Genomic DNA, 57,671 nt, shown 5'->3' with positions numbered 1-57,671 from the left:
CGCATCGCCGCCCTGGAGGGCGGAGTCGCGGCGCTGGCGGTATCGGCCGGTAGCGCCGCGATCCACTACGCCATCCAGACCCTGACCCAGGCCGGCGACAACATCGTCTCCACCCCGCAGCTGTACGGTGGCACCTACACCCTGTTCGCCCACCTGCTGCCCAGCTTCGGCGTCGAAGTGCGCTTCGCCCGCGACGACTCCCCCGAGGCCATCGCCGAACTGATCGACGACAACACCAAGGCGGTGTACTGCGAGAGCATCGGCAACCCGGCGGGCAACATCGTCGATATCGAAGGCCTGGCCCAGGTCGCCCACGCCCGGGGCGTGCCACTGATGGTGGACAACACAGTGGCCACGCCGATCCTGTGCAAGCCGATCCAGTTCGGCGCCGACATCGTCGTGCATTCGGTGACCAAGTACGTCGGCGGCCATGGCAACGCCCTGGGCGGAGTGATCGTCGACAGCGGCAACTTCCCCTGGACCGAGCACCCGCAGAAGTTCGCCAGCCTCAACACCCCCGAGCCGGCCTATCACGGTGTGGTCTACACCGAGAAGTTCGGCCCTGCGGCCTTCGTCGCCCGGGCCCGCACCGTGCCGCTGCGCAACACCGGCGCGGCCCTGGCGCCCATGAACGCCTTCCTGTTGCTGCAAGGCCTGGAGACCCTGGCCCTGCGCATGGAGCGCCACACCGACAACGCCCTCAAGGTGGCGCAGTTCCTCAAGGCCCACCCGCTGGTGGCCTGGGTCAGCTATGCGGGCCTGGAGGACCATCCGCATCACGAACTGGCGCGCAAGTACATGCAGGGCAAGCCGTCGGCGATCCTCTCCTTCGGCCTCAAGGGCGGCTACGAGGCAGGCGTGCGCTTCTACGATGCGCTGCAGATCTTCAAGCGCCTGGTGAACATCGGCGACGCCAAGTCCCTGGCCTGCCACCCGGCCTCCACCACCCACCGGCAGATGAACGAACAGGAACAGGCCAAGGCCGGGGTCAAGCCGGAAATGATCCGCCTCTCGGTGGGTATCGAAGCCATCGAGGACCTGCTCGAAGACCTGGACCAGGCCCTGCGCCAAGCCTGATCCAAACCGGCCCCGCCCGCACCGGCGGGGCCCTTGTTCCTCCCGCGCCCCGCCACTAAGCTGCCCTCGCTACATCCTCCCTGGATCCCTCTCCCCCAAGGATCGCACCTCCAGCAAAGGACCCTGACATGCTCGTGCGCTACGCCAAGATCATCATGACCCTCGCGGTCGCCGCCTTCGCCCTGCTGGTGGCCTACAACAACATCAGCGACTACGGCTCCAACTTCGCCTTCGTCCAGCACGTGCTGAGCATGGACAGCGTCTTTGCGGGCAACAGCGCTACTGGCCGGGCCATCACCCAGCCGCTGCTGTGGAATGCCGGCTACTGGCTGATCATCGCCGGCGAAGCCGCGACCGGCGTGCTGCTGGTGCTAGGCGGCGCCCGCCTGTGGCGCGCCCGGCACGGCGCTGCCAGCGACTTCAATCGCGCCAAGCATTGGGCCATTGCCGGCTTCTGCCTGGGTTTCTGCGTCTGGTTCTTCGGTTTCATGGTGGTGGGCGGGGAATGGTTCATGATGTGGCAGTCCGCCACCTGGAACGGCCAGGAAGCAGCGTTCAAGTTCTACATGGCGATCCTTGGCGTGCTGATCTTCCTCAACCAGCCCGACGCTGAACTGCACTGAGCCAAGCCCGCCACGGCCCGACAGCGGCATGGCGAGGTCGTGAAAAAAACCGCAGGGCCTTGCATGGCGATCTCCAGGCGAACCCCTGCCGCACTTCTCTACGTTCGCTAGCAGCCTGCTGCGGCTTCAGAAGGCGAAAAAAAACGGCCCGCTGCGTCACCGCAGCGGGCCGTTTTCATTGTGTCCCCGAAAAAACAGGGGCCGGATCAAGCACTCAGTGGTTGAGCTTGAAATCCTTCTCGGCGGCTTCGAAGCGCTGGACCATACCGGCACTCGGAGCGCCCAGCTTGCTCACCAGGACGATGGCCAGGCTGGCGAAGATGAAGCCCGGGATGATTTCGTACAGGCCCAGCAGGGCGAAGTGCTTCCACAGGATCACGGTCACGGCACCGACCACGATACCGGCCAGTGCGCCGTTGCGGGTCATGCCTTTCCACAGGACCGAGATCAGTACCACAGGACCGAAGGCCGCGCCGAAACCGGCCCAGGCATAGCTCACCAGGCCCAGTACGCGGTTCTCCGGGTTGGCGGCCATGGCGATGGCGACCAGCGCCACCACCAGCACCATGGCCCGGCCGACCCATACCAGTTCCAGCTGGGACGCGCCCTTGCGCAGGAAAGCCTTGTAGAAGTCTTCGGTCAGGGCGCTGGAGCACACCAGCAGCTGGCAACTCAGGGTACTCATGACCGCCGCCAGGATGGCCGACAGCAGCACACCGGCGATCCATGGGTTGAACAGCAGCTTGGCCAGTTCGATGAACACCCGCTCAGGGTTCTCGGTCACAGGACCGGCCACGTCAGGATGCGCCGAGAAGTAGGCGATGCCGAAGAAGCCCACGGCCACGGTGCCACCCAGGCACAGGATCATCCAGGTCATGGAGATGCGACGAGCGTTGGCGATCGACTTGACCGAATCAGCGGCCATGAAGCGCGCCAGGATGTGCGGTTGGCCGAAGTAGCCCAGGCCCCAGCCCATCAGCGAGATGATGCCGATGAAGGTGGTGTTCTTGAGCATGTCGAAGCTGGTGGGATCCTTGGCCTCGATGGCCAGGAAGGTGGTGTCGACGCCACCGGTGGCCAGCAGCACGATGATCGGCGTGAGGATCAGGGCGAAGATCATCAGCGTGGCTTGCACGGTATCGGTCCAGCTCACCGCCAGGAAGCCACCGACGAAGGTGTAGGCGATGGTCGCCGCCGCACCGGCCCACAGCGCGGTCTCGTAGGACATGCCGAAGGTGCTTTCGAACAGGCGGGCGCCGGCGACGATGCCGGAAGCGCAGTAGATGGTGAAGAACACCAGGATCACCACCGCGGAGATGATCCGCAGCAGGCCGCTCTTGTCTTCGAAGCGGCTGGAGAAGTAGTCCGGCAGGGTCAATGCGTCACCGTTGTGCTCGGTCTGTACCCGCAGGCGACCGGCCACGAACAGCCAGTTCAGGTAGGCACCGGCGATCAGGCCGATGGCGATCCAGCTCTCGGACAGGCCGGACATGTAGATGGCGCCCGGCAGGCCCATCAGCAACCAGCCACTCATGTCGGAAGCGCCGGCGGAAAGCGCGGTCACCACGCTGCCCAGGCTGCGCCCACCAAGAATGTAGTCGGAAAGGTTGTTGGTGGAGCGATAGGCCATGAAGCCGATCAGCACCATTGCCGCGATGTAGATCACGAACGTGATCAGGGTTGGATTGCTTGCACTCATGAGTAACGCCCTGGCTTTGTTTTTATGGTGCGGCGGTCACTGCCCCACGCCGCCAAACGATAACGATTGGGAGACGTTCAAGCGTGCCGCGCATTTATGACTGATGTTTCCCCAGGAAAGCCATCAGCCGATGCCCCAGTCACGAAGACGGTTGCACCTTGGGCGCGAATCCTATGCAACAAAATGAACAAGGTGCAACCGATTTGACGTGAATCAGTTGCACCTTGTCGATAAATCGGCGGTTGGTGACGTTTTTGCTCCTTTTTGGAGCAAGGAAAATCTTTTTCAGAAGCGAATGCACCAGATCGATTCCCTACTTTGTGTAGCGGAATTTTATTCCTGACAAACTGCGATTTTTTCCCGGTAAAAATGGGTTGCACCCGGTTGCACCTATTTCGGCTCGCGGATAATCTTGCCGCCAGCTGATGCCACACTCGCGTGGCAAACATGAGGATAAAAATATGGCTACCACCACCCTCGGGGTCAAACTCGACGACCCTACCCGCGAACGTCTCAAGGCGGCCGCGGCCTCGATTGATCGGACTCCGCACTGGCTGATCAAGCAGGCGATCTTCAATTACCTGGAGAAACTCGAGGGTGGTGCAACCCTGACCGAGCTGAGCAACGCCATCGCCCGCGACGGCGACGACGCCGGTGACGTGATCACCGACCATGCTCACCAATGCTTCCTCGAATTCGCCGAGAGCATCCTGCCGCAATCGGTACTGCGTGCCTCCATCACCGCGGCCTATCGCCGGCCGGAACCGGAAGTGGTGCCGATGCTGCTGGAGCAGGCGCGCCTGCCGGCCGCCACCGCCGAGGCCGCGAACAAGCTGGCCGCCTCCATCGCCGAAAAACTGCGCAACCAGAAGAGCGCCGGCGGCCGGGCCGGCATCGTCCAGGGCCTGCTGCAGGAGTTCTCCCTGTCGTCCCAGGAAGGCGTGGCGCTGATGTGCCTGGCCGAAGCCCTGCTGCGCATCCCCGACAAAGGCACCCGCGACGCGCTGATCCGCGACAAGATCAGCACCGGCAACTGGCAGCCGCACCTGGGCAACAGCCCGTCGCTGTTCGTCAACGCCGCCACCTGGGGCCTGTTGCTCACCGGCAAGCTGGTGTCGACCCACAATGAAGCGGGCCTGACCTCTTCCCTGAGCCGCATCATCGGCAAGAGCGGCGAGCCGATGATCCGCAAGGGCGTGGACATGGCCATGCGCCTGATGGGCGAGCAGTTCGTCACCGGCGAGACCATCGCCGAAGCCCTGGCCAACGCCAGCAAGTTCGAAGCCAAGGGCTTCCGCTACTCCTACGACATGCTCGGTGAAGCGGCACTGACCGAGCACGACGCGCAGAAATACCTGGCGTCCTACGAGCAGGCCATCCACTCGATCGGCAAGGCCTCCCACGGTCGCGGCATCTACGAAGGCCCGGGCATCTCGATCAAGCTCTCGGCCCTGCACCCGCGCTACAGCCGCGCCCAGTACGAGCGCGTGATGGAAGAGCTGTACCCACGCCTGCTATCCCTGACCCTGCTGGCCAAACAGTACGACATCGGCCTGAACATCGACGCCGAGGAAGCCGACCGCCTGGAGCTGTCGCTGGACCTGCTCGAGCGCCTGTGCTTCGAGCCGCAACTGGCCGGCTGGAACGGTATCGGCTTCGTGATCCAGGCTTACCAGAAGCGCTGCCCGTACGTGATCGACTACGTCATCGACCTGGCGCGCCGCAGCCGCCACCGCCTGATGATCCGCCTGGTGAAGGGCGCCTACTGGGACAGCGAGATCAAGCGCGCCCAGGTCGAAGGCCTGGAAGGCTACCCGGTCTACACCCGCAAGGTTTACACCGACGTCTCCTACATCGCTTGCGCGCGCAAGCTGCTGTCGGTGCCGGAAGTCATCTACCCGCAATTCGCCACGCACAACGCCCATACCCTGTCCGCGATCTACCATATCGCCGGCCAGAACTACTACCCCGGCCAGTACGAGTTCCAGTGCCTGCACGGCATGGGTGAGCCGCTGTACGAACAAGTGGTGGGCAAGGTCGCCGACGGCAAGCTGAACCGCCCATGCCGCGTCTACGCTCCGGTGGGCACCCACGAGACCCTGCTGGCCTACCTGGTTCGCCGCCTGCTGGAAAACGGCGCCAACACCTCGTTCGTCAACCGTATCGCCGACCAGTCGATCTCGATCCAGGAACTGGTGGCCGACCCGGTCAGCCAGATCGAACAGATGGCCACCCTGGAAGGCGGCGTCGGCCTGCCGCACCCGCGCATCCCGCTGCCGCGCGACCTGTACGGCACCGACCGCGCCAACTCGGCCGGCATCGACATGGCCAACGAGCATCGCCTGGCATCGCTGTCCTGCGCGCTGCTGGCCACTGCCCATAACGACTGGAAAGCCGCGCCGCTGCTCGGCTGCCCGGCCAGCGAAGAAACCCCGGCGCCGGTACTCAACCCGTCCGACCACCGCGACGTGGTGGGCCATGTCCAGGAGGCCACCGTTGTCGACGTCGACAACGCCATCCAGTGCGCCCTCAACGCCGCACCGATCTGGCAGGCGACCCCGCCGGCCGAACGCGCGGCGATCCTGGAACGCGCCGCCGACCTGATGGAAGGCGAAATCCAGCCGCTGATGGGCCTGCTAGTCCGCGAGGCCGGCAAGACCTTCGCCAACGCCATCGCCGAAGTGCGCGAAGCCGTGGACTTCCTGCGCTACTACGCGGTGCAGGCCCGCAACGATTTCAGCAACGACGCCCACCGTCCACTGGGCCCGGTGGTGTGCATCAGCCCGTGGAACTTCCCGCTGGCGATCTTCTCCGGCCAGGTGGCCGCAGCCCTGGCCGCCGGCAACCCGGTACTGGCCAAGCCTGCCGAGCAGACCCCGCTGGTAGCCGCCCAGGCCGTGCGCCTGATGCTGGAAGCCGGCATTCCCGAAGGCGTGCTGCAACTGCTGCCAGGCCGTGGCGAGACCGTCGGTGCCGGCCTGGTCGGCGACGAGCGGGTCAAGGGCGTGATGTTCACCGGCTCCACCGAAGTCGCCCGCCTGCTGCAACGCAACATCGCCGGGCGCCTGGACAACCAGGGCCGGCCAATCCCGCTGATCGCCGAGACCGGCGGCCAGAACGCGATGATCGTCGACTCCTCGGCCCTGACCGAGCAGGTGGTGATCGACGTGGTGTCCTCGGCCTTCGACAGTGCCGGCCAGCGTTGCTCGGCCCTGCGCGTACTGTGCCTGCAGGAAGACTCCGCCGACCGCGTGATCGAAATGCTCAAGGGCGCCATGGCCGAAAGCCGCCTGGGCAACCCCGAGCGCCTGGCCGTGGACATCGGCCCGGTGATCGACGCCGAAGCCAAGGCCGGGATCGAGAAACACATCCAGGGCATGCGCGATAAAGGCCGTACCGTGTATCAGGTGGCCATCGCCGAAGGCGAGGAAATCAAGCGCGGCACCTTCGTCATGCCGACCCTGATCGAGCTGGAAAGCTTCGACGAACTGCAGCGCGAGATCTTCGGCCCGGTGCTGCACGTAGTGCGCTACAAGCGCAAGGACATCGACCAGCTGATCGCCCAGATCAACGCTTCCGGCTACGGCCTGACCCTGGGCGTGCATACCCGGATCGACGAGACCATCGCCAAGGTGGTGGACAACGTCAACGCCGGCAACATGTACGTCAACCGCAACATCGTCGGTGCCGTGGTCGGCGTGCAGCCATTCGGTGGCGAAGGCCTGTCGGGCACCGGCCCGAAAGCCGGCGGCCCGCTGTACCTGTACCGCCTGCTGTCGACCCGTCCGGTGGACGCCATCGAGCAGTCCTTCGTCCGTGCCGACGCCATCAGCGCCCCGGACCTGCGCCTGCGCGAGTCGCTGCTCAAGCCGCTGTCGGCCCTGCAAGCCTGGGCCGACAGCGCCAAGCTGGCGGAACTCTCGGTCCTGTGCAAACAGTTCGCCGGGCAGTCGCAGAGCGGGATCACCCGGCAGCTGGCCGGCCCGACCGGCGAGCGCAACAGCTACGCCATCCTGCCCCGTGAGCACGTGCTGTGCCTGGCGGAAATCGAAGGCGACCTGCTGACGCAACTGGCGGCGGTACTGGCCGTCGGCGGCTCGGCAGTCTGGCCGGAAAACGCCGTGTCCAAGGCTCTGTTCGGCCGCCTGCCCCGGGAAGTCCAGGTACGCATCAAACGCGTGGCCGACTGGACCAAGGATGAGGCCGTGTTCGACGCGGTCCTGCACCACGGCGACTCCGACCAGTTGCGCGGCGTCTGCCAGCAGGTGGCCCAGCGCGCCGGTGCCATCGTCGGCGTCCAGGGCCTGTCCCAGGGCGAAACGACGATCGCCCTGGAACGCCTGGTGATCGAACGCGCCCTGAGCGTCAACACCGCTGCGGCCGGCGGTAACGCCAGCCTGATGACCATCGGTTAAGAGCAGCGGCAAGCTACAAGCGGCAAGCAGGGGCAACAGCCTTTGCTTGCCGTTTTTGCTTCTGGCTCTGGCTTGTAGCTTGGTTTCTCCTGCTTCATCACGCCTATCAATCTTCCTATCCGACCTTCATTCACAGGTCTAGACTCGGCTCATTTCCTCAATCAACAGGTAAGCCGCCATGTCCGAGACCTTGCTCAGTTCCCGCAATCTGGCTTTTGAACTGTATGAGGTGCTCGATGCCGAGGGCCTGACCCAGCGCGAACGGTTTGCCGAACACAATCGCGAAACCTTCGACGCCGCCCTGGGCACCGCCCGCAGCATCGCCGAGAAGTATTTCGCCCCGCACAACCGCAAGGGCGACGAGCACGAACCGCGCTATGAAAACGGCCAGGCGGTATTGATCCCCGAGGTGAAACCGGCGGTGGACGCCTTTCTCGAGGCCGGCTTCCTCAACGCCACCCGCGACTTCGAGGCCGGCGGCATGCAGTTGCCAACCCTGCTGTCCCAGGCCTGCTTCGCCCACTTCCAGGCGGCCAACGTCGGCAGCTCCGCCTACCCCTTCCTGACCATGGGCGCAGCCAACCTGATCGAGAGCTTCGGTAGCCAGGAGCAGAAACAGCGCTTCCTGCAGCCGATGATCGACGGTCGCTTCTTCGGCACCATGGCCCTGACCGAGCCCCATGCCGGCTCGTCGCTGGCGGATATCCGCACCCGTGCGGAACCGGCCGGCGACGGCAGCTACCGGATCAAGGGCAACAAGATCTTCATCTCCGGTGGCGACCACTCGCTAGCGCAGAACATCGTGCACATGGTGCTGGCCAAGCTGCCGGATGCGCCCCCCGGAGTGAAGGGCATCTCGCTGTTCATCGTGCCCAAGTTCCTGGTCAACGCCGACGGCTCGCTGGGCCAGCGCAACGACGTGCTGCTGGCCGGCCTGTTCCACAAGATGGGCTATCGCGGCACCACTTCGACTGCGCTGAACTTCGGCGATAACGGCGAATGCGTCGGCTATCTGGTGGGCAAACCCCATGCGGGCCTGTCCTACATGTTCCAGATGATGAACGAGGCGCGCATCGGCGTTGGCATGGGTGCGGTGATGCTCGGCTATGCCGGCTACCTCTACTCCCTGGAGTACGCTCGTGAGCGCCCTCAAGGGCGCCTGCCAGATGGCAAGGACCCGAGCGCGCCCCAGGTGGCGATCATCCAGCACGCCGACGTGCGCCGGATGCTGCTGACCCAGAAGGCCTATGTCGAAGGCGCATTCGACCTGGGCCTGTACGCGGCCCGGTTATTCGACGACACCACCACCCTGGACGATGAAGCCGGACGCCAGCAGGCCCACGAGTTGCTGGACCTGCTGACCCCGATCGTCAAGTCCTGGCCTTCGGAGTTCTGCCTCAAGGCCAACGAACTGGCGATCCAGATCCTCGGCGGCCATGGCTACACCCGCGAGTACCCGGTGGAGCAGTACTACCGCGACAACCGCCTGAACCCGATCCATGAGGGCACCCACGGTATCCAGTCCCTGGACTTGCTGGGGCGCAAGCTGGCACAGAATGGCGGCGCGGGGCTCAAGCGCCTGATCCGCCTGATCATCGAGACCTGCGGGCGCTCCCAGGCCCACTCCAGCCTGGACGCCCTGCGCCAGCCCCTGGAACAACTGGTGGCGCGCCTGCAAACCGTGACCCTGGGGCTACTGGGCGACCTGGCCACTGGCAAGGTCACCGCGACCCTGGCCAACTCGGCGCTCTATCTGAAAGCCTTCGGCCATGCGGTGATTGGCTGGCGCTGGCTGGAGCAGGCGATCCGCGCCGAGGAAGGCCTGGCCCGGGGAGATGCGGCGGATCGGGATTTCTATCTGGGCAAGCGGCAGGCTGCGCGTTACTTCCTCACCTGGGAAGTGCCGGGCTGCGAGCATGAGCTGAAGCTCCTGGAGGCCCGGGACGATACCTGCCTGGCGATGCGCGACGAGTGGTTCTGAGCGCCACGGGCCCCGGCAAGCGCGTCGGGGCCATTGCGTGACTCCAGCCGCAACGGGCTGAGGCGGCTCAGCGGGATCAGTTCTGTTGGATGGTCTTGGCGATCACGTCGACCGTGGCGCTCACCTGTTCCTGATAGCGCTCGAGCTCCTGCTCGTGGCGCTTCTGCATCTCCAACTGCTGCGAGCACAGGTTCATCGCCGCCAGTACCAGCAGGCGCTCGCCGATCAGGGTCGGGAACTTCTTCTTGGTATCGGCCAGGGCGGCCTGGAGCATCTGCACCGCATCCATCAGGACCTGCTCCTGTCCGGCCGGCGCCTTGAGCGAATAGTCCTCGCCGAGGATCGAGACCACTCTCACTCCATCGCTGTGATGTCTCATGGATTGGCCGGGCTCGCAGTGACGCGCTCAACCAGGGCCTGGATGCGGGCAGCGGTGGCGCCGTGCTTCTCTTCCTGCTCCATCAGGTTCAGCTGCAGGCTTTCGTTCTCGTCCCTGGCCTGGGCCAGTTGTGCCTTGAGGGCTTCGTTAGTGCCGAGCAGCTCCTGGTTCTGTACCACCAGGTCACTGACCAGCTGTTCCAATTGGCTGAGGGATGCTTCCAACATTTTGATCTTCCGGGCTTTTTGCAAAGGGCGCGTACGATAAAGAAAAGTCACCCTGGATGCCAGGGTTATCCAGGCGCAAAGCCTTGATTTTACTGGCGATGACCCTTCCGCGAGAGCTGCTAGAGACTGTCATTCTCCCCTGGGGTTCCTGACCCCCGGTCGGAGACCAGGACTTTTCCCGAAAAATCGGACAAGCCAGTGGAAATTTCCGAAACCGCTTTTGGCGATTCAAGAAGCATTTTCCCCACGCGATAGCCAGGTACTCATCCATTTTCCCAAAGCGCCAACCGCGCTTCACACAGGTGAAAACAATGTCCCTGCGCACCATGAACATCGCCCCGCGGGCCTTCCTCGGGTTCGCCCTGATCGGCTGCCTGATGCTGTTTCTCGGCGTCTTTGCGCTGAACCAGATGGGCAAGATCCACGCGGCCACCGAGCTGATCACCCAAGACACCCTCCCCAGCATCAAGAGCGTCGATGACTTCACCCAGTTGAGCCTGCGCCTGCGGGTCAATGCTTATCGCCTGCTGGTCAATCGCGACGCCGAGGCCCAGCAAAGGGCACTGGAGACCATCGTCAAGCGCAACCAGGAGATCGACGATATCCGCCCGCGCTACGAAGCCCTGATCAGCCTCCCCGAAGAGCGTGCCGCCTACGCCGAATACATCAAGGCGCTGACCCATCATCGCCAACTGGAGAGCCAGTTGATCGAACTGTCGCGCAACGGCCAGCTGGAGGCCATGCAAGCGTTGCTCAACGAGCAATTGATGGACAGCGCCGAAGCGATCAACAGCACCCTCAACCGCCTGCTGGAGATCAATACCCGCTACTCCACCGCCGCCGCCGAGGAGGCGGCCAGGCAGTACCACAACGCCTTCGACCTGGTGGTGGCACTGCTGGTGCTGGCCAGCGGCCTGACCTTGCTGTTCGCCTGGTTGCTGACCCGCAGCATCACCCAGCCGATCGCCAAGGCCCTGGAAGCTGCCGAGGAGATCGCCGAGGGCAACCTGGCCCGCCCGGTCCAGGTCGATGGCAACGATGAGGCTGGCCGCCTGCTGCGGGCCATGGCCAAGATGCAGGAGAACCTGCGCACCACCCTGCAGCGTATCTCCGGTTCCGCCACCCAACTGGCCTCCGCGGCCGAGGAACTCAACAGCGTCACCGAGGAAAGCGCCCGTGGCCTGACCCAGCAGAACAACGAGATCGAGCAGGCCGCCACCGCGGTCACCGAAATGACCAGCGCCGTGGAGGAAGTGGCACGCAATGCCGTCAGCACTTCCGAGGCCTCGAAGAACGCCACCGCTTCGGCCGGCGACGGCCGCGACCTGGTGCAGGAAACCGTGGCCGCCATCGAACGCATGAGCAGCGACGTGCAGGACACCGCCAGCCTGGTCGGCGACCTGGCCAATCAGTCCCGGGATATCGGCAAGGTCCTGGACGTGATCCGTGGCCTGGCCGACCAGACCAACCTGCTGGCCCTCAACGCCGCCATCGAGGCCGCCCGTGCCGGCGAGGCCGGACGCGGCTTCGCCGTGGTCGCCGACGAAGTCCGCGCCCTGGCCCACCGTACCCAACAGTCCACCAGCGAAATCGAACGCATGATCGGCAGCATCCAGAACGGCACCGAACAGGCCGTGGACTCCATGCGCAACAGCACCGAGCGCGCCGAATCGACCCTGAACATCGCCCGGGGCGCCGGCCTGTCCCTGGACACCATCAACAGCGCGATCATCCAGATCAACGAGCGCAACCTGGTGATCGCCAGCGCCGCCGAAGAGCAGGCCCAGGTAGCCCGGGAAGTGGATTGCAACCTGGTGAACATCCGTGATCTTTCGGTGCAATCGGCCACCGGCGCCCACCAGACCAGCGCCGCCAGCAATGAACTGGCCAGCCTGGCCGTGGACCTGAACGGCCTGGTGGCGCGCTTCCGCCTCTGATCCGACGCCCTCGGCTCCGCCCCTGTTGGCAGGCCGGGCCCGGAATGAACGACCAGCACAAGAGCCATCCGCGACACCCGCGCGAGACTGAAATCCACGACAGGACTCAAGACTTTAGTCGTACGACCGATAAGTCACGGTAGATCAGTCTCAAGCCCCGCATGGATGCGCTCTTCCTGGTACCTATCATGTCCCTTCGTAATATGAATATCGCTCCGCGGGCCTTCCTCGGTTTTGCCATGATCGGCGGCTTGATGCTGATCCTCGGGGTGTTCGCCCTGAACCAGATGAGCAAGATCCGTGGCGCCGCCGAAGACATCACCCTGAGCAGCGTGCCGAGCATCCAGAGCCTCGACGAGTTCACCCAGCTGACCCTGCGCCTGCGGGTGCTGTCCTATCGCCTGTTGGTGAACCGCGAGCCGGATGTCCAGCAAAAGACCATGGAACTGCTGGATATGCGCAACCAGCAGATCCGCACGGCCCAGACCACCTATGAAAAGCTCATTACCAGCCCGGCGGAAAAAGCCGCCTATGACCAGTACATCCAGCTGCTGGGCCAGTACCGGCAGATCGAAGAGCGGATGAAGAGCCTGTCGCGCAACAACCAGGTGGATGAATTGCGCAACCTGCTCAATACCGAATTGCTGAACAACTCCGAGGCGGTCAACACCGTGCTCAACCGCCTGATGGAGATCAACACCCAGCAGACGGTGGACACCAACCGCCAGGCCGCCGAGCAGTATTCGGCCGCGGTCAAGCTGGTGGTGGTCCTGCTGCTGCTGGCCACTGGCCTGACCCTGCTGTTCGCCTGGCTGCTGACCCGCAGCATCACCCAACCGATCGCCAAGGCCCTGGAAGCCGCCGAGGAGATCGCCGAGGGCAACCTGACCCGCCCGGTCCAGGCCGACGGTAGCGATGAAGCCGGCCGCTTGCTGCGGGCCATGGCCAAGATGCAGGAAAAACTGCGCGACACCCTGCAGCGCATCTCCGGCTCCGCCACCCAACTGGCCTCCGCCGCCGAGGAACTCAACAGCGTCACCGAGGAAAGCGCTCGCGGCCTGACCCAGCAGAACAACGAGATCGAGCAGGCCGCCACCGCGGTCAACGAAATGACCAGCGCCGTGGAAGAGGTGGCGCGCAACGCCGTCAGCACTTCCGAAGCTTCGAAGAACGCCACCGCCTCGGCCGGCGACGGCCGCGACCTGGTACAGGAAACCGTGGCCGCCATCGAACGCATGAGCGGCGACGTGCAAGACACCGCCAGCCTGATCGGCGACCTGGCCAACGAATCCCGCGACATCGGCAAGGTCCTGGACGTGATCCGTGGCCTGGCCGACCAGACCAACCTGCTGGCCCTCAACGCCGCCATCGAGGCCGCCCGTGCCGGCGAGGCCGGACGTGGTTTTGCCGTGGTCGCCGATGAAGTCCGCGCCCTGGCCCACCGCACCCAGCAGTCCACCAGCGAAATCGAACGCATGATCGGCAGCATCCAGAACGGTACCGAACAGGCCGTGGACTCCATGCGCAACAGCACCGAGCGCGCCGAGTCGACCCTGAACATCGCCCGGGGCGCCGGCCTGTCCCTGGACACCATCAACAGCGCGATCATCGAAATCAACGAGCGCAACCTGGTGATCGCCAGCGCCGCCGAAGAGCAGGCCCAGGTAGCCCGCGAAGTGGACCGCAACCTGGTGAACATCCGCGACTTGTCGGTGCAATCGGCCACTGGCGCCAACCAGACCAGTGCAGCCAGCAACGAGCTGTCGCGCCTGGCCGTGGACCTCAACAGCATGGTCGCCCGCTTCAACCTCTGAAGGCCTTCGCAAACCCGGCCAAAGCCCCGACGGATACCGTCCGCCGGGGCCTGCGTCGCTGCCATGAAAAGCTTTTGACAGCGGCACATTTCAGCAGGTTAGAATCGATGGCACGCAGACTGCATGGTCAGTTCGCGCCCGCCTTTTCCGCTCTGGAGTACTGCCTTTGAATGCGACGACCATCAACAGCCTGTTCTTGATCGGCGCGTTGCTGGTAGGTGCGAGCATCCTGGTCAGCTCCCTCTCTTCCCGCCTGGGCATCCCGATCCTGGTGATCATCCTTGCCGTGGGCATGACCGCCGGCGTCGACGGCGGCGGGATCATCTTCGACAACTATCCGACCGCCTACCTGGTGGGCAACCTGGCCCTGGCAGTGATCCTCCTGGACGGCGGCTTGCGCACTCGGGTCGCGAGCTTTCGCGTGGCCCTGTGGCCGGCGCTGTCACTGGCCACGGTAGGAGTGCTGATCACCACCGGGCTGACCGGCATGGCCGCGGCCTGGCTGTTCGACCTCAACCTGATCCAGGGCTTGCTGATCGGCGCCATCGTCGGTTCCACCGACGCCGCGGCGGTGTTCTCGCTATTGGGAGGCAAGGGCCTCAACGAGCGGGTGACCGCGAGCCTGGAGATCGAGTCCGGCAGCAACGACCCGATGGCGGTGTTCCTCACCGTGACCCTGATCGACATGCTCGCCAATGGCCATACCGGCTTGCACTTCAGTCTGCTGGTGGAACTGATCCGCGAATTCGGCATTGGCGCGGTGATCGGCCTCGGCGGCGGCTGGCTGATGCTGCAACTGGTCAACCGCATCCACCTGGCCAATGGCCTGTACCCGATCCTGGTGATCGCCGGCGGGCTGGTGGTGTTCGCCCTGACCAACGCCCTGCATGGCAGCGGCTTCCTCGCGGTGTACCTGTGCGGCCTGGTGATCGGCAACCGCCCGGTACGCAGCCGCCACGGCATCCTGCACATGCTCGACGGCATGGCCTGGCTGGCGCAGATCGGCATGTTCCTGGTGCTGGGGCTGCTGGTCACTCCCCACGACCTGCTGCCCATCGCCCTGCCGGCCCTGGGCCTGGCGCTGTGGATGATCCTGTTCGCCCGGCCGTTGTCGGTGCTGGTGGGGCTGCTGCCATTCCGGGCCTTCCATGGCCGGGAAAAAGCCTTCATCTCCTGGGTCGGGCTGCGGGGCGCGGTACCGATCATTCTCGCGGTGTTCCCGCTGATGGCCGGCCTGCCCAACGCCCAGCTGTACTTCAACCTGGCGTTCTTCATCGTGCTGATCTCCCTGCTGCTGCAAGGCACCAGCCTGCCGTGGGTGGCCAAGTGGCTGAAGGTCACGGTGCCGCCGGAGCCGGCACCGATTTCCCGGGCCGCCCTGGAAGTCCATGTCACCAGCGAGTGGGAGCTGTTCGTCTACCGCCTGGGCGCGGAGAAGTGGTGCATCGGCGCGGCCCTGCGGGAATTGAAGATGCCCGAAGGCACGCGCATCGCCGCCCTGTTTCGCGGCCAGCAGTTGCTCCACCCGTCGGGTAGTACGGTGCTGGAGGCCGACGACCTGCTGTGCGTGATCGGCCATGAACACAACCTCCCGGCCCTGGGCAAACTCTTCAGCCAAGCCCCGGAACGCGGCCTGGACCTGCGCTTCTTCGGCGATTTCGTCCTCGAAGGCGATGCCCAGCTGGGCGCGGTCTCGGCGCTCTACGGACTCAAGCTCGACGGCCAGGATGCGGACATGCCGCTGGCGGCATTCATCGCCCAGAAGGTCGGCGGTGCACCGGTGGTCGGCGACCAGGTGGAGTGGAACAACACCACCTGGACCGTCGCGGTGATGGACGGGAACAAGATCGGCAAAGTCGGCGTCAGATTCCCCGAAGGAAGTCGCCCCGGCCCCGGACTCTTCCTCTAAACTCGGAAACGCGTCAGATTCTTGCCGTCGCATTCCCCCTATTCCTACTTGCTTGCTCGATCGATCCCTATGCCGACCCTGCGTAAAATTTTCGCCATTGCCCTGCTGGGCCTGAGTCTCTCTGTCGGCGCCGCACAGGGCGGCGATCCGCCCAGCGCCGAGGCGGTCCAGCAAAGCCTGGACAAGATCGCCGAGCGCAAGCTGTCGGAAGTCGATCAGAAGGCCCTGCAGACCGTCTTGCAGAACACCCTGAACCAACTGGCCAACCTGCAGGACTACGAACAGCGCCTGCCGGAGCTCAAGCAGCAGTTGGCCAACGCTCCACGCCAGACCCTGGAAAACCAGCGCGAGCTGGCACGCCTCAAGGCCAGCAAGGTGGTGCCGGTGACCCAGCGCTATGCCACGCTGAGCGTGACGCAGCTGGAGCAACTGCTGGCCGAGCGCACCACCGCCCAGGGTGAACTGCAAAAAGCCCTGGCCCAGGCCAACAGCCTGACCATCAGCGCCCAGACCCGCCCCGAACGGGCCCAGGCCGAGATCAGCAACGGCCAGACGCGAATCCTGCAGATCAACACCATCCTCAAGGCGGGCAAGGACAACGGCAAGCTGCTGAGCAGCGACCAGCGCAACCTGCTCAATGCCGAGCTCGCGGCGATCAATGCCTTGATCCCGCTGCGTCGCCAGGAACTGGCAGGCAACAGCCAGTTGCAAGACCTGGGCAGCAGCCAGCACGACCTGCTGGTGGAAAAGATCGCGCGCCTGGAGCAGGAAACCCAGGACCTGCAGACCCTGATCAACCAGAAGCGCCTGGCCCAGTCCCAGGAGACGGTCACCCAGCAGTCCATCGAAGCGCAGAAAGCCGGCGGCAGCAGCCTGCTGGCCACCGAGAGCGCCATCAATCTCGAAGCCTCCGACTACCTGCTGCACTTCACCGACCAACTCAACGAACAGACCCAGCGCAACCTGCAGACCAAGCAGCAACTGGACAACGTGACCCAGGTCGCCGCGGCGCTGGACGAGCAGATCAGCGTGCTCAAGGGCAGCCTGTTGCTGTCCAAGATCCTCTACAAGCAGAAACAGGCCCTGCCGCGGCTCAAGGTCGACCGCGACCTGGCGAACAATATCGCCGATATCCGCCTCTACCAGTTCGAGGTCAGCCAGCAGCGCGAGCTGCTCAGCAGCCCCACCGCCTACGTCGACAACCTGCTCAAGAACCAGCCGCCCGAGCAGGTCACCCCGCAGTTGCGCAAGACCCTGCTGGAACTGGCCAATACCCGGGTCGACCTGCTGGACCGCCTGAACCGCGAGTTGAGCGCGCTGCTCAATGAGTCCATCACCCTGCAGCTGAACCAGAAGCAGCTGCTCAGCACCACCCAGACCCTGCGGGCGACCCTCGACGAGCAGATGTTCTGGATCCCCAGCAACAAGCCACTGGACACTGCATGGCTGCGCCAGGTGCCCGATCGCTTGCAGTACCAGGTCACCACCTTGCCCTGGGCCTCGAGCTTCAGCGAGCTGATCGACGCGCTGGTGCAGCAGCCCTTGCTGTTCCTGCCCCTGCTGCTGTTGATCGGCGCCCTGCTGTGGCGACGCAAGAGCCTGTATGCGCGCCTGAGCAAGGTGCACAAGGATATCGGCCACTTCAAACGTGACAGCCAGTGGCATACGCCCCTGGCGATCCTGGTCAACGTCCTGCTGGCGATGCCCCTGGCCCTGGGCCTGGCGCTATGCGGCTATGCCCTGCAGATCGATGCCCGGGGACAGAACGCCACCCTGGGCGCAGCGCTGCTGCAGATCGCCCAGGCCTGGCTGGTGTTCTACACCGCCTATCGGATCCTGGCCCCCGGCGGCGTGGCCGAACTGCACTTTCGCTGGGAGAAACCCCAGGTGGAGTTCCTGCGTGGCTGGATCCGCCGCCTGGGCCTGGTAGTCCTGGCCCTGGTGGCGGTGGTCACGGTGGCCGAGTTGCAACCCGCGGCCCTGGCCGAGGATGTACTGGGCATCGCCGTGGTGCTGACCTGCTATGCCCTGATGGCCTGGCTGCTCAGTCGCCTGCTGCTCAGCAGTCCGACCCACGAGAACGCCTCGCTGTTCCGCAAGGCCGTGGGCTTGCTGTTCACCCTGCTGCCGATCGCCTTGTTCATCGCCGTGTGCTTCGGCTTCTACTACACCGCCCTGAAGCTCAGCGATCGCCTGATCAACACCCTGTACCTCTTGATGCTGTGGCTGGTGGTCGAGGCCACCTTCGTGCGCGGCCTGGCCGTCGCGGCGCGGCGCCTGGCCTACCAGCGCGCCTTGAGCAAGCGCCAGGCGGCCAAGGAGGCCGGGGAAAGTGGCGAGGCAGTGGTCGAAGAGCCGACCATGGACATCGAGAAGGTCAACGAACAGTCCCTGCGCCTGATCCGCCTGGCCCTGCTGGGTGGCTTCATGGTGGCCCTGTACTGGGTCTGGGCCGACCTGATCTCGGTGTTCTCCTACCTGGACCGGGTGACCCTCTACGAGTACACCAGCGGCACCGGCGCCAACATGAGCATGGTGCCCATCAGCATCGGCGACTTGCTCGGCGCGCTGATCATCGTCGGCATCACCTTCGCCCTGGCGCGCAACTTGCCGGGCCTGCTAGAAGTATTGGTGCTGTCCAAGCTGAACCTGGCCCAGGGCAGTGCCTACGCCACCACCACCTTGCTCTCCTATGCCATCGCCGGGGTCGGCTTCGTCACCACCCTGTCGACTCTCGGCGTCAGCTGGGACAAGCTGCAATGGCTGGTGGCCGCGCTATCGGTAGGCCTGGGCTTCGGCATGCAGGCGATCTTCGCCAACTTCATTTCCGGCATCATCATCCTGTTCGAGCGCCCGGTGCGGATCGGCGACACCATCACCATCGGCAACCTGTCGGGCACCGTGAGCCGGATCCGCATCCGCGCCACCACCATCACCGACTTCGACCGCAAGGACATCATCGTCCCGAACCAGACCTTCATCACCGGGCAACTGATCAACTGGTCGCTGACCGACACCATCACCCGCGTGACCCTGAAACTCGGCGTCGACTACGGTTCGGACCTGGACCTGGTCAAGGAACTGCTGCTCAAGGCCGCCCGGGAGAACCCACGGGTACTCAAGGAACCGGAACCCCAGGTGTACTTCCTCAGTTTCGGCGAGAGCACCCTGGATCACGAACTGCGCATGCACGTGCGCGAACTGGGCGACCGCAACCCGGTGATCGACGAGGTCAACCGCTTCATCAGCCGCGAGTTCAAGAAGCAGCACATCAACATCTCGTTCCGGCAGATGGAGGTCTATCTCAAGAACCTCCAAGGCCAGGAGTACAAGATGGTGCCCATCGGCCCGGAGAAACCCCAGGACCCGCCAGCGCCGGAAAAGCCAGCACCCTAACGCCCGGCGAACTCGACGCGAACGGCTTTGCCCAGCAGAATACTCGGACATTCTGCTGGGAGATGGCCGTTGAAAGCCCTCGACGAACTGACCTTCGACAATCGCTTCGCCCGCCTGGGCGACGCCTTCTCGACCCATGTGCTGCCCGAGCCCCTGGACAACCCGCGCCTGGTGGTGGCCAGCCCGGCAGCCATGGCCCTGCTGGACCTGGACCCCGCCGTCGCCGAAAGCCCGGTATTCGCCGAGCTGTTCGGCGGGCACAAGCTGTGGTCCGAGGCCGAACCCCGGGCGATGATCTATTCCGGGCACCAGTTCGGCTCCTACAACCCCCAGCTGGGAGATGGTCGCGGCTTGCTGCTAGGGGAAGTACGCAACGCAGCCGGCCAATACTGGGACCTGCACCTGAAGGGCGCCGGCCAGACGCCCTACTCGCGCATGGGCGATGGCCGCGCGGTGCTGCGCTCGTCGATCCGCGAGTTCCTTGCTTCCGAGGCCCTGCATGCCCTGGGCATTCCCAGTAGCCGGGCGCTGTGCGTGATCGGCTCAGACACCCCGGTGTGGCGCGAGAAGCAGGAGCGCGGCGCCATGGTCCTGCGCCTGGCGCCCAGTCATGTTCGCTTCGGGCATTTCGAATACTTCTACTACACGCGCAAGTCCGAACAGCACACCCAGCTGGCGGAGCACGTACTGGCCCAGCACTTTGCCGACTGCCGGGACCAGCCCCAGCCCTACCTGGCGATGTTCCGCGAGATCGTCGAGCGCAATGCCGAGCTGATCGCCAAATGGCAGGCCTATGGCTTCTGCCACGGCGTGATGAACACCGACAACATGTCGATCCTGGGCATCACCTTCGACTTCGGTCCCTTCGCCTTCCTCGACGACTTCGACGCCCACTTCATCTGCAACCACTCCGATGACCAGGGTCGCTACTCCTTCAGCAACCAGGTGCCCATCGGCCAATGGAACCTCAGCGCCCTGGCCCAGGCCCTGACCCCACTGATTGCGGTCGAGGACCTGCGTGAAACGCTGGGCCTGTTCCTGCCGTTGTACCAGGCCCACTACCTGGACCTGATGCGCCGGCGCCTGGGCCTGACCCATGCCGAGGACGCCGACCAGCAACTGGTGGAACGACTGCTGCAACTGATGCAGGGCAGCGCCGTGGACTACAGCCTGTTCTTCCGCCGCCTGGGGGACACGGCGCCGGAGCTGGCCGTGGCGCAGCTGCGTGACGACTTCGTCGATCTCAAGGGCTTCGATGCCTGGGCCGAGGCGTACGTGGCGCGGGTGGCCCGCGATCCACAGCAGGGCCAGGAACAGCGCCGGGTGCGCATGCACGCCGTCAATCCGCTGTATGTCTTGCGCAACTACCTGGCGCAACAGGCCATCGAAGCCGCGGAATCGGGCGACTACAGCGAAGTGCGGCGTCTGCACCAGGTGCTGAGCCGGCCGTTCGAGGAGCAGGCCGGCATGGACAGCTACGCCAAGCGGCCGCCGGACTGGGGCAAGCACCTGGAAATCAGCTGTTCGTCCTGAGTCAGGCGAACACTTCCATCGCCACCTTGAAGCGCTCGGACAGCCAGCGCACCTGCCGCAGGTTGAGCTGGCGCTTGCCACTCAGCACTTCGGAAACCACCGATTGCGCCCCGACCCCGGGCAGGTCGCTCTGGGTCAGGCCGTGCTCGCGCATCAAGTAACGCAGTACATCGATGCCACTAGCCTTGGGGATAGGCCGGTGTTCGAGGTCATACGCCTCGATCCAGTCACCAATGATCTCCAGCAGGCTGTTCAGAGGATGAGCCTCATCATCCCCCGTAAGGTCCAGCAACTCATCCAGAGCCTGGACCAGTCGATCATAGTCTTCTTCGGTCCGAGGCTTGCGTAGCAATGGCGCAACGAATTGCCAGTGCTCGGCCGCCTGCTTGATCAACACACTCATTGTCATCCCTCCTTCCATTGCCCTCGGTCGTACTCACGGTGGTTCAATATGTACCTGATATAGAGTTTCTGGGTGGTGTAGCGCAGGACGGCAATCAACCTCAGCTTGTTGCCACCAACATCGAAGACATGCAATGGACCGACCTTGTCCACAGCCGGGAACACGGCCTTGATTGCCGAGAAATCGGCAAAGCTATTGCTCTTGATCAGTCGGTACCAATCATCCAGCGCCTTGGCTGACTGCGGCCATTTCTCCTTGGCCTCCCATATACGTTTTGCAGTGATCACTCGCATGCAATGTCCCTATCGCATATTGCTATGAAAGCTAGCCAGAAAGCCGGTCAATCGCAAGTTGCGATAATCATGAATAGACCAGCGGTCGATGCCCTCCCAATCCTAAGAGATAGGCGGCCAGGGACAGGGTTCCAACATGTGAGCGGATGCATCCACCGCCCCTCGGCTTGATAAATCCGCGCCACGACTCCAGATAGATGCCATTGGCCACTGACCCGGAGCCCCCATGACCGACCCATTGCTGATCCCCTGCCCGCACTGCAACGGCCTCAACCGCATCCCCGCCGAGCGCCTGGGCGACCATCCCAGGTGCGGGCGCTGCAAGGCCGAGGTGTTGCTGGACAAACCCTTTGACTTGCAACAGGGCGCTTACGCCAGCCAGGTCAAGGGCGACCTGCCGTTGCTGGTGGATGTGTGGGCAGACTGGTGCGGGCCGTGCAAATCCTTTGCGCCGACCTTCCAGCAGGCCGCCGCGCAACTGAGCGGCAAATGCCGCCTGGCCAAGCTCGACAGCGAAGCCAACCAGCAGCTTTCGGCACAGTTGGGCATTCGTTCGATTCCAAGCCTGATCCTGTTCAGGAATGGCCGGGAAGTGGCCCGGCAAAGCGGCGCCCTGCCCTTGCCGCAGTTGATCGGCTGGTTGCGCAGCCAGGGGATTTGAGATGACGCCATGAAGCGCAGGTCACGCCCTGCGCCCATGGCAGCTTGAAACTCAGGCGTTTTCCAGCAGGTTGTGCAGGTCGACGAACTGCTGGGTCAGCTTGTGCCGTGGGTCGAGATGGATCAGCGGCAGGCTGGCCTGGTGGGATTCACGCATGCGCACCGAGCTGGCCAGGTACACCGGCAGCACCGGCAGGCCTTCGCCAATCAGCTCGTCGAGCATCTGTTGCGGTAGGCTGGCCCGGGCCTGGAACTGGTTGACCACGATACCCTCGACCTCGAGCTCTTCATTGTGATCCTCCTTCAACTCCTCGATCTCGGCCAGCAGGCCGTACAGGGCCTGGCGGGAAAAACTGTCGCAATCGAAGGGAATCAGCACACGATCTGCCGCGATCAGCGCCGATACCGCATAGAAGTTCAGGGCTGGCGGGGTATCGAGGTAGATCCGTTCGTAATCCTCGGACAACTCGTCGAGCAATTTGCGCAGCTTGTTGATCTTGTGCTTGGCCTCCAGCTTGGGCTGCAGGTCCGCCAGTTCCGCCGTGGCGGTCACCACATGCAGGTTGTCGAACGGCGTCTCGTAGATGTCCACCTGGTTCTTCCTGGAGAACGGCCCGGAAGACAGGGTCTGCTTGAAGAAGTCGGCGATGCCCATGGGAATGTCCTCGCCGGTCAGGCCGGTAAGGTACTGGGTCGAGTTGGCCTGGGCATCGAGGTCCACCAGCAAGGTGCGATACCCCTCGCTGGCGCTGACCGCCGCCAGATTGCAGGCAATGCTCGACTTGCCCACGCCACCTTTCTGATTGAACACCACGCGCCGCATAGCTAGACCTCCGTGTATCAAAGATCACCGAGTGTAGTAGCCGACGCCGCCCCTTAGCTACCTCGGCAACACAAGTTCGGCCGGCTATCCCGGGACCGGTCGGCTACTGCGCCAGCCCCGCTGCCAGGCGCCTGCACAAGGCCCTGGCAGCCGATGGTGGCGAAGGGGCTTTCGCCCCACGGCAGATTCTTCTCATTTGCGACCAGCAGCCCATCCGCTATTTGCTACATGACTGTTGCACCGGGATAATGCGCGCCACTGGCGCTTACGCGTCATCCTGGCCAGGCGCCACCCCCAGCGCCGCACCACGTCAAGAAAGCCCGCAGGGGCGGGATGAAACCAAGTGATCAAGTTCAATATCGCTCAATGGCGTGCGTGGGCCCCTGGGCTCGAGGGCGTGGACGCCTGGCAGGCCTGGTGCCAGCAGCCGGCCCTGCCGGCCAGCAGCGATAGCGCTCCGGACGTTTCCTTCCTGCCCGCCATGCAGCGCCGTCGCCTCAGTCGCCTGGCCCGCATGGCCTTCAGCGTTGGCTGGCCCCTGGCCGAGGGCCTCGAGCACCTGCCCCTGGTGTTCATTTCCCGCCATGGCGAAACCCCGCGAACCCTGGAGATACTCAGCGACCTGGCCGCCGAGCAACCGTTGTCGCCCACCCAGTTCAGTCTCTCGGTGCACAACGCGGTGATCGGCCTGTGGTCCATCATGCGGGGCGAGACCAGCGAGATGACCGCCCTGGCTGCGGCCGGGGACGGCCTGGAGCACGGCATGCTGGAAGCTGCGGCGCTGTTGGCCGACGGCGCGTCCCACGTACTGCTGGTGATCACCGAGGAGCAGCCACCCCAGGCCTACGCCGACTGGATCGACGATGTGCCCTTTCCCTATGCCCTGGGCCTGCTGCTGACCCCCGGCGAGGAATGGCAACTGTCCCTGGATGGCACCGGCAGCCGGCCCCAGGCTCCAACCCAATGGCCCCACGCCCTGAACCTGTTGCGTACCCTGCTCGGGCCGCAACCTTATTGCCAACATGCCTGGATGAATCGCACATGGACCTGGCAACGCAACCAGTGAAGACCAAGGGGCGCGATGCCTATTACTGGCGCCTGGTGGCCACGGCGCTGAGCTTTGCAGTGTTCGGAATAGGTGGTTTGTGCCTGCGCCTGGTGATCTTCCCGCTGCTGGCCTGCCTGCCCGGGGATGCCCTGCGCCAGCGGTTGCGGGCGCGCAAGACCATCAGCCGGCTGTTCTGGCTGTTCATCCGCTGGATGGCCAGGTGCGGCGTACTCACCTACGAGGTCCAGGGCGCCGGGCAACTGGGGCGCCCGGGCCAGATGATCATCGCCAACCACCCGTCGCTGATCGACGTGGTGTTCCTGATCGGCCTGGTGCGCGACGCCAACTGCGTGGTCAAGGACAGCCTGTGGAACAACCCCTTCACCCGTGGCCCGGTGCGCGCGGCCCAGTACATCAGCAACGACGGCAGCCTGGAGATGCTCGAGAACGCCTGCGGGGCTCTGCACGAAGGCCAGACGCTGATCGTCTTTCCCGAGGGCACCCGCACCCTTCCTGGCGCAGCGCCCGCCTTTCATCGGGGAGCCGCGGCGATCGCCCTGCGCGGTGCCAAGCTCATCACTCCAGTGGTGATCCGGGTCAGCCCCAGCACGCTGACCAAGGCCGAGCCCTGGTACCGGATCCCGCAACGCCGGGTGCACTTCAGTTTTCATGTCGGTGCCGATATAGACCCACAGACCTTTGCCGCCCAGGGCCCGGCGCCCCAGACTTCGCGCAAGCTCAATGAGCACTTGCACAACTATTTCACCAAGGAGCTCGCCAAAGATGAGCGATACGCACCCGGACCTGATGCTTGAAATCAAACTGCTGATCATCGATGCCCTGGGCCTGGAAGACATCAGCGCCCAGGACATCGGCGACCAGCAGACACTGTTCGGCGAAGGCCTCGGCCTGGACTCGGTGGACGCCCTGGAACTGGGCCTGGCGATCCAGAAGAAGTACGGCATCAAGATCGACGCCGACGCCAAGGACACCCGCAATCACTTCAGCAACGTGGCGAGCCTCGCGGCCTTCGTCAGCGCAAAACAGGCAGCTTGAGAACCGACCATGCAAACCCGTGACGACATCTTCAATACCCTGCGCGATGCCCTGGTCGAACTCTTCGAAGTGGAGCCGTCGAGCATCAGCCTGGACTCCAACCTGTACCAGGACCTGGAAATCGACAGCATCGACGCCGTCGACCTGATCGACCACATCAAGCGCCAGACCGGCAAGAAAATCGCCGCCGAGGAGTTCAAGTCGGTGCGTACCGTCAACGACGTGGTCGAGGCGGTCTATCGTCTGGTCCAGCCGGCCGCATGAACCGCCTGATCGGCCTGGGCTTGTTGCTGGCCGGCCTGCTTTATCCCTTCGCCGTGTACTTCGGCATGGAGCACTTCGCGCCATGGCAGTTCGGCCTGTTGCTGGGCAGCCTGTGGCTGGTTCGGGCACTGACCGGTGAGCGCCGTCCCGGCAGCCTGTGGATGGCCGGTGCCGCGCTCGTCTTCTGCCTGTTGCTGGCCTGGTTCGACCGCCCGGGGCTGCTGCGCTGGTACCCGGTGCTGATCAGCGCCTGCATGCTGGGGGTGTTCGGCCTGAGCCTCAAGTACGGCCCGCCAGTGGCCGAGCGCCTGGCCCGCCTCAGCGAGCCGGAGCTGCCGCCACAGGCCATACGCTACACCCGCCAGGTGACTATCGCCTGGAGTCTGTTCTTCCTCTGCAATGGCCTGATCGCCGCTGCGCTGACACTCTGGGCGCCGCTGGACTGGTGGATGCTGTACAACGGCCTGATCGCCTACGGGCTGATGGGCTTGCTGTTCGCCATCGAATGGCTGTTGCGCCAACGGGTAAGAGGCCGTAGATGAACTGGATTCCCCTTGAGCAGCTCTTGCTCGAGACACAAGGGCCACGGTTGGCCGGTGCCCATCCCGATATCGACCTTGCGGCCCTGCAGGCCCGGGCCCTTGGCCTGGCCGCGACCCTCCGGGAGCTGCACGTCGAGCGCGTGGCGATCCACCTGGAAGATGCCGTGGAACTGGCGGTGGCCCTGCTCGGAGCCTGGCGTGCCGGGGCCAGCGTGCTGCTGCCCGCCGATCTGCAAGCCCAGACCCGCCAGCGCTGGGCGACGGAGGTCGACTTGTGGCTGACCGACCAGGACCCGCCACTGCCGGCAACCGCGACCGGCCCCCTGGCGGCGGCCGAACTGGACCTGGACACCTGCCGCCTGAGCCTGTGCACCTCCGGTTCCAGCGGCGAACCCAAGCGCATCGACAAGCGACTGCGCCAGCTGGCCAATGAAGTACAGGCCCTGGAGCAGCTCTGGGGCCACGACCTGGGCCCGGCCTGGATCATCGGCAGCGTCGCCACCCAGCACATCTATGGCCTGCTGTTCCGGGTGCTCTGGCCGCTGTGCGCCGGTCGCCCGTTCCTGCGGCGCCAACTGGCGTTCCCCGAAGACCTGCAACGGGCCAGCCGCGAATGCCCGGCATTCGCCTGGGTGGCCAGCCCGGCACTGCTCAAGCGCATGGGCGACAACCTCGACTGGCCGGCCCTGAGCCAGGTCCGGCGGGTATTTTCTTCCGGCGGCGCCTTGCCCGCGCCCGCCGCCGCGAGCTTGCAGCAGCGCCTGGGGCAATGGCCCACGGAGATCCTCGGCAGCTCCGAGACCGGCGGGATCGCCTGGCGCCAGGGCGCGACACTGTGGCAACCCTTCGCCGATGTGCAACTGGGCCAGGATGCCGACGGCGCGCTGTTGATCGCCTCGCCCTACCTGCCGGCCGGACACGTGGAACACAGTGCCGATGCCGCGCGGATCACCACCGACGGTCGCTTCGAACTGCTGGGGCGCCTGGACCGCATCGTCAAGCTGGAAGAAAAACGCATCTCCCTGCCCATGCTGGAGCAGGCCCTGGAAAGCCACGCCTGGGTCGCCGAGGCCCGCCTTGGGGTGATCGAGGAGAACCGTGCCTACCTGGGCGCCCTGCTGGTGCTCGACGAAGCCGGCCTGCATGTACTGCGCAACCAGGGCCGGCGCCACCTGGTCCAGGCCTTGCGCCAGCACCTGGCCCAGCATTGCGAGGCCCTGGCCCTGCCCCGGCGCTGGCGCCTGCTGCGCCAGTTGCCGCTCACCGCCCAGGGCAAGCTGCCCCAGGCCCAGGTCCAGGCCCTGCTCCAGGCACCGCGCCCGCGGGAGCCGGAAGTCCTGGCCCAATTGCAGCAGGACGACGAGTGGCAGCTGCAACTGGCGATCCCCCCGGACCTGGCCTATTTCAGCGGGCACTTTCCCCAGGCGCCGATCCTTCCCGGGGTGGTGCAGGTGGACTGGGCCCTGGCCCTCGGCCAGCGCCTGCTGGAACTGCCGGGCCGTTTCGCCGGGATGGAAGTGCTGAAGTTCCAGCAACTGATACGCCCCGGCGATCGCATCCAGTTGAACCTGCGCTTCGACACCCAGCGCCAGAAGCTGTACTTCGCCTACCTCAATGCCGGGGCTGCCTGTTCCAGCGGCCGTATCCTGCTGGAGGACAGCTGTGGATAAGTTGCCCAGCCAGGCGCCTGTGCATAACCCTTGCGCGGTGATCCCGGTCTACAACCACGAAGGCGCCGTGCCGGCGGTGGTCGACGCCCTGCGGGAACAGGGCCTGCCCTGCATCCTGGTGGACGACGCCAGCAGCCCCGGATGCGCCAGCGTGCTGCAACGCCTGGCCGAGCGCGAGCAAGTGTTCCTGGTGCGCCTGGCGGTCAACCAGGGCAAGGGCGGCGCGGTCATGGCCGGCCTGCGGGAGGCCGCACGCCTGGGCTTCAGCCATGCCCTGCAAGTGGACGCCGACGGCCAGCACGACCTGAGCGCTGTGGATAACTTCATCCACTGTTCGCGCCAGTCGCCCCAGGCCCTGGTCTGCGGTTATCCACAGTACGACGCCAGCGTGCCCAAGGGCCGCCTCTATGCCCGCTACCTGACCCATGTCTGGGTGTGGATCAACAGCCTGTCGTTGCAGATCCCGGACTCCATGTGCGGTTTCCGGGTCTATCCCCTGGCACCCACCCTGGCCCTGGTCGATTCAGTGGCCCTGGGCCGGCGCATGGACTTCGACCCGGAAATCCTCGTGCGCCTGTCCTGGCGCAACCAGGCCATGCTCTGGCTGCCGACCCGGGTCCACTATCCCCAGGACGGCCTGTCGCACTTTCGCCTGTGGCACGACAACGCCCTGATTTCCGGGATGCACGCCAAGCTGTTCTTCGGCATGCTCGCGCGCCTGCCTCTGATTCTCTGGCGGCGGTGGCGCACATGAACCTCGAGCCCTCCTCCAACAGGCATTGGGCCGAACGCCGCGAACGCGGCAGCTTCTGGCTGATGAAACTCACCGCCTTCGGCGTACGGACCCTGGGCCGCCGGGTGCTGAGCCCGCTGCTGTACGCCATCGTCCTGTACTTCTTCCTGTTTGGCCGCAGCGCCCGCCGCAGCATCTGGCAATACCAGCTGCGCTTGGCCCGCTTCCACCAGCGCGAAGACCTGCTGCCCAGCCAGCGCCGGGTATTCGGCCAGTTCATGGCCTTCGCCGAGGCCCTGCTGGACAAGCTCGATGTGTGGAACGGCAAGCTGCGCCTGGAACAGATCGAGATCCTCGACCCGGCAGGCCTGCGCCAGCAACTGCGCGGCGAACGCGGACAACTGCTGGTGGGCGCCCACCTGGGCAACCTGGAAGTCTGCCGGGCCCTGGCCGAACTCGGCGAGCAGGTGACCATGAACGTGCTGGTGCATACCCGGCACGCCGAACGCTTCAACCGCCTGCTGGGCGAGGCCGGGGCCAGCAACCTGCGGCTGGTCCAGGTCAGTGAGCTGGACCCGGCGATCATGCTGCAACTGAGCCAGCGCCTGGAGCGCGGCGAGTGGCTGGCGATCGCCGGCGACCGAGTGCCGCTGCATGGCGGGCGCAACGTGCAGGTGGATTTCCTCGGCCAGCCGGCGGCCTTTCCCCAGGGGCCCTGGCTGCTGGCCGGGCTGCTCAAGTGCCCGGTCAACCTGTTGCTCTGCCTCAAGCAGCAGGGGCGCTACCGAGTGATCCTCGAACCTTTCGCCGAGGCCGTGCAGTGGAAGCGCAGCGACCGCCAGCAAGTGATCGCCCAATGGGCCACGCGCTATGCCGAGCGCCTGGGCCATTACTGCCTGCAAGCCCCGCAACAGTGGTTCAACTTCTACCCATTCTGGAAAACCGATGACAACCTCGACTCCTGAGCCGGTCACCTTCGGCGAACATCCCTTGCGCATCGAGGACGTGCTGGCCCTGGCCAACCGCCAGGCGCTAGCGCGCCTGCAAGCCGATGCGGCCTGGCGCCAGCGTATCGCCAAGGGCGCGCAGTTCCTCGACTCCCTGCTGGACAAGGAAGGGGTGATCTACGGCGTGACCACAGGTTACGGCGACTCCTGCGTGGTGGCGGTGCCACTGGAGCATGTCGAGGAGCTGCCCCGGCACCTGTACACCTTCCACGGCTGCGGCCTGGGCCAGTTGCTCGAACCCCAGGCGACCCGGGCGGTGCTCGCGGCGCGCCTGCAGTCGCTGTGCCACGGCATGTCCGGAGTGCGCGTGGAGTTGCTGGAACGCCTGCAAGCCTTCCTCGACCTGGACATCCTGCCGCTGATCCCCCAGGAAGGCTCGGTGGGCGCCAGTGGCGACCTGACGCCGCTGTCCTACGTGGCCGCCACCCTGTCCGGGGAGCGCCAGGTGCTGTTCCGCGGCGAACGCCGCGAGTCGGCCGACGTACACCGCGAGCTGGGTTGGCAGCCCCTGGTGCTACGGCCCAAGGAGGCCCTGGCGCTGATGAACGGCACCGCGGTGATGACTGGCCTGGCCTGCCTGGCCTTCGCCCGCGCCGACTACCTACTGCGCCTGGCGACGCGGATCACGGCCCTGAACGTGGTGGCCCTGCAAGGCAACCCTGAGCACTTCGACGAACGCCTGTTCGCCGCCAAGCCCCATCCAGGCCAGACCCAGGTTGCCGCCTGGCTGCGCCAGGACCTGGCGATCGACGCCCCCACCGCGCCCCTGCATCGTCTCCAGGACCGCTACTCCCTGCGCTGCGCGCCCCATGTACTGGGAGTGCTGGCCGACAGCCTGGGCTGGTTGCGCTCGTTCATCGAAACCGAGCTCAACAGCGCCAACGACAACCCGATCATCGACGCCGAGGCCGAGCGGGTGCTCCACGGCGGGCACTTCTATGGCGGGCACATCGCCTTCGCCATGGATAGCCTGAAGAACCTGGTGGCCAACGTCGCCGACCTGCTGGACCGGCAACTGGCACTGCTGGTGGACGTGCGCTACAACCACGGCCTGCCGAGCAACCTGTCCGGCGCGACGGCTGAACGGGCAATGCTCAACCATGGCTTCAAGGCGGTGCAGATCGGCGCCAGCGCCTGGACCGCCGAAGCCTTGAAGAACACCCTGCCGGCCAGCGTGTTCTCGCGCTCCACCGAGTGCCACAACCAGGACAAGGTGAGCATGGGCACCATTGCCGCCCGCGATGCGCTGCGCGTGCTGGAGCTCACCGAACAAGTGGCCGCCGCGACCCTGCTGGCCGCCAACCAGGGCGTCTGGCTGCGCAGCCGCGAAGCCGACGCCCGAGCCTTGCCGGCGGCCCTGGCGGCCATGCGCGCGCAACTGGCCGAGGATTTTCCACCGGTGATCGAGGACCGCGCCCTGGAGGGCGAACTGCGCCTGTGCCTGCAACGTATCGCCGAACAACACTGGAGGTTGCATGCGTAGCCAGGGAGCGATCTACGTCGATACCCAGATCCTGGTGCCGTTCTTCGATGTCGACACCATGCACGTGGTCTGGCACGGACATTACGTCAAGTACCTGGAGGTCGCCCGCTGCGCACTGCTCGACAGGCTTGGCCACAACTATGAGCAAATGCGCGACTCCGGCTACGCCTGGCCGGTGATCGACCTGCAACTGCGCTATGTACGTGGCGCAGTGTTCGGCCAGACCCTGAACGTGCGCGCCAGCCTGGTGGAATGGGAGAACCGCCTGAAGATCAACTACCTGATCACCGACCTGGCCACGGGCGAGCGCCTGACCCGCGCCAGCTCGGTACAAGTGGCCGTGGCAATCGCCAGCCGCGAAATGCAGCTGGCCTCGCCCAAGATCTTCACCGACGCCGTGGAGCGCCTGTTGCCATGACCCTCTGTAAACGCTTGCTGCTGGCCTGCCTGCTCCTGCTGGCTGTGCCGCCCATGACCCAGGCCCAGGACTTCGACCTGCAGCGATTGAGCGAGCAGCTGTCGCGCCCCGAAGTGATCCATGGTCGTTTCATCCAGGAAAAACACCTGCGGGCCCTGCCCCAGCCACTGACCAGCAAGGGCCAGTTCGTCCTGGCCCGCCAGCATGGCCTGCTGTGGCTGTTGCAGACCCCGTTGCAACAGGACTACCGCATCACGCCCAAGGGCATCGCCCGCCGCGATGCCGAGGGCTGGCAGATGCTGCCGGGCAAGAGCGCCGGCGCCGAGCACAACCGCCTGTTCCTGGCCGTGCTGCAAGGCGACAGCAGCGGCCTGCAGCGGGACTTCGAACTGCGCCTGCAAGGCACCGCGCAAGACTGGCACCTGCAACTGCTGCCGCGTTCACTGCTGCTCCAGCAGATCTTCACCCGGATCGACATCGACGGCGGCGCCCTGGTGCAACGCATCGAGCTGCTGGAAACCCAGGGCGACCGCACGTTGTTGATCATGCAGGACAGCACCAGCAATCAACCCCTGAGCGACCTGGAACGCCATGACTTTGCCGAGTGAGCGCTGGTTGCCACGCCTCTTCCTGATCCTGCTGGCCCTGGTCCTGGCCACTGCCGCCTGGCAGTGGCGCCACGGCGCGCCCTTGTCGGCCGACCTCATGGAACTGGTGCCAGGCACGGCTCCGGACGCCCTGGAGTTGCAGGCCGAACAGCGCATGCAGGAACCGTTGAACCGCGAGATCCTGGTCCTGGTGGGCCACGCCCAACGCCAGCAGGCGCTGGACCTGGCTCGCGAGCTGGCCGGGCAGTGGCAGGCCAGCGGCCTGTTCGACAAGGTCCAGTGGACCCTGCAGGCCGACCTGCCGGCCTTGCGCAAGCAACTGTTGCAGGGTCGCCTGGCGATGCTCTCGGCCAAGGATCGCCAGCAGTTGCTCGAACAGCCCCAGGCCTTCATCCAGCAACGGGTGCAGAGCCTGTTCGATCCCTTTGCCGGCTTCACCCTGGTGCCCAGCCAGGATGACTGGCTGGGGCTGACCGGGCGAATCCAGGCCAACCAGCCACAACACGCCAGCGTGCAACTGGACATCGGCAGCGGCGCGCTGCTGGCCGAGGCCGACGGCAAGCACTGGGTGCTGCTGCGGGCCCATACCGCCGGCAATGCCTTCGACCTGCAATTGCCGTTGCAGGTGGCCGGGCTGCTGCAGCACAGCCGCGAACACGCCACTCAACAGCAAGGACAGCTACTGGCGGCCAGTGGCTTGCTGTATGCCGCCAGCGGCCAGCAACAGGCCTCCCGGGAGATCTCCTGGGTCGGCGGAGGCGCGACCCTGGGCATCCTGGCGCTGCTGCTCCTGGCCTTTCGCCGCTGGCACGCCTTGCTGGCCTTCGTCCCGGTGCTGGTGGGCATGCTGTTCGGTGCCGTGGCCTGCGTCGCCCTGTTCGGGCACATGCACGTCATGACCCTGGTGCTGGGCTCAAGCCTGATCGGCGTGGCCGTGGACTATCCGCTGCACTACCTGTCCAAGAGCTGGAGCCTCAAGCCCTGGCGCAGCTGGCCGGCCCTGCGCCTGACCCTGCCGGGCCTGAGCCTGAGCCTGGCCACCAGTTGCATCGGCTACCTGGCCCTGGCCTGGACGCCATTCCCGGCCCTGACCCAGATCGCCGTGTTCTCCGCCGCTGGCCTGCTGGGCGCCTACCTGGCAGCCGTGTGCCTGCTGCCGGCGCTGCTGCGCAAGGTCGAGCTGCGTCCGGCGCAGTGGCCACTGCGGGTCGCCGCCAGCTTGCTGCGGCTGCGCAGCGCCCTGCTGGCACGGGTGCCGAGCCCGGTGCTACTGGGGCTGCTGGGGCTGTTTTGCGCGGCGGGCCTGTGGCAGCTCGACAGCAAGAACGATATCCGCCAGTGGGTCGGCGCACCGCCCCAGTTGCTGCAAGAGGCCCAGGCCATCGCCCGGATCACCGGCTACCAGCCCACCAGCCAGTTCTTCCTGGTGCGCGCAGCCGACCAGCAACAACTGCTGGAACGCCTCGACCTCCTGGACGAGCGCCTGCAACCCCTGGTGGGCCTGGGCAAGCTCAAGGGCTATCTGTCGCTCAACCAGTTGCTCAGCCAGCCAGCGCAGCAACGCCAGGTCCGCGCGGCCCTCGAGCGCCTGCCCGAATACTGGCAGCCACTGCTGGCGCTGGGCGTGCCCGAGCAGGCGCTGCAGGCCGAACTCAAGCAATTGCAGGAGTTGCCCCTGGCAGACATCGACAGCGCGCTGGCAGGGCCGCTGGCCGAACCCTTCCGGCCACTCTGGCTCGGGACCAATGCCCAGGGCGTGGCCGCCCTGGTCAGCTTGCAGGGCCTGAACGACGCGGCCTTGCTGCGGGTCCAGTCCGGCGACCTGCCGGGCATCCAGCTGGTGGATCGCCTGGGCGAGCTGAACCAGGTCTTTGCCGCCACCCAGGTCAGCGCCGCCGAACTCAAGCTGGCCTCCTGCGTGCTGATCGTGCTGGTGCTGATCCTGCCCTTCGGTCTCGGCGGGGCCTTGCGCCTGGTGGCCCTGCCGCTGCTGGCGGCCCTGTGCAGCCTGGCCAGCCTCGGTTGGCTGGGACAGCCACTGACGCTGTTCAGCCTGTTCGGCCTGCTGCTGGTGACCGCCATCAGCGTCGACTACGCGATCCTCATGCGCGAGCGGATCGGCGGCGCGGCCGTGAGCCTGCTGGGCACCCTGCTGGCGGCGCTGACCACCTGGCTGTCGTTCGGCCTGCTGGCCATCTCCAGCACCCCGGCGGTAAGCAATTTCGGCCTGGCCGTCAGCCTCGGCCTGGCTTTCAGTTTCATCCTCGCCCCCTGGGCCGGCCATGAACCGCACCCCGCTGCGCCAGCGGAGCCAGCACCGTGAGCCGGCCGTCGGCCAGCATGGCCTACCCGAACCAGAATCCCGCCGCAGCGGCAAGGAGCCCCAATGCCAACAATTGAAATGGAATGTCGCCTGCTGGCGCAAAGCGCCAGCGTCCCTCCGGCAGCCGATGCGAGGGTTCGCCCATGACCGGCCAGGCCTCGCCCTACCTGAGCGACAGCTACGTCGAGGAAACCCGCTTCGGCTTCTGGTTCCTGCGCAGCCATACCTGGCAGCACCATGTGTTGCGAGTAGCGATCAACGATTTGCGTTCGCTGTTCGACGACGAGCCGCCGCATGCTCCGGTACTGCTGGACGCCGGCTGCGGCCAGGGCAAGTCGTTCCAGCACTTGCGCCAGGTGTTCGCTCCCCAGCGCCTGATCGGCATCGATGCCGACCCCCACAGCCTCACGCTCAGCGCCGAGGAAGCCCGGCGCCAGCAATGGGAGGTGGAGCTGATCGGCAGCGACTGCGCGACCCTGAAGCTGGACGACGCCAGCGTCGACCTGTTGTTCTGCCACCAGACCTTCCATCACCTGGTGGAACAGGAAAAAGCCCTCGCCGAGTTCTATCGTGTGCTCAAGCCCGGCGGCTACCTGATGTTCGCCGAATCCACCCAGGCCTATATCGATACCTGGGTGATCCGCTGGCTGTTCCGCCACCCCATGCACGTGCAGAAAAGCGCCACCGAGTATTTGCAGATGATTCGCCAGCAAGGCTTCGAGTTCTCCGAGGACAATGTGTCCTATCCGTACCTGTGGTGGAGCCGCGCCAAGGACTTCGGCCTGCTGGAGCGCCTTGGCCTGCGTCAACCGCCACCGGTGGGCCAGCGCGAGGAAACCCTGGTCAACGTGGTGGCTCGCAAGCCCATGGCGGCGCCGGGTACCGGGCAAGGTCGAGCCTCATGATCCGTGCCCTGCTGCTCGGTTGTGTCCTGCTGCTGAGCGCCTGCGCCAGCCAGGCGCCACTGCCGCAACGCGCGCCCGCGCTGGACCTGCCACTGCAACTGCATATCCAGCGCCAAAGCCAGGGCCAGCGCCAGGATTGGCTGCTGGTGCTGCAGGCTGAAGGTCCGGGACTGCGCTGGTCGCTGATGGATCCCCTGGGCATTCCCCAGGCCCGCCAACGCCTGGTGGATGGCCAATGGCAAGCCGATGGCCTGCTGCCGCCCAATCCCGAGGCCAGGGAGCTGTTCGCCGCCCTGCTGTTCGCCTTGACCCCGGCGGCCGAATTGCCAGCCAGCTACCCCGGCGCTCAAACCCAAGACCAGCGCCGGGCCCTTGGCCAACGCTGGCAGGTCACTTATCGACAAACACTGGATTTCACCGTGCAACTGCCCCAAGGCCCGCACTATCACGTCACGGCGCTGACCACCGAGGCCACTCCATGACCGCCTACCTCAACGCCCTCGGGCTGATCTGCGCCCTGGGCGGCAATCGCCCGGAAGTCGCCCGCAGCCTGTTTGCCGGCGACTGCTCGGGCATGCGCGCAGAAAGCGGCTGGGTACCCGAACGCACGTTGCCGGTGGCCGCGGTGCGGGGGCCCCTGGCCAGCCTGCCACCGGGCCAGCAGGTCCATGGCAGCCGCAACAACCAGCTGCTGCTGGAGGCCACGCTGCAGATCGAGGACGACATCCACCGGGCCATCGAGCGCTACGGCCATGGCCGGGTCGGCGTGGTCCTGGGCACCAGCACCTCGGGGATCGACGAGGCCAGCCGCGGCCTCGCCGGCTACCTGCGGGACCGGCGGTTCCCGGCGGACTACAACTATCGCCAGCAGGAGCTCGGCGCCCCGGCCAACTTCCTCGCCCAGTGGCTGCAATTGAGCGGGCCGGCCTACGTGATCTCCACCGCCTGTACCTCCAGCGCCCGGGCCCTGCTCAGCGCCCGACGCCTGCTGGACCTGGGGATCTGCGACGCGGTGCTGTGCGGTGGGGTCGACAGCCTGTGCAAGCTGACCCTCAATGGTTTCTCGGCCCTGGAGGCGGTCTCCGGCCAGCGTTGCAATCCGTTTTCGCGCAATCGCGACGGCATCAATATCGGTGAGGCCGCGGTGCTGTTCCTGATGACCCGGGAACCCGGCACCGGCCCTTCCATCGCCCTGCTCGGCGGTGGCGCCAGTTCCGATGCCTACCATATCTCCGCGCCGGCCCCCGACGGCCGTGGCGCCCTGCAAGCCATGGAGCTGGCGTTGCGCAGCGCCCGGCTGCAAGCCCGGCAGATCGCCTACCTGAACCTGCACGGCACCGCCACCCAGCACAACGACGCCATGGAAAGCCTGGCGGTGGCCGGGCTGTTCCCCGAGGGCGTGCCCTGCTCCTCGACCAAGCCCATGAGTGGCCATACCCTGGGCGCCGCCGGGGCCCTGGAAGCAGCGTTCTGCTGGCTGGCCCTGGGTGCCGACAACCCGGGTGGAGCCTTGCCGCCCCATGTCTGGGATGGCCAGGCCGATCCAGCGCTGCCAGGGCTGCACTGGGTCACCGCCGCCGACCGCCTGGAGCCCCGCTCACCCCGCCGCCTGATGAGCAATTCCTTCGCCTTCGGCGGCAACAACGTCAGCCTGATTATCGGAGACGCCCCATGATTGACTGGTCGCTCGCCGAACTGCTGCCCCACGCCGGCGACATGATCCTCATCGACCAGGTCCTGGCCTTCGATGAAGAGCAAGTGCGCACCCGCCTCCAGGTTCGCCCCGGCGGCCTGTTCAACCGGCCCGACGGCAGTCTGCCAGCCTGGGTCGGCGTCGAGCTGATGGCCCAGAGCGTCGCCGCCTACGCCGGTTGCCGTGCCCGCCAGCAAGGCCAGCCAGCGGAGCTGGGCTTCTTGCTGGGCACTCGCAAGTTCCAATGCAATGTCGAGTGCTTCCCCGCCGGCAGCGTGCTGGAAATCCATGCGCTGCGCTCCCTGGAGGACGACAACGGCATGGGCGTGTTCGAGTGCCACCTGAGCGGCCCGGGCATCGCCGCCAGTGCACGCCTGAACGTCTATCGCCCGCCCCGGGCCGCCGACTACCTGCATGAAACCGCCGATTCTTCCAAAGGAACCCCGTCATGACTGACTCCGTACTGGTCACTGGCTCCAGCCGTGGCATCGGCCGCGCCATCGCCCTGCGCCTGGCCCAGGCCGGTTATGACCTGGTGCTGCATTGCCGCACCGGCCGTACCGAAGCCGAAGCCGTCCAGGCCGAGGTCCAGGCCCTGGGCCGTACCGCCCGCATCCTGCAATTCGATGTCGCCGACCGCGCGGCCTGCAAGGCGGCCCTGGAAGCCGATGTCCAAACCCATGGTGCCTACTATGGCGTGGTGCTCAATGCCGGCCTGACCCGCGACGGCGCCTTCCCGGCCCTGGGCGAGGAAGACTGGGACCAGGTGCTGCGCACCAACCTCGACGGTTTCTACAACGTCCTGCATCCCGTGATGATGCCGATGATCCGGCGCCGCGCAGCGGGGCGAATCATCTGTATCACCTCGGTCTCGGGGCTGATCGGCAACCGTGGCCAGGTCAACTACAGTGCCTCCAAGGCCGGCCTGATCGGCGCTGCCAAGGCCCTGGCCATCGAGTTGGGCAAGCGCAAGATCACCGTCAACTGCGTGGCCCCGGGCCTGATCGACACCGCCATGCTGGATGAGAACGTGCCAGTGGAAGAACTGCTGAAAATGATTCCGGCGCAGCGCATGGGCACCCCAGAGGAGGTCGCCAGCGCGGTGAATTTCCTGATGTCCGCCGAAGCCGCCTACATCACCCGCCAGGTGCTGGCGGTCAACGGGGGCTTGTGCTGATGAAGCGCGTGGTCGTCACCGGCATGGCCGGCATCACCGCCCTGGGCAACGACTGGGACAGCCTGGTCGAGCGCTTCGCGGCCAATCGCAGCGGCATCCGGCGGATGGACGAGTGGGACAGGTTCAGCGAGCTCAACACCCGCCTGGCCGGCCCCATCGACGATTTCCAGGTGCCCGGGCACTGGACCCGCAAGCAGCTGCGCAGCATGGGCCGGGTCTCGCGGTTGGCGGTCGCGGCCGCCGAACAGGCCCTGGCCGACGCCGGGCTGCTGGGCGATCCCTCGATCAAGGATGGGCGCATGGGCGTGGCCTGCGGCTCGTCCACCGGCAGCACCGAGGAGATCAAGGCCTTCGGCAACATGCTGCTGAACTCGGTGGCCGAAGGGCTCAACGCCAACTCCTACGTGCGCATGATGCCCCACACCACTGCGGCCAATATCAGCATCTTCTTCGGCCTCACCGGGCGCCTGATCCCCACCTCCAGCGCCTGTACCAGCGGCAGCCAGGGCGTCGGTTATGCCTACGAGGCGATCAAGTTCGGCCGCCTGCCGATGATGCTCGCCGGGGGCGCCGAGGAGCTGTGCCCCACCGAAGCCATGGTGTTCGATGCGCTGTATGCCACCAGCTTGAAGAACGACGCGCCCCACAGCAGCCCGCGGCCCTACGATTGCGATCGCGACGGCCTGGTGATCGGCGAAGGCGGCGGCATGCTGGTCCTGGAAGAGCTGGAGCACGCCCTGGCCCGGGGAGCGCGGATCCACGCGGAAATCGTCGGTTTCGGCAGCAACGCCGACGGCCAGCACACCACTCGTCCCGAGCAGGCCACCATGCGCCGGGCCATGGAGCTGGCGCTGGAAGACGCGGCCCTGGCGCCCGCCGCCATCGGCTACGTCAACGGCCATGGCACCGCCACCGAACAGGGCGACATCGCCGAGACCCAGGCCACCAGCAGCCTGTTCGGCAACCGCATGCCCATCAGCTCGCAAAAGAGTTTCCTCGGCCACACCCTGGGCGCCTGCGGGGCCCTGGAGTCCTGGTTCAGCATCGAGATGCTCAAGCGCGACCTCTACGTGCACACCTGCAACCTGGACCGGGTCGACCCTCGCTGCGGCGAGCTGGACTACCTGCAAGGCGGTTTGCGTGCCATGAGCCACGAATACGTGATGAACAACAACTTCGCCTTCGGCGGCGTCAACACCTCGTTGATCTTCCGCCGCTGGTCCTGACCCTTGCCCCCTCCTGGAGAAAATGGAATGTCCTCCCTGCTTCGCGCCACCTTGATCGTCCTCGCCCTGCTGGGCACCGCGGCCTGCACCAGCAAGCCGATGTACACCCCCAACCGCATCATCCCGGCCACCATCCAGACCAACCACGAGCAGGTCAAGCAAGCGATCCTGAAGAACCTGGTGGCCCGCCAGTGGACCGTGCGGCAAATCGGCCCCGAGCTGATCCAGGCGGATATCACCGTGCGCGAGCAGTTCTACGCGAAGATCGATATCCAGTACTCGGCCAACCACTACAAGATCGTCTATCGCGACAGCCGCGCCCTGGACTACCAGGACGGCAAGATCCACAAGAACTACATCCGCTGGGTACGCCTGCTGGACAAGGGCATCCTGCGTGACCTGCGCGACGGCCAGAATCAGCGCACCGCGCAGCAGTTGTCGGACTCGGCCAAGGCCTCTCCCGCGGCCCAATGACCCCTGTGGCCGCTGGCGAGCGCCGGGGAGGCTGCGCACCCGCGCAACGCGGGTGCAGCTCCTGACGGCCCCGCGGCGTTGACGCCGCCTCGCCGGCTCGGCAACGGCTACAAGATCGATCAGCGTCTACACTCGCAACAGCGGGCCGACGCGCCATGACGGCTTGCCTTTCACATCCGTCAAGGAGCCGACCATGCAAGTGAAAGCGCTGATTGCCCTGGCCCTGCTGTCCGTCTTCAGCCCTGACAGCCGGGCCACCAACCTGATGTACATGCCCTTCGAGAGCGTGGTGTCCGATGCCCTGCGCGCCGGGCGCCTGGACGGCAGCGTGAAGTTCTACCTGGCGGGCAACCCGCACCCGGCGGTACTTCAGGTCAAGGTCACCGAGCTGGCCACCAACAAGAAGACCAACGCCTTCAACAAGAGCGATATCGCCGCCTGCGAATGGGCCCTGCAATCGGCCCTGATCACCCTGCAGGCCGCAGCCAAGCGGGTCGGCGCCAACGCCGTGACCAACATCGTCAGCTACTACAAGCATCGCGTGCGCAAGGACCTCAACACCTACGAGTGTCGCGCCGGGGTGTTGATGGCCGGCGTGGCGTTGCGCGGCGACCTGGTGTTCCTGCAAACGCCGCCCCGCCCCAACAGCCCTTCAGCACGCGGCCCCGGTCTTGCGCGTCAGTAGCTCGACGAAGGCCTTGGCCATGGGCGAGCACTGGTCCTTGCGCTGCACCAGCCACACCGCCGTCATGGCTTGCGGGTCCAGCAGCCGGCGATAGACCACGCCGTCGATACGCATGCGCTGGTAGGACGCCGGCAACACCGAGACCCCAAGGCCCGCGGCCACCAGGCCGATGATGGTCATGGCCTCCGAGGCCTCCTGGGCGAAATGCGGGGTGAACCCGGCATCCCGCGACAGGTTCAGCAACTGGGCGTACAAGCCGCTGCCATAGCTGCGGGGAAAGAACACGAAGGGCTCGTGGGCCAGTTCGGACAGGTACAGGCCTTCTTCGCGACCTTCGGCCAGCGGGTGCTTGGAGCTGAGCACCGCCACCAGTGGCTCGCGCAACAGCTCCACCACCGACAGCGAATCCGGCAGCGGCAAGGGCCGCATGATGCCGACCTGGATGGCCTGGTCCACCAGCGCCTCGGCCACCTGGGTGCTGCTCATTTCCTTGAGCTTGAGGTGCACGGCGGCAAAGCGTTGGCGAAAGGCGAAGATCGCCTGGGGAATCGTCGAGTTGAAGGGCGCCGACGAGGTGAAGCCGATCTTCAACTCGCCCAGTTCGCCCAACTGCGCGCGACGGGCCACATCGGCGGCCTTGTCCACCTGGGCCAGCGCCAGGCGAGCCTCTTCGAGGAACAGCCGGCCAGCCTCGCTGAGTTCGACCCGACGATTGGTCCGCTCGAACAAACGCGCGCCGATCTCTTGCTCCAGGGCCTGGATCTGCTGGCTCAGAGGCGGTTGGGAAATTCCCAGGGCCTGGGCCGCGCGGCCAAAGTGCAGCTCCTCGGCCACGGCGATGAAGTAACGCAGGTGACGCAATTCCATGGAAACCCCATTGAGTCGTAGAACCTATCAAACAGGTCGAACAATATATTGGAATGAATTATTAGCCGGCTATATGCTTTTTTCATTGCCTGCCTGGCTGCGTTCCCCCCGAGGTCCCCGTGAAAACCGCTGTCGCCCCGCTTGCCCACGAAATTCCCTCTACGCCCCTGGACGAGGTAGTCGCCCAACTCAACGACGCCTATATCGAGAAAGGCACGCCGCTGTTCATGCGCACGGTGCTGGCCCTGTTCTCCGGCGGCTTCGCCACCTTCGCCCTGCTGTACTGCGTACAACCGATGATGCCGCTGCTGTCCCTGGAGTTCTCCATCAACGCCGCCCAGAGCAGTCTGGTGCTGTCGGTCTCCACTGCCTTGCTGGCCGTGGGCCTGCTGGTCACCGGGCCGATTTCCGATCGGATCGGGCGCAAGCCGGTGATGGTGGCGGCCCTCTTGGCCGCGGCCCTGTGCACCATCGCCAGCGCCCTGATGCCCAGCTGGCATGGCGTGCTGGTGATGCGCGCGCTGGTGGGGTTGTCCCTGAGCGGGCTGGCGGCGGTGGCCATGACCTACCTCAGCGAAGAGATCCACCCCCAGCACATCGGCCTGGCCATGGGCCTGTACATCGGCGGCAACGCCATCGGCGGCATGAGTGGGCGATTGATCACCGGGGTGCTGATCGATTTCGTCAGCTGGCACACGGCGATGCTGGTGATCGGCGCTCTGGCGCTGATCGCCGCAGCGGTGTTCTGGCGCATCCTGCCCGAGTCGCGCAACTTCCGCCCACGCTCGCTGCACCCACGCAGCCTGCTGGACGGCTTCACCATGCACTTTCGCGATGCCGGCCTGCCGCTGCTGTTCCTCGAGGCCTTCATGCTGATGGGGGCCTTCGTGACCCTGTTCAACTACATCGGCTATCGCCTGCTGGCCGCGCCGTACCACATGGACCAGGCGTTCGTCGGCCTGCTGTCGGTGGTGTACCTGTCGGGGATCTACAGCTCGGCGAAAGTCGGCGCCCTGGCCGATCGCCTGGGGCGGCGCAAGATGCTCTGGGCCACCATCGTGCTGATGCTCGCCGGCCTGGCCCTGACCCTGCTGGAGCCGCTGCCGGTGGTGATCATCGGCATGCTGGTGTTCACCTTCGGCTTCTTCGGGGCGCACTCGGTGGCCAGCAGCTGGATCGGTCGCCGCGCCACCAGGGCCAAGGGTCAGGCTTCGTCGTTGTACCTGTTCAGCTACTACGCCGGCTCGAGCATCGCCGGCACCGCGGGCGGGGTGTTCTGGCACCTGGCGGGCTGGAACGGCATCGGCCTGTTCATCGGTGCCCTGCTGCTGGTGGCGTTGCTGGCGGCCTTGAAGCTAGCCAAGCTGCAACCCCTGGCAGCGCCCTGAGCCCAAGACGAGCATGCCGGCGCCCGACTCTCGCAGGGCATCTGCAAGGTCGGGCGCCGGCATCGGTATCGCCTGGGATGAGCGAGCGGCTTACTTGAGGATTTCCACCAGGTCGACGTCGATCTCGCGCTTCATCAAGCCCTTCTCCACCTCGCCGGTCAGCTTGACCAGGGTCTTCTCGTTGAAGGCCACCGGTGGCAGGTTCTCGTCGTCGATCTCGACGGTGATGGTGCCGCTGGAATCCTTGAATTCGTACTTGTCGTCGTTATCCAGCTTTTTGGTGACATAACCCTGGAGCACCACCGGGGTGTCGTCCGAGGCATCCTTGGCGGCGGCAACGGTAGTGACCGCCTGGGCCCCGGGGCCGGTATAGCCGGTAGCCAGGGCAGCGGTGCTGAACAGCGGGGCGAGCAAGAGGACGAGGTAACGGGTTTTCATGGCAGTGGTCCAATCCGGGTTTCGATGCCGGCAAGGTTAACCACCCAGGCTGAATTGAAACTTAATCGGCGCCCTGGCCTTTTCACCCGCAAGAAAAAGCCCGGCCAAGGCCGGGCTCGATCGCAGCAGGTGCGGTTACTCGTGGTACTGCGCCGACAGCTCGTGCACCGCCTGCAGGAAGGCGCCGGCGTGTTCCGGGTTCACTTCCGGGGTGATGCCATGGCCCAGGTTGAACACGTGGCCGCTGCCCTTGCCGTAGCTGGCGAGGATGCGCGCGACTTCAGCGCGGATCGCCTCCGGGTTGGCGTAGAGCACGGTGGGGTCCATGTTGCCTTGCAGCGACACCTTGGCACCGACCCGGCGCCGGGCTTCGCCGATATCGCAGGTCCAGTCCAGGCCCAGGCTGTCGGCACCGGCATCGGCAATGCTTTCCAGCCACAGGCCGCCGCCCTTGGTGAACAGGATCACCGGCACCTTGCGCCCTTCATGCTCGCGGATCAGGCCGCTGACGATCTTGCGCATGTAGGCCAGGGAGAACTCCTGGTAGGCCGCCGCCGAGAGGCTGCCACCCCAGCTGTCGAAGATCTGCACCGCCTGGGCGCCTGCACGGATCTGCCCGTTCAGGTAGGCGGTGACCGACTGCGCCAACTTGTCCAGCAGCAGGTGCATGGCTTGTGGGTTGTCGTAGAGCATGGCCTTGGACTTGCGGAAGTCCTTGGACGAACCGCCCTCGACCATGTAGGTCGCCAGGGTCCAGGGGCTGCCGGAGAAACCGATCAGCGGCACGCGGCCGTTGAGTTCGCGGCGGATGGTGCTGACCGCGTCCATCACGTAGCCCAGGTCCTTGTGCGGATCGGGGATCGGCAAGGCCTCGATGTCGGCCAGGGTGCTGACCACTTTCTTGAAGCGCGGGCCTTCGCCGGTCTCGAAGTACAGGCCTTGGCCCATGGCATCGGGGATGGTCAGGATGTCGGAGAAGAGGATCGCCGCATCCAGCTGTGGATAACGGTCCAGGGGCTGCAGGGTGACTTCGCAGGCGAACGCTGGATTCATGCACAGGCTCATGAAGTCACCGGCGTTGGCGCGGCTGGCGCGGTATTCAGGCAGGTAGCGCCCGGCCTGACGCATCATCCACACCGGGGTGACGTCTACGGGTTGCTTGAGCAGGGCACGGAGGAAACGGTCGTTCTTCAGGGCAGTCATGTCGGCATCCGGAAAAAAAGTGGGGGCATTTTCTCAGAGCGCGACATAAAAGGCACGGCAAGAGCCGTGCCTTTTATGTATCGGGTCAATTTGTCGCGGACTACAAGCAGCTATTTAAGCGTCGCGAGCGAAGGCAAGGCAAGGCGAAAACAGACGAGGAAGCGGAGTTGACTGCTGTCAATGAGCATTCCGAGTCTGTTTTCAACGCAGCATTGCCGAGCGCAGCAGCTTAAACGCCCAGGTAGTCGAGGATGCCTTCGGCGGCGTTGCGCCCTTCGAAGATCGCCGTCACCACCAGGTCGGAACCGCGCACCATGTCGCCACCGGCGAAGATCTTCGGGTTGCTGGTCTGGTGCTTGTACTGGCCCTGCTCCGGCGCCACCACGCGGCCCTGGCTGTCGGTCTGGATCTGGAACTGCTCGAACCAAGGCGCCGGGCTCGGACGGAAGCCGAAGGCGATGACCACGGCATCGGCCGGGATGATCTCCTCGGAACCCGGGATCGGCTCGGGGCTGCGCCGGCCACGGGCGTCCGGTTCGCCGAGACGGGTCTCGACCACCTTCACGCCTTCGACCTTATCTTCACCGACGATGGCGATGGGCTGGCGGTTGTAGAGGAACTTCACGCCCTCTTCCTTGGCGTTCTTCACCTCTTTGCGCGAGCCGGGCATGTTGGCCTCGTCACGGCGATAGGCACAGGTCACCGACTTGGCGCCCTGGCGGATGGACGTGCGGTTGCAGTCCATCGCGGTGTCGCCACCGCCGAGCACCACGACCTTCTTGCCGTTCATGTCGACGAAATCTTCCGGCGACTTCTCGAAACCCAGGTTGCGGTTGACGTTGGCCACCAGGAAGTCCAGCGCGTCGTACACGCCCGGCAGGTCCTCGCCGGCAAAACCGCCCTTCATGTAGGTGTAGGTGCCCATGCCCATGAACACCGCATCGAACTCGGCGAGCAGTTGCTCCATGGTCACGTCTTTGCCAACCTCGGTGTTGAGGCGGAACTCGATGCCCATGCCGCTGAAGACTTCCCGGCGATTGCTCAGCACGGTCTTTTCCAGCTTGAACTCGGGGATGCCGAAGGTCAGCAGGCCACCGATCTCCGGGTTCCTGTCGAATACCACCGGCGTCACGCCACCACGTACCAGCACGTCGGCACAGCCCAGGCCCGCCGGGCCGGCACCGATGATCGCCACGCGCTTGCCGGTGGGCTTGACCTTGGACATGTCCGGGCGCCAGCCCATGGCGAAGGCGGTGTCGGTGATGTACTTCTCCACCGAGCCGATGGTCACTGCGCCGAAACCGTCGTTGAGGGTGCAGGCGCCCTCGCACAGGCGGTCCTGCGGGCATACGCGGCCGCAGACTTCCGGCAGGGTGTTGGTCTGGTGCGACAGCTCGGCGGCGGCCAGGATGTTGCCCTCGGCCACCAGCTTGAGCCAGTTGGGAATGAAGTTGTGCACCGGGCACTTCCATTCGCAGTAGGGGTTGCCACAACCCAGGCAGCGATGGGCCTGTTCGACCGATTGCTGGGGTTTGAAGGGCTCGTAGATTTCCACGAACTCTTTCTTGCGCTGACGCAACAGTTTCTTCTTCGGATCCTTGCGCCCGACATCGATGAACTGGAAGTCGTTATTCAGACGTTCAGCCATTTTTCAAAACCTCTATACAGCAGCTGCAAGCTATAAGCTGCAAGCCGCAAGTCGATCACTAATGCCCGGCAAACCTCGTACTGCTTCGCTTGCAGCTTGAGGCTCGCCACTTGCAGCTGCTTTATTGCGGGTTGGCCCGGGTGCTGGAGAGCAGGTTCTTCAGGTTCGCCGCCTTCGGCTTGACCAGCCAGAAGCGACGCACGTAGTCGTCCAGGTTTTCCCAGAGCTCACGGCCCCATTCACTACCGGTTTCCTCGACGTACTCGCCCAGCACGCGCTGCAGATGGCTGCGATAAGCCTCCATCGCCTCGCCGGTGATCCGCTGGATCTCCACCAGTTCATGGTTCAGCTTGTCGACGAAGCTGTTGTCCATGTCCAGCACGTAGGCGAAGCCGCCCGTCATGCCTGAGCCGAAGTTGTAGCCGGTCTTGCCCAGGACGCAGACAAAACCACCGGTCATGTATTCGCAGCAGTGATCGCCGGTGCCTTCCACCACGGTATGGGCACCGGAGTTGCGTACGGCGAAACGCTCGCCCGCAGTGCCGGCGGCGAACAGCTTGCCGCCCGTGGCGCCGTACAGGCAGGTGTTGCCGACAATGGCACTATCCTGGGTCTTGTAGGCGCTGCCCTTGGGCGGGACGATCACCAGCTTGCCGCCGGTCATGCCCTTGCCCACGTAGTCGTTGGCGTCGCCTTCCAGGTAGAGGTTCAGGCCGCCGGCGTTCCACACGCCGAAGCTCTGGCCCGCAGTGCCCTTGAAGCGGAAAGTGATCGGCGCCTGGGCCATGCCCTGGTTGCCGTGGACCTTGGCGATCTCGCCGGAAATCCGCGCGCCGATGGACCGGTCGCAGTTGCAGATATCCAGTTCGAACTCGGCACCGCTCTTGTCGTTGATGGCTGCGCGCGCCATCTCGACCATCTTCTCGGCCAGCAGGCCCTGGTCGAACGGCGGGTTGCGGTCCACCTGGCAGAACTGCGGCTTGTCCGCCGGTACGTGGTCGCTGCCCAGCAACGGGGTCAGGTCCAGGTGGTGCTGCTTGGCGGTCTGGCCTTCGAGCACCTGGAGCAGGTCGGTACGGCCGATCAGCTCTTGCAGCGAACGCACGCCCAGCCTGGCCAGCCACTCGCGGGTTTCCTCGGCCACGTAGGTGAAGAAGTTCACCACCATGTCGACGGTGCCGATGTAGTGGTCCTTGCGCAGCTTGTCGTTCTGGGTGGCGACGCCGGTGGCGCAGTTGTTCAGATGGCAGATGCGCAGGTACTTGCAGCCCAGGGCGATCATCGGCGCAGTGCCGAAGCCGAAGCTCTCGGCGCCGAGGATGGCCGCCTTGATCACGTCCAGGCCGGTCTTGAGGCCGCCGTCGGTCTGCACCCGGACCTTGCCGCGCAGGTCGTTGCCGCGCAGGGTCTGGTGGGTTTCGGCCAGGCCCAGTTCCCATGGGGCGCCGGCGTACTTGATCGAGGTCAGCGGCGAAGCGCCGGTGCCACCGTCGTAGCCGGAGATGGTGATCAGGTCGGCATAGGCCTTGGCCACGCCGGCGGCGATGGTGCCGACCCCGGCCTCGGCCACCAGCTTCACCGAAACCAGTGCCTGGGGGTTGACCTGCTTGAGGTCGAAAATCAGCTGCGACAGGTCTTCGATCGAGTAGATGTCGTGGTGCGGTGGCGGCGAGATCAGGGTCACACCCGGAACCGCGTAGCGCAGCTTGGCGATCAAGCCATTGACCTTGCCGCCGGGCAACTGGCCGCCCTCGCCGGGCTTGGCGCCCTGGGCCACCTTGATCTGCAGCACTTCGGCGTTGACCAGGTATTCCGGGGTCACGCCGAAACGGCCAGTGGCCACTTGCTTGATCTTCGAGCTCTTGATGGTGCCGTAGCGGGCCGGATCTTCACCGCCCTCACCGGAGTTGGAGCGCGCGCCCAGGCGGTTCATCGCCTCGGCCAGGGCCTCGTGGGCCTCCGGCGACAGCGCACCGAGGGAGATGCCGGCGGAGTCGAAACGCTTGAGGATCGCTTCCAGGGGCTCGACTTCGCCGAGGTCCAGCGGCTGCTCCAGGGTCTTGACCTGGAACAGGTCGCGAATCATCGACACTGGGCGGTTGTCCACCAGCGCGGTGTATTCCTTGAACTTGGCGTAGTCGCCCTGTTGCACCGCGGCTTGCAGGGTGTTGACCACATCCGGGTTGTAGGCGTGGTATTCGCCGCCATGGACGAACTTCAAGAGGCCGCCTTGCTGGATCGGCTTGCGCGGGCTCCAGGCTTCGGCGGCCAGGGCCTTCTGCTCGGCCTCGATATCGACGAAACGCGCACCCTTGATCCGGCTCGGTACCCCACGGAAGCTCAGGTCGCAGACTTCTTCGGACAGGCCGATGGCTTCGAACAACTGCGCACCACGGTAGGACGTGATGGTGGAGATGCCCATCTTCGACAGGATCTTCAGCAGGCCCTTGGTGATGCCCTTGCGGTAGTTCTTGAACACCTCGTAGAGGTCACCCAGCACCTCGCCGGTACGGATCAGGTCGCCCAGCACTTCGTAGGCCAGGAACGGATAGACCGCCGAGGCGCCAAAGCCGATCAGCACCGCGAAGTGATGCGGATCGCGGGCAGTGGCGGTTTCCACCAGGATGTTGGAGTCGCAGCGCAGGCCCTTCTCGGTCAGGCGGTGATGCACCGCGCCGGTGGCCAGGGACGCATGGATCGGCAGCTTGCCCGGGGCGATATGGCGGTCGCTCAGGACGATCTGGGTGCGGCCGGCCCGGGCGGCTTCCTCAGCCTGGTCGGCGACATTGCGGATCGCCGCTTCCAGGCCGACGCTCTCGTCGTAGTTGAGGTCGATGATCTGGCGCTCGAAACCCGGGCGCTCCAGGTTCATCAGCGAACGCCACTTGGCCGGGGAGATCACCGGCGAGCTGAGGATTACCCGCGAGGCATGCTCGGGGGATTCCTGGAAGATGTTGCGCTCGGCACCGAGGCAGATCTCCAGGGACATGACGATGGCTTCGCGCAGCGGGTCGATCGGCGGGTTGGTGACCTGGGCGAACTGCTGGCGGAAGTAGTCGTAGGGGGTGCGCACGCGCTGGGACAGCACGGCCATCGGCGTGTCGTCGCCCATGGAGCCCACCGCCTCGTAGCCCTGCTCGCCCAACGGCCGCAGCACCTGGTCACGCTCTTCGAAGGTGACCTGGTACATCTTCATGTACTGCTTGAGCTGGTCGACGTCGTAGAAGGCCGAGCCGTGGTCGTTGTCTTCCATGGTGGCCTGGATGCGCAGGGCATTCTTGCGCAGCCATTGCTTGTACGGATGACGGGACTTGAGACGGTTGTCGATGGCGTCGGTGTCGAGGATCTGCCCGGTCTCGGTGTCCACGGCGAAGATCTGCCCCGGACCGACCCGGCCCTTGGCGATCACGTCCTCGGGCTGGTAGTTCCAGACGCCGATTTCCGAGGCCAGGGTGATGAAGCCGTTCCTGGTGGTGACCCAGCGCGCCGGGCGCAGGCCGTTGCGGTCCAGCAGGCAGACGGCATGGCGACCATCGGTCATGACCACGCCGGCCGGGCCGTCCCAGGGCTCCATGTGCATGGAGTTGTATTCGTAGAAGGCGCGCAGGTCGGCGTCCATGGTCTCGACGTTCTGCCAGGCCGGCGGAATGATCATGCGCACGCCGCGGAACAGGTCGATACCGCCGGTGACCATCAGCTCCAGCATGTTGTCCATGCTCGAGGAGTCGGAACCCACGCGGTTGACCAGCGGCCCCAGCTCTTCCAGGTCGGGGATCAGGTCGTTGGCGAACTTGGTACGCCGCGCCACCGCCCAGTTACGGTTGCCGGTGATGGTGTTGATCTCGCCGTTGTGGGCGAGGAAGCGGAAGGGCTGGGCCAGCGGCCACTTCGGCAGGGTGTTGGTGGAGAAGCGCTGGTGGAACACGCAAATCGCGGTCTGCAGGCGCTCGTCGCCCAGGTCTGGATAGAAGGCGGCGAGGTCCGCCGGCATCATCAGGCCTTTATAGATGATGGTCTTGTGGGAAAAGCTGCAGATGTAGTGGTCGGTGTCGGCGGCGTTGGCCACCGAGGAGCGACGCCGGGAGCTGAACAGCTTGATGGCGAAGTCCTGGTCGCTCAGGCCTTCACCGCCGATGAACACTTGCTCGATCTGCGGCAGGCGCTCAAGGGCCAGGCGCCCGAGCACACTGGTGTCGATCGGCACCTTGCGCCAGCCCAGCAACTGCAGGCCGGCGGCCAGGATCTCGCGGTTCATGTTTTCCCGCGCGGCTTCGGCCTTGGCCGGATCCTGGTTGAAGAACACCATGCCCACGGCGTACTGCTTGGGCAGGTCGGTCCCGAAGTGCTCCTTGGCGACAGCGCGCAGGAACAGGTCGGGTTTTTGTATCAGCAGACCGCAACCGTCGCCGGTCTTGCCGTCCGCGTTGATCCCACCGCGGTGGGTCATACAGGTCAGGGCCTCGATGGCCGTTTTCAACAGGGTATGACTGGGTTCGCCCTGCATATGGGCGATCAGGCCGAAACCACAGTTATCCTTAAATTCATCGGGTTGGTACAGACCTGCTTTCATAGACACTTTCTCACCAGGCTGCCTCTTTTCGAGACAAATTTCTTTTCAATTCAACCTGTTACCTTCCACGTCGAACGTACGCCGACTTTGCAGGGGCAAAAGGGAGGTCATTGTACACACCGACACATAACCCCACAAATTTAACGACGATCTGTCGCAAATTCGTGTCGCATTTATGAACGTTTTAAAGCGATACGCTGTGCTAGTCAAAAAGTTTTGTCTTTGACTGCAGCGACTCAAAAACTACTGTGACGCAGACACCACAAAGCACGCGGCCTGTAGGGCAGCATGCTGATGCGGAAATTTGAGGTTGCCTGGAGAGGCGGCCTGGGTAAGGCCGCCGAATCTTCAGCGGGCTGTTGCGAGTTCTTGTTGAACGCTGGCGACAGTGCGAGGCCAAGGTTTACCAGCCTGAACCTTCGCTGGCAAGGATTTGATAGCGCTGACCGCTGCATCGCGGCTTGCAAAGTTGCCGTAGGTGATCACATACAGCGGCTTGCCGTTGAGGACTTTCTTGAAGTAGCGGTACTCGCCGCCCTGCTCCTTGACGAAGTTCTGCGCGGTGGCTTCCGAGCTGGTACCCAGGATCTGCACCACGTAGTTGCCAGGCGCCTGGCCGGCGTACCAGCTGCCACCGGCCGCAGCCTTGGCCACGGTGAGCGGTTTCTCGGCCGGCTTGGCGGCAGGAGCAGGCTTGGCAGCTACTGGTTTTTCCACCGGCACCGGCTTTGGCGCAGGAGCGGGCTTGGCTGTGGCGACCTGGGTCGGGGCCGGAGTCGGACGCGGGGTCGGGGTCGCTGCCGGGCCAGCTGGAACACCAGCAGGTGGCGCAATGGTGGTCACGGTTGGCGGAACGGCGCTGGAGCCCGCTACCGGCACCCCATCGTCACCCTCGGTGATTCCGCCCGCAGCCTCGGCCAGCGGACCACGCATCACCGGCTGCGACTGACCGACCAACGGCAGAGGCATCGGTTGTGACGAGCCGGCGAACTCCACCGCCGGGCTGCCATTGGCATTCGGTGCCTGGCCCAGCGGCAACTGCGCCTGTTCGTTGGCCGGCGTCCCGGTGGCGGGCGCCTTGCCGCGACCCGGCATCAGCCAGGCCGCGGCAACGGCCACGACCACTACGGCGGAAATGGCCAATACGTGTTTCTTAGGCATGTTGAACCCCATACTTGGACGCTTTACCGCAGAGCGGCTGGCGATCATTGCTTCGATCATCGCATCCCTGGCGACCTGGTTGATGTTGCCCGGCCAGCCATCGGAGCTTTCGTGAATATCACTGATCTGATCTGCGGAGAAAAGTTCGATGCCCTGTCCTGCGCCCTCGAGACGCTGGGCCAGGTATTCCCGGGTTTCCTCCTCGGTGTAGGGCTGCAGTTCGATGACGTGGAAACGCTCCTGGTCGGTGCTGAACTGGTCCAGCGCCGCGATCAGCGACGACTCGCCGAACAGGAAGACATGGGGACGACCTTCCGGGGCGCCCGCCGCCAGCGCCAACAGCGCCTCGAGCGCGGACTCGTCGAGCTGCTCGGCATCGTCCACCAGCAGGTAGACCTCCTGGCCGGTCAGGGCCAGTTGCACCACCTGGGCCAGGATCGCGCCGATCTCGGCCTGGGCCACGTTCAGCGCCTGGGCCACCTGGCGCAGTACACCGGCGGCATCGCCGGCGCCACGGGCGGAAACCACCACGCTCTGAACCGATTGCTTGTTGGTGCTGGCGACCAGCGCCTGGCGCAACAGGGTCTTGCCGCTGCCCTGGGGGCCAGTGACCACCAGCAGCAGCTGGCTGTAGCGGGCCAGATGGTGCAGTTGCCCCAGCACGGGCTTGCGCTGGGCAGGGAAGAACTTGAAGCCGGGGACCCGAGGAGCGAAGGGGTCGTGACTCAACTGGTAATGGCCGAGGAATGCCTCGTCCGCGTGCAAACTAGTCATCGGAATCTATCAACCTTTAAGCTGAGCCAGGGCGCGGTAGTCCGCTCCCAGCGTGGCCTGTAGAACCTCTTTCGGATAGTCGTCGGTCACTACGGCTTCGCCCATGCGGCGCAGCAGTACCAGGCGCAAACGACCATCGATCACTTTCTTATCTATTGCCATGTGTTCGAGAAAATCGGCCTCGGTCATCTCCTCGGGCGGAATGACCGGCAGGCCGGCGCGCTGGAACAGGGCGATGCCGCGATCACGCTCCTGCGCGCTGATCCAGCCCAGGCGCGACGACATCTCCAGGGCCATCACGGTGCCAGCCGCCACAGCCTCGCCGTGCAGCCACACGCCATAGCCCATGTGGGTCTCGATGGCATGGCCGAAGGTATGGCCGAGATTGAGGGTGGCGCGCACCCCCGACTCGCGTTCATCGGCACCCACCACTGCGGCCTTGGCCGCGCAGGAGCGCTCGATGGCGTAGGTCAGTGCCCGCGGATCCAGGGCCCGCAGGCGATCGACATTTTCTTCCAGCCAGGTGAGGAACGGCTCGTCGCAGATCAGGCCGTACTTGATCACCTCCGCCAGGCCCGCCGACAGCTCGCGGCTCGGCAGGCTCTTGAGGCTGGTGGTATCGATCAGCACCACGTTCGGCTGGTAGAAGGCGCCGACCATGTTCTTGCCCAGCGGGTGGTTGATGCCAGTCTTGCCACCCACCGAGGAGTCGACCTGGGACAGCAAGGTGGTAGGGATCTGGATGAAGTCGACACCACGCTGGTAGCAGGCTGCGGCAAACCCGGCCATGTCGCCGATCACTCCGCCACCGAGGGCGATGACGGTGGTAAGGCGGTCGTGGCGTGCAGTCAGCAGGCCATCGAAGATCAACTGCAGGGTTTCCCAGTTCTTGTAGGCCTCGCCATCGGGCAAGACCACCGAGATCACCGAAAACTGCGCCAGGGTACGGGTCAGACGCTCAAGGTACAGCGGCGCGACGGTTTCATTGGAAATGATCGCCACTTGCCGCCCGGCGATGTGCGGCACCAGCAGCTCGGGCCGGCCCAACAATCCTTCACCGATGTGGATCGGGTAGCTGCGCTCGCCTAGATCGACCTTAAGTGTCTGCATGTGTCCCCACAGAGAAGATGGAAGCAGGCATTGTGCCTTGCATTGACGATGGGCCTCGCCTGGTCATCTGACGCAGCCCGATAGCTCTGCGCCACACCTTGGCGGTCTGGCGCGACGCCGAGAATAGCGCATTTCATCCGGCGTATTAACGGGGAGGCAGCTGCTGCAGGCGCTCGAGGATGTCCAGCACCACCAATCGCGGTGGCCGCTCATCGGTTTCCACCACCAGGTCGGCGATTTCCCGATAAAGCGGATCGCGGATCTCCAACAGGTCGCGCAGCGTCTTGGCCGGATCGGCGGTACGCAACAAGGGGCGATTGCGATCCCTGGCGGTTCGGCCGACCTGCTGCTCCACCGAAGCATGCAGGTAGACCACTCGTCCGCCGGCATGCAACGCCCGACGATTGGCATCGCGCATCACAGCACCACCACCAGTGGCCAGTACTACGCCATCGGTGCTGCACAACTCGGCGATCATCGCCTGCTCACGGTCGCGAAAACCCGGCTCGCCTTCCTTGTCGAAGATCCACGGGATATTCGCGCCTGTGCGCAGTTCAATTTCCTTATCGGAATCTTTGAATGGCAGGCGCAACTCTTTGGCCAGCAAGCGGCCGATGGTGCTTTTTCCAGCCCCCATTGGCCCAACAAGAATCAAATTTCGCACAGAATCAATGACTCGCAGCAATCGCCTGGTTGTTCATGATACGCGGAGTGAGAAACACCAGCAGCTCGGATTTCTTCTCTGACACCACGTCTCGCCGGAAAAGGCGGCCAAGATACGGCACATCGCCCAGAAATGGCACTTTATCTACAACCTTGCTCTGCGTATTGGAAAAAACGCCGCCGATGACAATGGTTTGCCCGTCACGCACCAGAACCTTGGCATTGACTTCATTCTTGCGGATAGGCGGAACGTCCTGGACCTTGTTCAAGTAGTCCGGCTCGTCCTTGGTGACCTTGACCTCCATGACCACCCGGTCGTCCGGGGTGATCTGCGGCGTAACCTCCAGAGACAGCGAAGCCTCCTTGAACGAAACCGAAGTCGCACCGCTGGAACTGGCCTCCTGGTAGGGAATCTCGGTGCCCTTGAGGATCCTGGCGGTCTCTTTGTCGGAAGTGACCACTTTGGGCTGGGAGATGATTTCGCCGTTGCCGCTCTTCTCCATGGCCGTCAGCTCCAGATCCAGCAGCAGGTTGTCGGAGATATAGGCGATGCCCATGCCGGAAGTCCGGCCGACGACACCCAGGTCGACGAACGGCGAGTCGCTGCCACCACCAAGACCGCTGGTCGGAGAACCACCGGCACCGGACAGCTTCCAGTTCCCTCGGTTCTGCAACGAACCGCCCCAACGCGTACCCAGGCCCTTGTCATAGTCGACGTTGGCCTCGACGATGCGCGCCTCGATCATCACCTGGCGTACCGGAACGTCCAGTTGGGTGACGATGCGCCGCAACTCGTCGAGGCGCTCCTGGTTCTGGTAGGCAATGATGTTGTTGGTGCGCTCATCGACACTGATGGACCCACGCTCGCCAATCCGCTCCTCGCTGCCGGTCACCGACTGGAACAGCCTGGCGATGTCGGCGGCCCTGGCGTAGTTGACCTGCAACAGCTCCCGGCGCAAGGGCGCCAGGTCCTCCAGCTGCTTTTGCGATTCCAGCTCCTGCAACTCACGGGCGGCGATCTCTTCAGCCGGAGCCACCAGCAACACGTTGCCGACCCGGCGCTGATCCAGGCCCTTGGTCTTGAGCACCAGGTCCAGGGCCTGATCCCAGGGCACGCCTTTCAGGCGCAGGGTGATACTGCCCTGCACCGTATCGCTGGCCACCAGGTTGAGCCCCGTGAAATCGGCGATCAACTGCAGCACCGATCGCACCTCGATATCCTGGAAATTCAACGACAGCTTGTCGCCACCGTAGGTCGGACTCCCGGTCGCAGGCCTGGCACCGACCATCTGGCGTCCATCGGCAGGCCTTGGCTCACCTGCACTCACCCATGGCGCCAGCAACGTTATCCACAGCACTACACCACAGGCAGGCACAGCCCTGTTCATCATCCTGACTCCATTCAAGAATGGGGCTTCAGCGCCAGGGTCCGTGGTCGGTCCAACCAGCCTCCCGAGCCGTCGGGCACGATTTCCAGCACCTTCACCCATGATTCGTCGATGGCCACGATCCGTCCCTGATCGCGCCCCAGGTAGTCACCTATCCGCAGCCGATGTACCGCATCGCCTGCGCGCAGCAGGACGAAGCTCCCGGCATTACCGGACAAGGTCCCGACCATTTGCAGTTGCTCGAGATCGAAGGCCTCGAGCGGCCCGCGAACCCGCCCAGGATCGGACCAACCGCCTGCCGCACCCCGGCTGGCAAGCGAGGTGGCCAACGGCGCCTGGAAGGGACTGCGCAGCGCACCGGCACCGTAGCCAAGCGTCGTGAAGGCGCGAATGGTGGGGGCCGGTTCGATCCGGATCGCTGCCTGCTCCCGCATGGTTTCCAGGTAGGCATCCAGGTCGGGAAATCCAGCCTCGGGCCCACATCCCGGCAGACTCACCCAGATCACACCAGGCAGCAGCCAGCGAGTGCCCCTCACGAACTCGCCTGCGGGCCTGAATATTTGTAGGCCCGCGCCTCCAGCCGCATTCTCAAGCGCACCGGGTCGGCGGCATCCAGCGGCCCGATCCGGATATCGTGCACAGTGAGGACCCGTGGCAGGGCCGCAAGGCCGCCGACGAAAATTGCCAGGTCGTGATAAGCACCGGTAACCGTGAGCTGGATCGGCAACTGCACCAGGAACTGCCAGGGTTGCTCCGGCTGCGGCCGGATCTCCTCGAAATCCAGGCCGACATCCAGCCCCACTCGACTGATGTCTTCCAGCAAGCCCGGAGCCTCTGCGCTAGCGGGAAACAGTTGCAGCCAACGCTGAAACTCACCCTGCATGAGCAACAGCTGCTGGCGATAAGCCTCCAGGCCAGCCCCCTCGCGGACTTTGCCCGCGACCTGCTCCTTGAGTCGGGCTTCCTTGTGCCGCAACTGCTCCACCCGCTCCAACCCTGCTGCCAGATAAAAGCCGCGGCCCGCCAGCAACACCGCCAAGAGAAGCAGAATCGCCAGCAACGCCCTGAGCGCCCCCGGCCAATCGCCGGGGCTATCGGACGCCAGCGCCCGCAGATCGGTATAGCGCATACGATCCCACCATGGCCAACGACTCACGGCCCCGAATCCAGCGATGACACCGGCACTTGCTGCACCTTGAGCCGAAACCGGTTGGACAAGCCCAGCTCCCCATCCGCGGCATGCCGGACCTCACCCAGTTCAGGGACAGTAAAACCCTCGGCGAACTGCAGGTTGCGCAGCAATTCGGAAACCCGCTCGTTGGACTCGGCGGCGCCGCTGATATCCAGGCTCCGCCCCCGTTGCTCGACATCAGTGAGATAAACGCCATCAGGCAAGCTACGGGCCAGTTGCTCGAAGATCTGCACTCCGGACGAACGGTTGCCCTGCAACTCCTCGATGTTCTTCATGCGCTCGAGAAGCTCCTGGCGCTGCGACTTGAGTTCGTGAAGGCTGGCGATCCGATCGTCCTGACTTGCCACCACCTGTTGCAGATACTGGTTGCGCAGATGCAGCCGCTCGACCACCCGGGAAATATAGGCGTCCGCCAGCAGGATCACCGCGCTCCCCAATACCACCATCGCCGCCAGCACCTGGAAGAACCGCCGACGACGCAGTTCCCGCGAAGCTTCACGCCAGGGCAGCAGGTTGATCCGGGACATCAGTGCACTCCTCTCAAGGCCAGGCCGCAGGCGAGCAGCAAGCTCGGCGCCTGGTCGGCGAGCGCCCGGGCATCCACCCCGGCACCGCTGGACATGTCACGAAAAGGATTGGCGATACAGGTAGCCACAGCCAGGGACTGCTCCACGCAAAGCGCCAGGCCATGGAGGCGACTGGCGCTCCCCGCCAGCAGCAACAGGTCCACCTGGCGTCGCTGGGGTGAACCGGCGAACTGTTGTAACGAACGGGTCGCCTGCTGCACA

49 protein-coding genes and 3 pseudogenes (2 of these 52 cut by a window edge) are annotated in these 57,671 nt (G+C 65.0%); 33 read left to right on the top strand and 19 right to left on the bottom strand.

Going from position 1 to position 57,671, the window contains the following annotated elements:
• A protein-coding gene (locus tag GDH07_RS23725; RefSeq protein ID WP_053132415.1) for an O-acetylhomoserine aminocarboxypropyltransferase/cysteine synthase family protein crosses the window boundary here: on the top strand, positions 1-1,077 show its 3' portion. Its footprint begins 195 nt before the window's first position; only the last 1,077 of its 1,272 coding nucleotides appear in the window; its start codon lies beyond the left edge, outside the window; the stop codon is at positions 1,075-1,077.
• 128 nt (positions 1,078-1,205) lie between these two features.
• Positions 1,206-1,700 carry a DUF2165 family protein gene (locus GDH07_RS23720; RefSeq protein ID WP_053132418.1) on the top strand — a complete coding sequence of 165 codons (495 nt, stop codon included), beginning with the start codon at positions 1,206-1,208 and terminating at the stop codon, positions 1,698-1,700.
• A 214-nt stretch (positions 1,701-1,914) separates the two neighbouring features.
• Here GDH07_RS23720 and putP read toward each other — a convergent pair whose 3' ends face one another.
• The gene (gene putP, locus GDH07_RS23715; protein ID WP_022640790.1) at positions 1,915-3,399 is read right to left on the bottom strand and encodes a sodium/proline symporter PutP; all 1,485 of its coding nucleotides are present in this window, start codon (positions 3,397-3,399) and stop codon (positions 1,915-1,917) included.
• A gap of 461 nt (positions 3,400-3,860) precedes the next feature.
• On the opposite strand from putP, the gene putA reads away from it, so the two are divergent.
• Positions 3,861-7,814, top strand: a complete 3,954-nt coding sequence (putA, locus tag GDH07_RS23710; RefSeq protein WP_152899078.1) for a trifunctional transcriptional regulator/proline dehydrogenase/L-glutamate gamma-semialdehyde dehydrogenase — start codon at positions 3,861-3,863, stop codon at positions 7,812-7,814.
• Positions 7,815-7,992: 178 nt separating this feature from the next.
• A complete protein-coding gene (locus GDH07_RS23705) occupies positions 7,993-9,795 on the top strand; it encodes an acyl-CoA dehydrogenase (protein WP_152899077.1) in 1,803 nt (600 codons plus the stop codon).
• Positions 9,796-9,871: 76 nt separating this feature from the next.
• On the opposite strand, the gene GDH07_RS23700 is transcribed toward GDH07_RS23705, so the two are convergent.
• Positions 9,872-10,174 (bottom strand): cell division protein ZapA, encoded by a 303-nt coding sequence (locus GDH07_RS23700; RefSeq protein WP_031320336.1) that lies wholly within the window; start codon positions 10,172-10,174, stop codon positions 9,872-9,874.
• A complete protein-coding gene (locus tag GDH07_RS23695) occupies positions 10,171-10,401 on the bottom strand; it encodes a hypothetical protein (protein ID WP_022640306.1) in 231 nt (76 codons plus the stop codon). Before GDH07_RS23695 ends, GDH07_RS23700 begins: the two co-directional genes overlap by 4 nt.
• 311 nt (positions 10,402-10,712) lie before the next feature.
• Between GDH07_RS23695 and GDH07_RS32950 the strand changes: the two are divergent.
• The 7 genes and pseudogenes from GDH07_RS32950 to selO all read left to right on the top strand — a co-directional run.
• Positions 10,713-11,483: pseudogene (locus GDH07_RS32950) on the top strand (MCP four helix bundle domain-containing protein); the annotation flags it as partial.
• Entirely contained in the window at positions 11,466-12,338 is an 873-nt protein-coding gene (locus GDH07_RS32945) for a methyl-accepting chemotaxis protein (protein WP_425502151.1), read from the top strand. The pseudogene GDH07_RS32950 and the gene GDH07_RS32945, both read left to right, overlap by 18 nt.
• A 161-nt stretch (positions 12,339-12,499) precedes the next feature.
• Positions 12,500-13,297 (top strand): annotated as a pseudogene (locus tag GDH07_RS32940) (MCP four helix bundle domain-containing protein); the annotation flags it as partial.
• Entirely contained in the window at positions 13,280-14,152 is an 873-nt protein-coding gene (locus GDH07_RS32935; protein WP_371857916.1) for a methyl-accepting chemotaxis protein, read from the top strand. The pseudogene GDH07_RS32940 and the gene GDH07_RS32935, both read left to right, overlap by 18 nt.
• 166 nt (positions 14,153-14,318) lie before the next feature.
• Positions 14,319-16,061, top strand: a complete 1,743-nt coding sequence (locus GDH07_RS23680; protein WP_022640303.1) for a potassium/proton antiporter — start codon at positions 14,319-14,321, stop codon at positions 16,059-16,061.
• Positions 16,062-16,130: 69 nt separating this feature from the next.
• A complete protein-coding gene (gene mscK / locus GDH07_RS23675; protein WP_022640302.1) occupies positions 16,131-19,457 on the top strand; it encodes a mechanosensitive channel MscK in 3,327 nt (1,108 codons plus the stop codon).
• Between the two features lie 69 nt (positions 19,458-19,526).
• Positions 19,527-20,990 (top strand): protein adenylyltransferase SelO, encoded by a 1,464-nt coding sequence (gene selO / locus GDH07_RS23670; protein ID WP_152899075.1) that lies wholly within the window; start codon positions 19,527-19,529, stop codon positions 20,988-20,990.
• A 1-nt stretch (position 20,991) separates the two neighbouring features.
• Here the strand turns inward: selO and GDH07_RS23665 are convergent, their stop codons facing one another.
• A complete protein-coding gene (locus GDH07_RS23665; protein WP_152899074.1) occupies positions 20,992-21,393 on the bottom strand; it encodes a helix-turn-helix domain-containing protein in 402 nt (133 codons plus the stop codon).
• Positions 21,394-21,395: 2 nt separating this feature from the next.
• A complete protein-coding gene (locus tag GDH07_RS23660; RefSeq protein WP_152899073.1) occupies positions 21,396-21,686 on the bottom strand; it encodes a type II toxin-antitoxin system HigB family toxin in 291 nt (96 codons plus the stop codon).
• Between the two features lie 226 nt (positions 21,687-21,912).
• Here GDH07_RS23660 and trxC point away from each other — a divergent pair, with 226 nt between their 5' ends.
• On the top strand, positions 21,913-22,347 hold the full coding sequence (gene trxC / locus GDH07_RS23655; protein ID WP_085595597.1) for a thioredoxin TrxC: 435 nt from the start codon (positions 21,913-21,915) through the stop codon (positions 22,345-22,347).
• Positions 22,348-22,398: 51 nt separating this feature from the next.
• Here trxC and GDH07_RS23650 read toward each other — a convergent pair whose 3' ends face one another.
• Positions 22,399-23,169: a ParA family protein gene (locus tag GDH07_RS23650; RefSeq protein WP_022640297.1), complete on the bottom strand. Its 771-nt coding sequence runs from the start codon at positions 23,167-23,169 to the stop codon at positions 22,399-22,401.
• Between the two features lie 343 nt (positions 23,170-23,512).
• On the opposite strand from GDH07_RS23650, the gene GDH07_RS23645 reads away from it, so the two are divergent.
• The 20 genes from GDH07_RS23645 (at position 23,513) to GDH07_RS23550 (ending at position 40,481) form a co-directional block, all read left to right on the top strand.
• Complete coding sequence (locus tag GDH07_RS23645; protein ID WP_343038324.1) at positions 23,513-24,235, top strand: beta-ketoacyl synthase chain length factor; 723 nt, start codon at positions 23,513-23,515, stop codon at positions 24,233-24,235.
• Positions 24,211-25,032: a lysophospholipid acyltransferase family protein gene (locus tag GDH07_RS23640; RefSeq protein ID WP_152899072.1), complete on the top strand. Its 822-nt coding sequence runs from the start codon at positions 24,211-24,213 to the stop codon at positions 25,030-25,032. Before GDH07_RS23645 ends, GDH07_RS23640 begins: the two co-directional genes overlap by 25 nt.
• The gene (locus tag GDH07_RS23635; RefSeq protein ID WP_022640294.1) at positions 25,001-25,273 is read left to right on the top strand and encodes a phosphopantetheine-binding protein; all 273 of its coding nucleotides are present in this window, start codon (positions 25,001-25,003) and stop codon (positions 25,271-25,273) included. Before GDH07_RS23640 ends, GDH07_RS23635 begins: the two co-directional genes overlap by 32 nt.
• Positions 25,274-25,282: 9 nt before the next feature.
• The gene (locus GDH07_RS23630) at positions 25,283-25,537 is read left to right on the top strand and encodes an acyl carrier protein (RefSeq protein ID WP_022640293.1); all 255 of its coding nucleotides are present in this window, start codon (positions 25,283-25,285) and stop codon (positions 25,535-25,537) included.
• Complete coding sequence (locus GDH07_RS23625; RefSeq protein ID WP_152899071.1) at positions 25,534-26,079, top strand: COG4648 family protein; 546 nt, start codon at positions 25,534-25,536, stop codon at positions 26,077-26,079. The genes GDH07_RS23630 and GDH07_RS23625 overlap by 4 nt, the downstream gene beginning before the upstream one ends.
• A complete protein-coding gene (locus GDH07_RS23620; protein WP_152899070.1) occupies positions 26,076-27,749 on the top strand; it encodes an ApeI family dehydratase in 1,674 nt (557 codons plus the stop codon). Before GDH07_RS23625 ends, GDH07_RS23620 begins: the two co-directional genes overlap by 4 nt.
• A gap of 19 nt (positions 27,750-27,768) precedes the next feature.
• Positions 27,769-28,503: a glycosyltransferase family 2 protein gene (locus GDH07_RS23615; RefSeq protein WP_053132941.1), complete on the top strand. Its 735-nt coding sequence runs from the start codon at positions 27,769-27,771 to the stop codon at positions 28,501-28,503.
• A complete protein-coding gene (locus GDH07_RS23610; RefSeq protein ID WP_152899068.1) occupies positions 28,500-29,447 on the top strand; it encodes a lysophospholipid acyltransferase family protein in 948 nt (315 codons plus the stop codon). The genes GDH07_RS23615 and GDH07_RS23610 overlap by 4 nt, the downstream gene beginning before the upstream one ends.
• A complete protein-coding gene (locus GDH07_RS23605) occupies positions 29,428-30,972 on the top strand; it encodes an HAL/PAL/TAL family ammonia-lyase (protein WP_152899067.1) in 1,545 nt (514 codons plus the stop codon). Before GDH07_RS23610 ends, GDH07_RS23605 begins: the two co-directional genes overlap by 20 nt.
• Positions 30,965-31,390, top strand: a complete 426-nt coding sequence (locus GDH07_RS23600) for an acyl-CoA thioesterase (protein WP_022639936.1) — start codon at positions 30,965-30,967, stop codon at positions 31,388-31,390. The genes GDH07_RS23605 and GDH07_RS23600 overlap by 8 nt, the downstream gene beginning before the upstream one ends.
• Positions 31,387-31,998, top strand: coding sequence for an outer membrane lipoprotein carrier protein LolA (locus GDH07_RS23595; RefSeq protein WP_152899066.1), 612 nt, complete (start codon positions 31,387-31,389; stop codon positions 31,996-31,998). The genes GDH07_RS23600 and GDH07_RS23595 overlap by 4 nt, the downstream gene beginning before the upstream one ends.
• Positions 31,982-34,321: an MMPL family transporter gene (locus GDH07_RS23590; RefSeq protein WP_152899065.1), complete on the top strand. Its 2,340-nt coding sequence runs from the start codon at positions 31,982-31,984 to the stop codon at positions 34,319-34,321. The genes GDH07_RS23595 and GDH07_RS23590 overlap by 17 nt, the downstream gene beginning before the upstream one ends.
• Before the next feature lie 143 nt (positions 34,322-34,464).
• Positions 34,465-35,226, top strand: a complete 762-nt coding sequence (locus tag GDH07_RS23585; protein ID WP_152899064.1) for a class I SAM-dependent methyltransferase — start codon at positions 34,465-34,467, stop codon at positions 35,224-35,226.
• Positions 35,223-35,708: a DUF3261 domain-containing protein gene (locus tag GDH07_RS23580; RefSeq protein ID WP_085595618.1), complete on the top strand. Its 486-nt coding sequence runs from the start codon at positions 35,223-35,225 to the stop codon at positions 35,706-35,708. The genes GDH07_RS23585 and GDH07_RS23580 overlap by 4 nt, the downstream gene beginning before the upstream one ends.
• Positions 35,705-36,901, top strand: coding sequence for a beta-ketoacyl-[acyl-carrier-protein] synthase family protein (locus GDH07_RS23575; RefSeq protein ID WP_152899063.1), 1,197 nt, complete (start codon positions 35,705-35,707; stop codon positions 36,899-36,901). The genes GDH07_RS23580 and GDH07_RS23575 overlap by 4 nt, the downstream gene beginning before the upstream one ends.
• Complete coding sequence (locus GDH07_RS23570) at positions 36,898-37,371, top strand: hotdog family protein (RefSeq protein WP_152899062.1); 474 nt, start codon at positions 36,898-36,900, stop codon at positions 37,369-37,371. The genes GDH07_RS23575 and GDH07_RS23570 overlap by 4 nt, the downstream gene beginning before the upstream one ends.
• Positions 37,368-38,096: a 3-oxoacyl-ACP reductase FabG gene (gene fabG, locus GDH07_RS23565; RefSeq protein ID WP_022639929.1), complete on the top strand. Its 729-nt coding sequence runs from the start codon at positions 37,368-37,370 to the stop codon at positions 38,094-38,096. Before GDH07_RS23570 ends, fabG begins: the two co-directional genes overlap by 4 nt.
• Positions 38,096-39,322 (top strand): beta-ketoacyl-ACP synthase, encoded by a 1,227-nt coding sequence (locus GDH07_RS23560; RefSeq protein WP_053132454.1) that lies wholly within the window; start codon positions 38,096-38,098, stop codon positions 39,320-39,322. Before fabG ends, GDH07_RS23560 begins: the two co-directional genes overlap by 1 nt.
• 27 nt (positions 39,323-39,349) lie before the next feature.
• A complete protein-coding gene (locus tag GDH07_RS23555) occupies positions 39,350-39,796 on the top strand; it encodes a hypothetical protein (RefSeq protein WP_152899061.1) in 447 nt (148 codons plus the stop codon).
• A gap of 193 nt (positions 39,797-39,989) precedes the next feature.
• Positions 39,990-40,481 carry a hypothetical protein gene (locus GDH07_RS23550; protein ID WP_022639927.1) on the top strand — a complete coding sequence of 164 codons (492 nt, stop codon included), beginning with the start codon at positions 39,990-39,992 and terminating at the stop codon, positions 40,479-40,481.
• On the opposite strand, the gene GDH07_RS23545 is transcribed toward GDH07_RS23550, so the two are convergent.
• Positions 40,449-41,348 (bottom strand): LysR family transcriptional regulator, encoded by a 900-nt coding sequence (locus GDH07_RS23545; protein ID WP_053132459.1) that lies wholly within the window; start codon positions 41,346-41,348, stop codon positions 40,449-40,451. The genes GDH07_RS23550 and GDH07_RS23545 overlap by 33 nt on opposite strands.
• Positions 41,349-41,500: 152 nt before the next feature.
• Here GDH07_RS23545 and GDH07_RS23540 point away from each other — a divergent pair, with 152 nt between their 5' ends.
• Positions 41,501-42,736: an MFS transporter gene (locus tag GDH07_RS23540; RefSeq protein ID WP_371857915.1), complete on the top strand. Its 1,236-nt coding sequence runs from the start codon at positions 41,501-41,503 to the stop codon at positions 42,734-42,736.
• Positions 42,737-42,826: 90 nt separating this feature from the next.
• Here GDH07_RS23540 and GDH07_RS23535 read toward each other — a convergent pair whose 3' ends face one another.
• From GDH07_RS23535 to pilM, 12 genes and pseudogenes are all read right to left on the bottom strand, one after another.
• The gene (locus GDH07_RS23535) at positions 42,827-43,174 is read right to left on the bottom strand and encodes a YgiW/YdeI family stress tolerance OB fold protein (protein WP_022639924.1); all 348 of its coding nucleotides are present in this window, start codon (positions 43,172-43,174) and stop codon (positions 42,827-42,829) included.
• A 135-nt stretch (positions 43,175-43,309) separates the two neighbouring features.
• A complete protein-coding gene (gene hemE, locus GDH07_RS23530; protein ID WP_022639923.1) occupies positions 43,310-44,377 on the bottom strand; it encodes a uroporphyrinogen decarboxylase in 1,068 nt (355 codons plus the stop codon).
• 229 nt (positions 44,378-44,606) lie between these two features.
• A complete protein-coding gene (locus GDH07_RS23525; RefSeq protein ID WP_022639922.1) occupies positions 44,607-46,025 on the bottom strand; it encodes an FAD-dependent oxidoreductase in 1,419 nt (472 codons plus the stop codon).
• 121 nt (positions 46,026-46,146) lie between these two features.
• On the bottom strand, positions 46,147-50,595 hold the full coding sequence (gltB, locus tag GDH07_RS23520) for a glutamate synthase large subunit (protein WP_152899059.1): 4,449 nt from the start codon (positions 50,593-50,595) through the stop codon (positions 46,147-46,149).
• A 348-nt stretch (positions 50,596-50,943) separates the two neighbouring features.
• Entirely contained in the window at positions 50,944-52,530 is a 1,587-nt protein-coding gene (locus tag GDH07_RS23510; RefSeq protein ID WP_152899058.1) for an AAA family ATPase, read from the bottom strand.
• A gap of 9 nt (positions 52,531-52,539) precedes the next feature.
• The gene (gene aroB, locus GDH07_RS23505; protein WP_152899057.1) at positions 52,540-53,640 is read right to left on the bottom strand and encodes a 3-dehydroquinate synthase; all 1,101 of its coding nucleotides are present in this window, start codon (positions 53,638-53,640) and stop codon (positions 52,540-52,542) included.
• Positions 53,641-53,785: 145 nt separating this feature from the next.
• Positions 53,786-54,304 carry a shikimate kinase AroK gene (gene aroK, locus GDH07_RS23500; RefSeq protein WP_053132472.1) on the bottom strand — a complete coding sequence of 173 codons (519 nt, stop codon included), beginning with the start codon at positions 54,302-54,304 and terminating at the stop codon, positions 53,786-53,788.
• Positions 54,305-54,308: 4 nt separating this feature from the next.
• Positions 54,309-55,604: pseudogene (locus tag GDH07_RS23495) on the bottom strand (type IV pilus secretin PilQ); the annotation flags it as partial.
• A gap of 101 nt (positions 55,605-55,705) precedes the next feature.
• Positions 55,706-56,227, bottom strand: a complete 522-nt coding sequence (locus tag GDH07_RS23490; RefSeq protein WP_343038323.1) for a pilus assembly protein PilP — start codon at positions 56,225-56,227, stop codon at positions 55,706-55,708.
• Entirely contained in the window at positions 56,224-56,820 is a 597-nt protein-coding gene (locus GDH07_RS23485; protein WP_152899055.1) for a type IV pilus inner membrane component PilO, read from the bottom strand. Before GDH07_RS23485 ends, GDH07_RS23490 begins: the two co-directional genes overlap by 4 nt.
• 23 nt (positions 56,821-56,843) lie before the next feature.
• Complete coding sequence (locus GDH07_RS23480) at positions 56,844-57,410, bottom strand: PilN domain-containing protein (protein ID WP_022639914.1); 567 nt, start codon at positions 57,408-57,410, stop codon at positions 56,844-56,846.
• Positions 57,410-57,671, bottom strand: the final stretch of a protein-coding gene (gene pilM, locus GDH07_RS23475) for a type IV pilus assembly protein PilM (protein WP_343038322.1). It continues 797 nt past the right edge of the window; only the last 262 of its 1,059 coding nucleotides appear in the window; its start codon lies off the right edge, out of view; the stop codon is at positions 57,410-57,412. Before pilM ends, GDH07_RS23480 begins: the two co-directional genes overlap by 1 nt.

Source organism: Pseudomonas piscis (genome assembly GCF_009380155.1).
Lineage (GTDB): Bacteria > Pseudomonadota > Gammaproteobacteria > Pseudomonadales > Pseudomonadaceae > Aquipseudomonas > Aquipseudomonas piscis.
The sequence above is the reverse complement of the archived record's forward strand: the minus strand, read 5'-3'. Positions and strand labels throughout refer to the sequence as shown.

Coding starts and splice junctions, on each gene's coding strand:
- GDH07_RS23695 (WP_022640306.1), bottom strand. CDS start 10,401: ATGTTGGAAGCATCCCTCAGCCAATTGGAACAGCTGGTCAGTGACCTG.
- GDH07_RS23590 (WP_152899065.1), top strand. CDS start 31,982: ATGACTTTGCCGAGTGAGCGCTGGTTGCCACGCCTCTTCCTGATCCTG.
- GDH07_RS32935 (WP_371857916.1), top strand. CDS start 13,280: ATGGCCAAGATGCAGGAAAAACTGCGCGACACCCTGCAGCGCATCTCC.
- GDH07_RS23650 (WP_022640297.1), bottom strand. CDS start 23,169: ATGCGGCGCGTGGTGTTCAATCAGAAAGGTGGCGTGGGCAAGTCGAGC.
- GDH07_RS23625 (WP_152899071.1), top strand. CDS start 25,534: ATGAACCGCCTGATCGGCCTGGGCTTGTTGCTGGCCGGCCTGCTTTAT.
- GDH07_RS23600 (WP_022639936.1), top strand. CDS start 30,965: ATGCGTAGCCAGGGAGCGATCTACGTCGATACCCAGATCCTGGTGCCG.
- GDH07_RS23555 (WP_152899061.1), top strand. CDS start 39,350: ATGTCCTCCCTGCTTCGCGCCACCTTGATCGTCCTCGCCCTGCTGGGC.
- gltB (WP_152899059.1), bottom strand. CDS start 50,595: ATGAAAGCAGGTCTGTACCAACCCGATGAATTTAAGGATAACTGTGGT.
- GDH07_RS23605 (WP_152899067.1), top strand. CDS start 29,428: ATGACAACCTCGACTCCTGAGCCGGTCACCTTCGGCGAACATCCCTTG.
- GDH07_RS23620 (WP_152899070.1), top strand. CDS start 26,076: ATGAACTGGATTCCCCTTGAGCAGCTCTTGCTCGAGACACAAGGGCCA.
- GDH07_RS23585 (WP_152899064.1), top strand. CDS start 34,465: ATGACCGGCCAGGCCTCGCCCTACCTGAGCGACAGCTACGTCGAGGAA.
- GDH07_RS23570 (WP_152899062.1), top strand. CDS start 36,898: ATGATTGACTGGTCGCTCGCCGAACTGCTGCCCCACGCCGGCGACATG.
- GDH07_RS23700 (WP_031320336.1), bottom strand. CDS start 10,174: ATGAGACATCACAGCGATGGAGTGAGAGTGGTCTCGATCCTCGGCGAG.
- GDH07_RS23575 (WP_152899063.1), top strand. CDS start 35,705: ATGACCGCCTACCTCAACGCCCTCGGGCTGATCTGCGCCCTGGGCGGC.
- GDH07_RS32945 (WP_425502151.1), top strand. CDS start 11,466: ATGGCCAAGATGCAGGAGAACCTGCGCACCACCCTGCAGCGTATCTCC.
- GDH07_RS23660 (WP_152899073.1), bottom strand. CDS start 21,686: ATGCGAGTGATCACTGCAAAACGTATATGGGAGGCCAAGGAGAAATGG.
- GDH07_RS23485 (WP_152899055.1), bottom strand. CDS start 56,820: ATGCGCTATACCGATCTGCGGGCGCTGGCGTCCGATAGCCCCGGCGAT.
- putA (WP_152899078.1), top strand. CDS start 3,861: ATGGCTACCACCACCCTCGGGGTCAAACTCGACGACCCTACCCGCGAA.
- GDH07_RS23720 (WP_053132418.1), top strand. CDS start 1,206: ATGCTCGTGCGCTACGCCAAGATCATCATGACCCTCGCGGTCGCCGCC.
- GDH07_RS23580 (WP_085595618.1), top strand. CDS start 35,223: ATGATCCGTGCCCTGCTGCTCGGTTGTGTCCTGCTGCTGAGCGCCTGC.
- GDH07_RS23665 (WP_152899074.1), bottom strand. CDS start 21,393: ATGAGTGTGTTGATCAAGCAGGCGGCCGAGCACTGGCAATTCGTTGCG.
- trxC (WP_085595597.1), top strand. CDS start 21,913: ATGACCGACCCATTGCTGATCCCCTGCCCGCACTGCAACGGCCTCAAC.
- mscK (WP_022640302.1), top strand. CDS start 16,131: ATGCCGACCCTGCGTAAAATTTTCGCCATTGCCCTGCTGGGCCTGAGT.
- GDH07_RS23610 (WP_152899068.1), top strand. CDS start 28,500: ATGAACCTCGAGCCCTCCTCCAACAGGCATTGGGCCGAACGCCGCGAA.
- GDH07_RS23705 (WP_152899077.1), top strand. CDS start 7,993: ATGTCCGAGACCTTGCTCAGTTCCCGCAATCTGGCTTTTGAACTGTAT.
- GDH07_RS23480 (WP_022639914.1), bottom strand. CDS start 57,410: ATGTCCCGGATCAACCTGCTGCCCTGGCGTGAAGCTTCGCGGGAACTG.
- GDH07_RS23630 (WP_022640293.1), top strand. CDS start 25,283: ATGCAAACCCGTGACGACATCTTCAATACCCTGCGCGATGCCCTGGTC.
- GDH07_RS23640 (WP_152899072.1), top strand. CDS start 24,211: ATGGACCTGGCAACGCAACCAGTGAAGACCAAGGGGCGCGATGCCTAT.
- GDH07_RS23545 (WP_053132459.1), bottom strand. CDS start 41,348: ATGGAATTGCGTCACCTGCGTTACTTCATCGCCGTGGCCGAGGAGCTG.
- GDH07_RS23560 (WP_053132454.1), top strand. CDS start 38,096: ATGAAGCGCGTGGTCGTCACCGGCATGGCCGGCATCACCGCCCTGGGC.
- fabG (WP_022639929.1), top strand. CDS start 37,368: ATGACTGACTCCGTACTGGTCACTGGCTCCAGCCGTGGCATCGGCCGC.
- GDH07_RS23635 (WP_022640294.1), top strand. CDS start 25,001: ATGAGCGATACGCACCCGGACCTGATGCTTGAAATCAAACTGCTGATC.
- putP (WP_022640790.1), bottom strand. CDS start 3,399: ATGAGTGCAAGCAATCCAACCCTGATCACGTTCGTGATCTACATCGCG.
- hemE (WP_022639923.1), bottom strand. CDS start 44,377: ATGACTGCCCTGAAGAACGACCGTTTCCTCCGTGCCCTGCTCAAGCAA.
- GDH07_RS23525 (WP_022639922.1), bottom strand. CDS start 46,025: ATGGCTGAACGTCTGAATAACGACTTCCAGTTCATCGATGTCGGGCGC.
- GDH07_RS23595 (WP_152899066.1), top strand. CDS start 31,387: ATGACCCTCTGTAAACGCTTGCTGCTGGCCTGCCTGCTCCTGCTGGCT.
- GDH07_RS23550 (WP_022639927.1), top strand. CDS start 39,990: ATGCAAGTGAAAGCGCTGATTGCCCTGGCCCTGCTGTCCGTCTTCAGC.
- GDH07_RS23510 (WP_152899058.1), bottom strand. CDS start 52,530: ATGACTAGTTTGCACGCGGACGAGGCATTCCTCGGCCATTACCAGTTG.
- aroB (WP_152899057.1), bottom strand. CDS start 53,640: ATGCAGACACTTAAGGTCGATCTAGGCGAGCGCAGCTACCCGATCCAC.
- GDH07_RS23535 (WP_022639924.1), bottom strand. CDS start 43,174: ATGAAAACCCGTTACCTCGTCCTCTTGCTCGCCCCGCTGTTCAGCACC.